54 protein-coding genes (2 of these 54 running past the window's edge) are annotated in these 57,215 nt (G+C 61.0%); 16 read left to right on the top strand and 38 right to left on the bottom strand.

From position 1 onward, the window contains the following. The 3 genes from rlmB to AC3WS7_RS01015 form a co-directional block, all read right to left on the bottom strand. Window positions 1-701 carry the 5' portion of a 23S rRNA (guanosine(2251)-2'-O)-methyltransferase RlmB gene (rlmB, locus tag AC3WS7_RS01025; protein ID WP_492655070.1) on the bottom strand. The gene continues 79 nt to the left of window position 1, outside the view, so the window shows 701 of its 780 coding nt (coding positions 1-701); it begins with the start codon at window positions 699-701; its stop codon lies beyond the left edge, outside the window. Window positions 702-708: 7 nt separating this feature from the next. Then, window positions 709-1,089: a 2OG-Fe(II) oxygenase gene (locus AC3WS7_RS01020; RefSeq protein ID WP_492655069.1), complete on the bottom strand. Its 381-nt coding sequence runs from the start codon at window positions 1,087-1,089 to the stop codon at window positions 709-711. Window positions 1,090-1,161: 72 nt separating this feature from the next. Then, window positions 1,162-1,851, bottom strand: a complete 690-nt coding sequence (locus AC3WS7_RS01015) for an ABC transporter ATP-binding protein (RefSeq protein WP_296470794.1) — start codon at window positions 1,849-1,851, stop codon at window positions 1,162-1,164. Between AC3WS7_RS01015 and AC3WS7_RS01010 the strand changes: the two genes are divergently transcribed. Continuing rightward, window positions 1,850-2,491, top strand: coding sequence for an arylesterase (locus AC3WS7_RS01010; RefSeq protein WP_492655068.1), 642 nt, complete (start codon window positions 1,850-1,852; stop codon window positions 2,489-2,491). The genes AC3WS7_RS01015 and AC3WS7_RS01010 overlap by 2 nt on opposite strands. Window positions 2,492-2,497: 6 nt before the next feature. After that, entirely contained in the window at window positions 2,498-3,553 is a 1,056-nt protein-coding gene (mnmH, locus tag AC3WS7_RS01005; protein WP_492655067.1) for a tRNA 2-selenouridine(34) synthase MnmH, read from the top strand. 58 nt (window positions 3,554-3,611) lie between these two features. Here mnmH and AC3WS7_RS01000 read toward each other — a convergent pair whose 3' ends face one another. The 23 genes from AC3WS7_RS01000 to AC3WS7_RS00890 all read right to left on the bottom strand — a co-directional run bounded on the left by AC3WS7_RS01000 (window position 3,612) and on the right by AC3WS7_RS00890 (window position 25,493). Further along, window positions 3,612-3,794 carry a hypothetical protein gene (locus tag AC3WS7_RS01000; RefSeq protein WP_296470801.1) on the bottom strand — a complete coding sequence of 61 codons (183 nt, stop codon included), beginning with the start codon at window positions 3,792-3,794 and terminating at the stop codon, window positions 3,612-3,614. A gap of 9 nt (window positions 3,795-3,803) precedes the next feature. Beyond that, the gene (locus AC3WS7_RS00995) at window positions 3,804-4,610 is read right to left on the bottom strand and encodes a DUF2189 domain-containing protein (protein WP_296471304.1); all 807 of its coding nucleotides are present in this window, start codon (window positions 4,608-4,610) and stop codon (window positions 3,804-3,806) included. A gap of 137 nt (window positions 4,611-4,747) precedes the next feature. Further along, window positions 4,748-5,953 carry a PLP-dependent transferase gene (locus AC3WS7_RS00990; RefSeq protein ID WP_492655066.1) on the bottom strand — a complete coding sequence of 402 codons (1,206 nt, stop codon included), beginning with the start codon at window positions 5,951-5,953 and terminating at the stop codon, window positions 4,748-4,750. 10 nt (window positions 5,954-5,963) lie between these two features. Beyond that, window positions 5,964-6,488 (bottom strand): phosphoribosyltransferase, encoded by a 525-nt coding sequence (locus AC3WS7_RS00985; protein ID WP_296470806.1) that lies wholly within the window; start codon window positions 6,486-6,488, stop codon window positions 5,964-5,966. Window positions 6,489-6,565: 77 nt separating this feature from the next. After that, the gene (locus AC3WS7_RS00980) at window positions 6,566-7,942 is read right to left on the bottom strand and encodes an adenylosuccinate synthase (protein ID WP_296470809.1); all 1,377 of its coding nucleotides are present in this window, start codon (window positions 7,940-7,942) and stop codon (window positions 6,566-6,568) included. 11 nt (window positions 7,943-7,953) lie between these two features. After that, window positions 7,954-9,102 (bottom strand): ATP phosphoribosyltransferase regulatory subunit, encoded by a 1,149-nt coding sequence (locus AC3WS7_RS00975; protein WP_492655065.1) that lies wholly within the window; start codon window positions 9,100-9,102, stop codon window positions 7,954-7,956. Window positions 9,103-9,156: 54 nt separating this feature from the next. Beyond that, window positions 9,157-9,348 carry a DUF2065 domain-containing protein gene (locus AC3WS7_RS00970; RefSeq protein WP_296470813.1) on the bottom strand — a complete coding sequence of 64 codons (192 nt, stop codon included), beginning with the start codon at window positions 9,346-9,348 and terminating at the stop codon, window positions 9,157-9,159. 3 nt (window positions 9,349-9,351) lie between these two features. After that, window positions 9,352-10,254 carry a protease modulator HflC gene (hflC, locus tag AC3WS7_RS00965; protein ID WP_296470816.1) on the bottom strand — a complete coding sequence of 301 codons (903 nt, stop codon included), beginning with the start codon at window positions 10,252-10,254 and terminating at the stop codon, window positions 9,352-9,354. 9 nt (window positions 10,255-10,263) lie between these two features. Beyond that, window positions 10,264-11,637 (bottom strand): FtsH protease activity modulator HflK, encoded by a 1,374-nt coding sequence (gene hflK / locus AC3WS7_RS00960; protein ID WP_492655064.1) that lies wholly within the window; start codon window positions 11,635-11,637, stop codon window positions 10,264-10,266. 39 nt (window positions 11,638-11,676) lie between these two features. Then, the gene (gene hflX, locus AC3WS7_RS00955) at window positions 11,677-12,849 is read right to left on the bottom strand and encodes a GTPase HflX (RefSeq protein ID WP_296470821.1); all 1,173 of its coding nucleotides are present in this window, start codon (window positions 12,847-12,849) and stop codon (window positions 11,677-11,679) included. 54 nt (window positions 12,850-12,903) lie between these two features. After that, entirely contained in the window at window positions 12,904-13,149 is a 246-nt protein-coding gene (hfq, locus tag AC3WS7_RS00950; RefSeq protein WP_492655063.1) for an RNA chaperone Hfq, read from the bottom strand. 87 nt (window positions 13,150-13,236) lie between these two features. Then, window positions 13,237-14,580 carry a ribosome biogenesis GTPase Der gene (der, locus tag AC3WS7_RS00945; protein ID WP_296470827.1) on the bottom strand — a complete coding sequence of 448 codons (1,344 nt, stop codon included), beginning with the start codon at window positions 14,578-14,580 and terminating at the stop codon, window positions 13,237-13,239. 19 nt (window positions 14,581-14,599) lie between these two features. Further along, entirely contained in the window at window positions 14,600-15,709 is a 1,110-nt protein-coding gene (gene bamB / locus AC3WS7_RS00940; protein WP_492655549.1) for an outer membrane protein assembly factor BamB, read from the bottom strand. A gap of 26 nt (window positions 15,710-15,735) precedes the next feature. After that, complete coding sequence (locus tag AC3WS7_RS00935; protein WP_492655062.1) at window positions 15,736-16,389, bottom strand: YfgM family protein; 654 nt, start codon at window positions 16,387-16,389, stop codon at window positions 15,736-15,738. A gap of 13 nt (window positions 16,390-16,402) precedes the next feature. Then, a complete protein-coding gene (hisS, locus tag AC3WS7_RS00930) occupies window positions 16,403-17,728 on the bottom strand; it encodes a histidine--tRNA ligase (protein WP_492655061.1) in 1,326 nt (441 codons plus the stop codon). A gap of 11 nt (window positions 17,729-17,739) precedes the next feature. Then, the gene (gene ispG, locus AC3WS7_RS00925; RefSeq protein WP_492655060.1) at window positions 17,740-19,008 is read right to left on the bottom strand and encodes a flavodoxin-dependent (E)-4-hydroxy-3-methylbut-2-enyl-diphosphate synthase; all 1,269 of its coding nucleotides are present in this window, start codon (window positions 19,006-19,008) and stop codon (window positions 17,740-17,742) included. Then, the gene (locus AC3WS7_RS00920; RefSeq protein WP_492655059.1) at window positions 19,008-19,937 is read right to left on the bottom strand and encodes a RodZ domain-containing protein; all 930 of its coding nucleotides are present in this window, start codon (window positions 19,935-19,937) and stop codon (window positions 19,008-19,010) included. Before AC3WS7_RS00920 ends, ispG begins: the two co-directional genes overlap by 1 nt. Further along, window positions 19,930-20,757: a type IV pilus biogenesis/stability protein PilW gene (gene pilW / locus AC3WS7_RS00915; protein WP_492655058.1), complete on the bottom strand. Its 828-nt coding sequence runs from the start codon at window positions 20,755-20,757 to the stop codon at window positions 19,930-19,932. Before pilW ends, AC3WS7_RS00920 begins: the two co-directional genes overlap by 8 nt. Continuing rightward, window positions 20,750-21,910 carry a dual-specificity RNA methyltransferase RlmN gene (gene rlmN, locus AC3WS7_RS00910; RefSeq protein ID WP_492655057.1) on the bottom strand — a complete coding sequence of 387 codons (1,161 nt, stop codon included), beginning with the start codon at window positions 21,908-21,910 and terminating at the stop codon, window positions 20,750-20,752. The genes pilW and rlmN overlap by 8 nt, the downstream gene beginning before the upstream one ends. Window positions 21,911-21,918: 8 nt before the next feature. Continuing rightward, window positions 21,919-22,344 carry a nucleoside-diphosphate kinase gene (gene ndk / locus AC3WS7_RS00905; protein WP_296470846.1) on the bottom strand — a complete coding sequence of 142 codons (426 nt, stop codon included), beginning with the start codon at window positions 22,342-22,344 and terminating at the stop codon, window positions 21,919-21,921. A gap of 68 nt (window positions 22,345-22,412) precedes the next feature. Further along, a complete protein-coding gene (locus tag AC3WS7_RS00900; protein WP_492655056.1) occupies window positions 22,413-23,681 on the bottom strand; it encodes a pseudouridine synthase in 1,269 nt (422 codons plus the stop codon). Continuing rightward, the gene (gene scpB, locus AC3WS7_RS00895) at window positions 23,674-24,345 is read right to left on the bottom strand and encodes an SMC-Scp complex subunit ScpB (RefSeq protein WP_492655055.1); all 672 of its coding nucleotides are present in this window, start codon (window positions 24,343-24,345) and stop codon (window positions 23,674-23,676) included. Before scpB ends, AC3WS7_RS00900 begins: the two co-directional genes overlap by 8 nt. Before the next feature lie 116 nt (window positions 24,346-24,461). Further along, a complete protein-coding gene (locus AC3WS7_RS00890; protein ID WP_492655054.1) occupies window positions 24,462-25,493 on the bottom strand; it encodes an RluA family pseudouridine synthase in 1,032 nt (343 codons plus the stop codon). Window positions 25,494-25,506: 13 nt separating this feature from the next. Between AC3WS7_RS00890 and AC3WS7_RS00885 the strand changes: the two genes are divergently transcribed. After that, window positions 25,507-26,313, top strand: coding sequence for an outer membrane protein assembly factor BamD (locus AC3WS7_RS00885; RefSeq protein ID WP_492655053.1), 807 nt, complete (start codon window positions 25,507-25,509; stop codon window positions 26,311-26,313). Here AC3WS7_RS00885 and yoaA read toward each other — a convergent pair. Together yoaA and AC3WS7_RS00875 are read right to left on the bottom strand one after the other, a co-directional pair. Continuing rightward, window positions 26,267-28,276, bottom strand: coding sequence for a DNA repair helicase YoaA (gene yoaA / locus AC3WS7_RS00880; RefSeq protein ID WP_492655052.1), 2,010 nt, complete (start codon window positions 28,274-28,276; stop codon window positions 26,267-26,269). The two genes, AC3WS7_RS00885 and yoaA, sit on opposite strands and share 47 nt — an antisense overlap. A gap of 6 nt (window positions 28,277-28,282) precedes the next feature. After that, entirely contained in the window at window positions 28,283-28,486 is a 204-nt protein-coding gene (locus tag AC3WS7_RS00875; protein WP_296470865.1) for a YdcH family protein, read from the bottom strand. A 112-nt stretch (window positions 28,487-28,598) separates the two neighbouring features. On the opposite strand from AC3WS7_RS00875, the gene AC3WS7_RS00870 reads away from it, so the two are divergent. Continuing rightward, window positions 28,599-29,363: a PP2C family protein-serine/threonine phosphatase gene (locus AC3WS7_RS00870; RefSeq protein ID WP_296470868.1), complete on the top strand. Its 765-nt coding sequence runs from the start codon at window positions 28,599-28,601 to the stop codon at window positions 29,361-29,363. 28 nt (window positions 29,364-29,391) lie between these two features. On the opposite strand, the gene AC3WS7_RS00865 is transcribed toward AC3WS7_RS00870, so the two are convergent. The 8 genes from AC3WS7_RS00865 to AC3WS7_RS00830 all read right to left on the bottom strand — a co-directional run bounded on the left by AC3WS7_RS00865 (window position 29,392) and on the right by AC3WS7_RS00830 (window position 40,501). Continuing rightward, the gene (locus tag AC3WS7_RS00865; protein WP_492655051.1) at window positions 29,392-29,973 is read right to left on the bottom strand and encodes a hypothetical protein; all 582 of its coding nucleotides are present in this window, start codon (window positions 29,971-29,973) and stop codon (window positions 29,392-29,394) included. After that, the gene (zapE, locus tag AC3WS7_RS00860; RefSeq protein WP_492655050.1) at window positions 29,970-31,067 is read right to left on the bottom strand and encodes a cell division protein ZapE; all 1,098 of its coding nucleotides are present in this window, start codon (window positions 31,065-31,067) and stop codon (window positions 29,970-29,972) included. Before zapE ends, AC3WS7_RS00865 begins: the two co-directional genes overlap by 4 nt. Before the next feature lie 81 nt (window positions 31,068-31,148). Then, complete coding sequence (gene lpdA / locus AC3WS7_RS00855) at window positions 31,149-32,576, bottom strand: dihydrolipoyl dehydrogenase (RefSeq protein ID WP_492655049.1); 1,428 nt, start codon at window positions 32,574-32,576, stop codon at window positions 31,149-31,151. A gap of 12 nt (window positions 32,577-32,588) precedes the next feature. Beyond that, entirely contained in the window at window positions 32,589-33,839 is a 1,251-nt protein-coding gene (odhB, locus tag AC3WS7_RS00850; protein WP_296470878.1) for a 2-oxoglutarate dehydrogenase complex dihydrolipoyllysine-residue succinyltransferase, read from the bottom strand. A gap of 46 nt (window positions 33,840-33,885) precedes the next feature. Next, the gene (locus AC3WS7_RS00845; protein ID WP_296470880.1) at window positions 33,886-36,780 is read right to left on the bottom strand and encodes a 2-oxoglutarate dehydrogenase E1 component; all 2,895 of its coding nucleotides are present in this window, start codon (window positions 36,778-36,780) and stop codon (window positions 33,886-33,888) included. Window positions 36,781-37,130: 350 nt separating this feature from the next. Continuing rightward, entirely contained in the window at window positions 37,131-39,032 is a 1,902-nt protein-coding gene (locus AC3WS7_RS00840; protein WP_492655048.1) for a propionate--CoA ligase, read from the bottom strand. A gap of 149 nt (window positions 39,033-39,181) precedes the next feature. Continuing rightward, window positions 39,182-39,790: an isochorismatase family protein gene (locus AC3WS7_RS00835; RefSeq protein ID WP_296470887.1), complete on the bottom strand. Its 609-nt coding sequence runs from the start codon at window positions 39,788-39,790 to the stop codon at window positions 39,182-39,184. Between the two features lie 69 nt (window positions 39,791-39,859). After that, window positions 39,860-40,501, bottom strand: a complete 642-nt coding sequence (locus AC3WS7_RS00830; RefSeq protein WP_492655047.1) for a TetR/AcrR family transcriptional regulator — start codon at window positions 40,499-40,501, stop codon at window positions 39,860-39,862. A 250-nt stretch (window positions 40,502-40,751) separates the two neighbouring features. On the opposite strand from AC3WS7_RS00830, the gene AC3WS7_RS00825 reads away from it, so the two are divergent. The 7 genes from AC3WS7_RS00825 (at window position 40,752) to AC3WS7_RS00795 (ending at window position 52,490) form a co-directional block, all read left to right on the top strand. Then, window positions 40,752-41,312, top strand: coding sequence for a C40 family peptidase (locus AC3WS7_RS00825; protein WP_296470893.1), 561 nt, complete (start codon window positions 40,752-40,754; stop codon window positions 41,310-41,312). A 76-nt stretch (window positions 41,313-41,388) separates the two neighbouring features. Next, on the top strand, window positions 41,389-42,096 hold the full coding sequence (locus AC3WS7_RS00820; protein WP_492655046.1) for a VOC family protein: 708 nt from the start codon (window positions 41,389-41,391) through the stop codon (window positions 42,094-42,096). Window positions 42,097-42,177: 81 nt separating this feature from the next. Further along, window positions 42,178-44,781 carry a DEAD/DEAH box helicase gene (locus AC3WS7_RS00815; RefSeq protein ID WP_492655045.1) on the top strand — a complete coding sequence of 868 codons (2,604 nt, stop codon included), beginning with the start codon at window positions 42,178-42,180 and terminating at the stop codon, window positions 44,779-44,781. 168 nt (window positions 44,782-44,949) lie between these two features. Further along, the gene (gene hsdR, locus AC3WS7_RS00810) at window positions 44,950-48,432 is read left to right on the top strand and encodes a type I restriction-modification system endonuclease (protein WP_492655044.1); all 3,483 of its coding nucleotides are present in this window, start codon (window positions 44,950-44,952) and stop codon (window positions 48,430-48,432) included. A gap of 22 nt (window positions 48,433-48,454) precedes the next feature. Continuing rightward, window positions 48,455-49,912, top strand: coding sequence for a class I SAM-dependent DNA methyltransferase (locus AC3WS7_RS00805; protein WP_492655043.1), 1,458 nt, complete (start codon window positions 48,455-48,457; stop codon window positions 49,910-49,912). Next, entirely contained in the window at window positions 49,909-51,282 is a 1,374-nt protein-coding gene (locus AC3WS7_RS00800) for a restriction endonuclease subunit S (RefSeq protein WP_492655042.1), read from the top strand. The genes AC3WS7_RS00805 and AC3WS7_RS00800 overlap by 4 nt, the downstream gene beginning before the upstream one ends. 14 nt (window positions 51,283-51,296) lie before the next feature. After that, on the top strand, window positions 51,297-52,490 hold the full coding sequence (locus AC3WS7_RS00795; RefSeq protein ID WP_492655041.1) for a hypothetical protein: 1,194 nt from the start codon (window positions 51,297-51,299) through the stop codon (window positions 52,488-52,490). Here the strand turns inward: AC3WS7_RS00795 and AC3WS7_RS00790 are convergent. After that, complete coding sequence (locus AC3WS7_RS00790) at window positions 52,469-52,606, bottom strand: hypothetical protein (RefSeq protein ID WP_492655040.1); 138 nt, start codon at window positions 52,604-52,606, stop codon at window positions 52,469-52,471. The genes AC3WS7_RS00795 and AC3WS7_RS00790 overlap by 22 nt on opposite strands. A gap of 27 nt (window positions 52,607-52,633) precedes the next feature. After that, window positions 52,634-52,807 carry a hypothetical protein gene (locus tag AC3WS7_RS00785; protein WP_492655039.1) on the bottom strand — a complete coding sequence of 58 codons (174 nt, stop codon included), beginning with the start codon at window positions 52,805-52,807 and terminating at the stop codon, window positions 52,634-52,636. A 220-nt stretch (window positions 52,808-53,027) separates the two neighbouring features. On the opposite strand from AC3WS7_RS00785, the gene AC3WS7_RS00780 reads away from it, so the two are divergent. The 5 genes from AC3WS7_RS00780 to AC3WS7_RS00760 form a co-directional block, all read left to right on the top strand. After that, window positions 53,028-53,528 (top strand): MarR family winged helix-turn-helix transcriptional regulator, encoded by a 501-nt coding sequence (locus tag AC3WS7_RS00780; RefSeq protein WP_492655038.1) that lies wholly within the window; start codon window positions 53,028-53,030, stop codon window positions 53,526-53,528. 115 nt (window positions 53,529-53,643) lie between these two features. Beyond that, complete coding sequence (locus AC3WS7_RS00775) at window positions 53,644-54,726, top strand: aromatic ring-hydroxylating dioxygenase subunit alpha (RefSeq protein WP_492655037.1); 1,083 nt, start codon at window positions 53,644-53,646, stop codon at window positions 54,724-54,726. Further along, window positions 54,723-55,691: a PDR/VanB family oxidoreductase gene (locus AC3WS7_RS00770; protein ID WP_492655036.1), complete on the top strand. Its 969-nt coding sequence runs from the start codon at window positions 54,723-54,725 to the stop codon at window positions 55,689-55,691. The genes AC3WS7_RS00775 and AC3WS7_RS00770 overlap by 4 nt, the downstream gene beginning before the upstream one ends. A gap of 192 nt (window positions 55,692-55,883) precedes the next feature. Then, on the top strand, window positions 55,884-56,582 hold the full coding sequence (locus tag AC3WS7_RS00765) for a FadR/GntR family transcriptional regulator (RefSeq protein WP_296470915.1): 699 nt from the start codon (window positions 55,884-55,886) through the stop codon (window positions 56,580-56,582). A gap of 20 nt (window positions 56,583-56,602) precedes the next feature. Continuing rightward, window positions 56,603-57,215, top strand: partial view of an L-idonate 5-dehydrogenase gene (locus AC3WS7_RS00760; protein WP_492655035.1) — the 5' portion only. It continues 401 nt past the right edge of the window; the window shows 613 of its 1,014 coding nt (coding positions 1-613); it begins with the start codon at window positions 56,603-56,605; its stop codon lies off the right edge, out of view.

Here is a 57,215-nt window from a genome sequence, read left to right as displayed (position 1 = left end):
ACCGCGCCCTGCATGGGGATGCTGACGAGCTGGTCGCAGGTCTTGGCAGTGAGCTGGCGCATGCCGTCGCCCTCGGCACCCAGCACCAGGGCCACGGGACCCTTCAGGTCGGCCTGGTACAGCGTGCCAGTTGCCTGGTCGCTGGTGCCGATGATCCAGATGTTGCGCTCTTTCAACTCGTTGAGCGTGCGCGCCAGGTTGGTCACCATGAAGTAGGGCACGGTCTCGGCGGCGCCGCTGGCCACCTTGGCCACGGTGGCGTTGATGCCGGCAGCGTGGTCCTTGGGGGCGATCACGCAGTGTGCGCCCGCGCCATCAGCCACACGCAGGCAGGCGCCAAGGTTGTGCGGGTCGGTCACTCCGTCCAGCACCAGGATCAGCGGGTTGGTGCGTTCCGCCACCGGCAGGTCGGCGTTGGCGGCTTCCAGGTTTTCCAGCAGCTCGTCCAGCGAATGGACTTGTTTGATCTCTTGCACGCGGGCAGCCACGCCCTGGTGGCCGTGGCTGCCGGCAATCTTGGCCAGGCGCATGCCGTCGGCTTCGACCAGGCGAATGCCCGCTTCTGCGACTTTCTCCAGAAACTGGCGCATGCGCGCATCACGGCGCGTGGGCTCGTAGAAGATCTCGATGATGGATTTGGGGGCGGTCTTCAGGCGCACGCCCACGGCGTGAAAGCCGAATAGCACTTTGGGGGATGACATGCCCCGATTATCGGGCCAACGCCTTGCGCACCCAGCCCAGCGACAGCACATAACGGCTGCCACCCACCACCCGGGTCACGCTGTGCTCGCAAGCGTCGGGGCGAAACAGCTTGATGCGGCGGCTGGCATAGATGGGCGTGGCACAGACAAACTCGCCCCCCGCTGGGGACGACTTGAGCACGATGTTGAGCCGGTAGTGGCGCCCGGCCTGCACCGGGTCGGTGTGCGGCGGGATCTCCGAGCCCTCGGGGTAGCGGATCAAATAGCTGTCAAAGGGCAGCGGCCAGCGTGCGATGAGCAGCAGCATCTTGTCGTAACCCGTGCCCTGACGGCCACGCTGCCAGCGCAAGGCGGTTTGCAGGTACTTGCACACGCCATCCCAGGTCACAAAAGCACCATGTTTGCTACTTTTTCAGGAGCTGCTCGCCCAATGTCCACAGGGGCTAGAGGCCGAAATGGCTTAAATTTCAGCCACCGGCTCTGCCACCACCCTGCCCGCCTCGATGGTGATGCGGCGGTCGCAGCGAGCGGCAATGCCGCGGTCGTGGGTGACCAGCACCAGGGTTGTGCCCTGTTCGCGGTTCAGGTCAAACATCAGCTCCATGATTTTTTCGCCGGTGGCGAAGTCCAGGCTGCCGGTGGGCTCGTCGGCCAGCAGCACGGCAGGCTTCACCACAAAAGCACGCGCCAGCGCTACGCGCTGCTGCTCGCCACCGCTGAGCACCTTGGGGTACGAGTTGAGCCGCTGCGACAAGCCCACGCGGGCCAGCATTTCGGTGGCGGCGCTACGGGCGTCTTTGCGGCCATCCAGCTCCAGCGGCAACATCACGTTTTCCAGCGCAGTGAGGTTGCCCAACAGCTGAAAACTCTGGAACACAAAACCCACCTGCTTGGCGCGCAGTGCGGCGCGGGCGTCTTCGTCGATGGCAAATATGTCGTGCCCGCCCAGGCGCACGGTGCCGCTGGTGGGCGTGTCCAGCCCGGCGATGATGGAGAGCAATGTGCTCTTGCCCGACCCGGATGCTCCGACGATGGCCGCGGTCTCGCGGGCTTTGAGTGCAAAATCGATGTCGCGCAGGATCTCCAGCGTGCCGGTGGAATCAGTCACCGCCTTGAAAACATGGTCAACCGAAATGATGGAATCAGACATGGGGCTCTCTGTAGTTCGACGACACTGTATCGCGCTGCTTATTTTGGCGGGATTTGCAGGGGCTTCTCTGGCGCAGGCCAAGCCACACACCCTATTGGTAGTGGGCGACTCGCTGAGTGCCGAATACGGCCTCAAACGCGGCACCGGCTGGGTGGCGCTGATGGAGCAGCGTCTGGCCAAAGAGAGCCCGCAAACCAGGGTGGTGAATGCCAGCATCAGTGGCGACACCACCTCGGGCGGCCGCTCCCGCCTGCCCGCGCTGCTGGCCCAGCACAAGCCCACGGTGGTGGTGATTGAGCTGGGTGGCAACGACGCCCTGCGTGGACTGCCTCTGGCCATGACCCAGGACAACCTGCAAGCCATGACCCAGGCCGCACAGGCCGCTGGCGCCAAGGTGCTGCTGGCAGGCATGCAGGTGCCGCCCAACTACGGGCAGGACTACACCAAGCGCTTCAGCGACACCTTTGCCTCTGTGGCCAGAGCCCACAAGGCGGCGCTGGTCCCGTTTTTGCTCAAAGGGGTTGCCGATGGGCCCAATGCAGCCAAGTGGTTCCAAGCCGACCGGATTCACCCCAATGAAGCGGCCCACCCCACCATCCTCAACACCATGTGGCCCGCCGTGCGCGCGCTACTACGCTAAGCCCCTATGAGTTTGAAACTGATGGCCGCTGCCCAGGCCCTGGCCCAACTGGACCAGTTTGACGCGGTGATTGACGCACGCAGCGAGGGTGAATTCGCGCTGGACCACCTGCCCGGCGCACAGAACTGGCCCACGCTGCACGATGAGGAGCGCGTGACCGTGGGCACCATGTACAAGCAGGTCAGCCCATTTGAGGCGCGCAAGCTGGGGGGCGTGCTGGCGGCGCGCAACATTGCCAGCAACATTGAGGCCCACGCGATGGACAAACCCAAACACTGGGCCCCGTTGGCGTATTGCTGGCGCGGCGGCCAGCGCAGCGGCTCGCTCAGCCTGGTGCTGGACCAGATTGGCTTCAAGGTCACATTGGTGCAAGGCGGCTACAAAGCCTTTCGCGCCGCCATGCTGGAAGACACCGTGCTACAGGTCCAACGCCTGCAGTTTGAGGTGGTGTGCGGCACCACAGGCTGTGGCAAAACACGGCTGCTGCATGCCCTGGCTGCCGAAGGCGCGCAGGTGCTGGACCTGGAAGGCCTGGCCAACCACCGCAGCTCGCTCTTGGGTGCGGTGCCAGGCCTGCCCCAGCCGACCCAAAAGCGTTTTGACACCCTGGTGTGGGAAACACTGCGCACATTCGACACCGCACGCCCCGTGTACGTGGAGAGTGAAAGCAAAAAGATTGGCAACCTGACACTGCCTACGGCCCTGGTGGAACGCATGCACGCGAGTCCCTGCCTACAGCTGAGCCTGCCCACGGAAGAGCGCATCGCCCTGCTGCTGGAGGACTACAACCACCTGGTGCAGGACACGGCCTACTTCTGCCACCGGCTGGATGTGATGGCCGAGTTTCGTGGCAAGGTGGTGGTACAGGGCTGGAAAGACCTGGTGGCGGCTGGCGACTTCCGCCCCGTGGTGCAAGACCTGCTGACGCAGCACTACGACCCGAGTTACCTCAAGTCCATGCAGAACAACTTCCGTCAATTCGGCATGGCACGCGGCATCACCGCCAGCGATCGATCGGTAGACGCGATGCGCGAGCTGGCGCGGGCGCTCTTGGCGCCCTAACAAATCAGGAGGTTGGGTGGAGCGGCGCTAAAGGCCGTAGCCGCTCAATGCAGGCGGCTCAGGAGGCTTCACCAGCGGCGTCGCCTTCTGCGGGCGTGCCGGGTTCTGCATCTGTCTCGTCATTTTCGGGAGCGTCACCCGTCAGTTTGCGCTCGGCCTTGCTCTTGAGCTTTTCTTCTTTTTTCTTTCGCTTGGCCAGTTCTTTCTGACGCTTTTCGTAACCGTAATTGGGTGTTGCCAAGATGTGCTTTCAATGTATGGGGGCAACTGTAACATCTCCGGGCCACTGCACGGCGCCACGGTAGGCGTGCCAGCTGGCGTGCCCCAGCCAGGGCCCCACCACCAGCAGGCCCAGACTCCAGGGCAGCAGCATGCCAAGCACCACCAGCGCGGTCAGCAGCAGGCCCCACAGCACCATCACCCCGGTGTTGTGAAACACCACCTCCAGGCTGGTGATGGCGGCAGAAATGGCGTCGGTGTCGCGGTCCAGAATCATGGGAATGGACACCACGGCGGTAGAAAACACCAGCATGGCAAACGCGCCGCCCACCGCGGCATAGGCGGCCACAAACTCCCAGTTCTGCGGGTTGAACACCGCTTGCAGCACCCCGGTGGTCGATGGCATGCCGGTGTTGAAGAACACCGCAAACACCACCAGTGACGCCCTGCCCCACAACAACTCCAGCACCACCAGCACCAAAACCAGCAAGCCCATGCTGCCAAGGTGGCGGTCCCAGCAGGTGACCGACGCCCCTAGTTCGGGCGCAATGCCCAGCTCCCGCCGACGGCTCACTTCATACAGACCCATGGCCAAAAACGGCCCCACCAGCAGACAGCCGGAGGCAATCGACATGGTGTATTCGGGTTTGGAACGGAACACCGCGGCCAGCACCACCGCCATAAGGCAAAACGCGAGCCCGTAAAAGGCAGCAATGCCGGGATGGGCCAGCATGTCGGCCGCACCTTTGCGCAGCCAAACAATGGGCTGCCCCCATCCAAGGGGAACAATGGTTTTGCGCGGTGCTTCCGAAGGCGGGGGCACGTAGGGCTCGGCCATCACTGGGAGGGCTTGCTCCGGAGACTCTTGCGGGTTTGAGGACTGCATGGCCACAGCTTAAAGTGGCTGCCTCCCCTTGCCTACTGAGGAAAACACGCAGATGCCAGGCCAACACCCGGCATCTGCGCCTGGTTGGATCAGCGCAGCGCGTTCAGCGCTTGCGCAATATCGGCCTGCAGGTCGGCCACATCCTCCAGCCCAATGGAGAAACGCACCAATGTGCCAGGCAGCAAATGTGCGGGCCAGCCGGAGCGCATGGTTTCCAGCTCGTAGGGCACCACCAGGCTGATGGGGCCGCCCCAGCTATAGCCCAGCCGGAAGAGCCTGAGCGCGTCACAGAAGGCATCGGTCTGCGCCTGGGTGAAGCGCTTGTCCAAAATCACGCTGAACAGACCGGCGGCCGTGCCTTCCGCACCACCACACAGGGCTTTCCAGTGCGCATGTCCGGGCGATTCTTCCAGCGCCGGGTGCAGCACCTGCACAAACTCGGGCTGGGTCTGCGCCCAAGCCGCCAAGGTGCGCGTGGCCGCATCATGGGCTCGGTAGCGCAGAGCGATGCTGGGCAGGGAGCGCAGCACCAGCTCTACATCGTTCATGCCCACGCCAATGCCAAAGCGCATGTGGGTGAGCTTGAGCTTGAGGTGCAGGCCCGCGTCGCGCGTGATGACGCTGCCCATGAGCACATCGCCACCACCGCTGGGGTATTTGGTCAGCGCATGGGCCGACACATCCACACCCACCGCCGGGCTGGCGCCGGGCACCAGGTCAAACGGGCCAAAGGCCAGGCCTGCGCCCCAGGTGTTGTCCAGTGCGGTGAGCACCTTGCGGCGCTGGCAGATGCGCACCATTTCCACCAAATTGGGAAACTCCAGCGAGACTGAACCCGCAGCCTCGAGCCAGACCAGCTTGGTGCGGCTGGAGATTTGCGCCTCCAGGTCCTCGGGGTCCATGGGGTTGTAGTACTGGTGGGTAATGCCCCAGCCCATGAGCTCGCCTTCGACCAGGGACTTGTTGGGGCCGTACACGTTGTCGGGCAGCAGCACTTCGTCGCCACTCTTGAGCAGGGACAAGGCCACCAAACCCAGTGCCGCCAGGCCACTGGGCACCAACAGGCATTGTTTGCCACCTTCCAGCGTGGCCAGGCGCTCTTCCAGCGCATAGCTGGTGGGTGTGCCGTGCAGACCGTAGGTGTACGCCGTCTTGTCCTTCCATTCGCGGCTGCGCATGGCGGCCACGGTGGGGAAAAAGACGGTCGAAGCCTTGAAAACACCGAGCTGCGGTGCCTCAAAGCCTTCTGGCGAAACGTAGGGGTGGTGGATAAGGCCTGTGATGGGATGCGTCATCAAAGCGACCTCACACCGACCATTTCTGGATCAGTTGTTGCGGGCGCAGCGAGTCATAGCCCTCAAAAGGCTGGTGAATCCAGGGATTGGTGGGCAGGAATTCGACCGAGTAGTCAGGGGTGAAAACGGAAACTGCCTTGGTCCAGATGACGGCGCTGCGCAGCTCGGTGATCGGCTTGTAATTGTTTTTCAGTTGGTGGATCACGGCCTGGAGCGTGTGGCCCGAATCCGCCAGGTCATCCACCAGCAGCACGCGCCCGGCAATCTCGCCCTTGGGGGTGGTGATGAAGCGGGCAATATCCAGGTTGCCCTGCTGCGTGCCGGCTTCGGCACGGTAGGAGCTGGTGGACATGATGGCCAGCGGCTTGTCGAATACGCGCGACAGAATGTCACCGGGGCGCATGCCGCCACGGGCCAGACACAGGATGGTGTCGAACTCCCAACCCGACTGGAAAATCTTGATCGCCAGTTTTTCGATCAGGTTGTGGTACTCGTCGTAGCTCACGTAGAGGTGTTTGCCGTCTTCTGTCAACATCAGAATACTCCTAAATTTATAGCTGCTTGCGCAATATTCACGGGGGCTAGAGGGCTATTTGACTTAAAAACGGCGCATCACTCGGCCAGGTAGGGGTGGCGCATCATGATGGTGTGGTCACGGTCCGGGCTGGTGGACACCATGTGAATAGGCACGCCGGTAACCTGCTCAATACGTTGCAGGTAGAGGCGCGCAGCCACGGGCAGCTTGTCGTATTGCGTCACGCCCACGGTGCTGTCGCTCCAGCCTTCCATGGTTTCGTAGATGGGCTTGCAGCGCGAAATGTCATCGGCGCCCATGGGCAGAATGTCAACCACTTCACCGTCCAGCTCGTAGCCGGTGCACAGCAACAATTCCTTCAGACCGTCGAGCACGTCGAGCTTGGTGATGCACAGGCCGGACAGGCCATTGACCTGGGCCGAGCGCTTGAGCAGCGCGGCGTCAAACCAGCCACAGCGGCGTGAGCGGCCGGTGGTCACTCCCTTTTCGGCGCCCACAGTGCTCATGTGGTAGCCGGGTGTGCCTTCCACTTCCCAATCCAATTCAGTGGGGAATGGGCCACCACCGACGCGGGTGCAGTAGGCCTTGGTAATGCCCAGGATGTAGTGCAGCATACCGGGGCCCACGCCCGAACCCGCGGCGGCATTGCCAGCCACGCAGTTGCTCGATGTCACATAGGGGTAGGTGCCATGGTCCACATCCAGCAGCGTGCCTTGTGCGCCTTCAAACAGCAGGTTGGCACCATGCAGGTTGGCTTCGTTCAGCTCGCGCGACACGTCAGCCATCATGGGCTTGAGCAGCTCGGCGTGGCGCATGGCTTCGGCGTACACAGCCTCGAACTGGACCTGGCCGTCCTTCATGTAGGGCGCCAGTGTGGGGCCGAAGTCAAACGCAGCAGAACCCAGGTAGCTGGTCAGCACGTGGTTGTGCAGGTCCAACAGCTCACGCAGCTTGGCGGCAAAACGCTCAGGGTATTTCAGGTCCTGCACACGCAGTGCGCGGCGGGCAATCTTGTCTTCGTAGGCCGGGCCAATGCCGCGGCCGGTGGTGCCGATCTTGGCGGTGCCGCCTTTTTCGCGGAAGGCCTCGCGGGCGACGTCGAGCGCGGCGTGGAACGGCAGGATCAGGGGGCACGCTTCGCTGATGCGCAGGCGCGAGCGCAGCTCCACACCGACTTTTTCGAGGCCTTCGATTTCTTCGAACAGCTTGGCCGCCGACAGCACCACACCGTTGCCGATGTAGCACTTCACACCAGGGCGCATGATGCCGCTGGGAATCAGGTGCAAGGCGGTTTTGACGCCATTGATGACCAAGGTGTGGCCCGCGTTGTGGCCGCCCTGGAAGCGCACCACGCCCTGCGCGCTTTCGGTGAGCCAATCGACCAGTTTGCCCTTGCCCTCGTCGCCCCACTGGGTGCCCACGACCACTACATTTCGACCTTTGGTTGTATTCATTTCGCTCTGCTTTAAATTGCTGTTACGACCCACTGACCGGCGGCTTGCACCAATTCGCGGTCGCACTGAAACTCATCGACTTCACTCTCATGCCCTGGCAGCACACACACCACGGTTTCGCCCTGCTGGCGCAACTGCGCAATGGCAGCGCGCAAGGCGGGTGCCTCTCCCCAAGGCGCACGCACCGCCGCCCGCAGAGGGCGCACCGCCGCGGCGGTGGCCAGTACCTTCACATCGAGGCTGAAACCCACGGCCGGACGCTTGCGGCCAAACACCGAGCCCACCTCGTCGTAACGGCCACCGCGCGCCAACGCATCGCTGGCGCCAGCCGCAAACACCGAAAAGCGCGCGCCTGTGTAGTAGGCATAGCCACGCAAATCAGCCAGGTCAAAGGAAACGTGCACGCCATCCAGATGACCAGCCAGCCATTCCAGGTTCGCCAGCGCCTCCCGAATTTGAGGCACATCCGGCAAAGCCTGTTTGGCTAGCGCCAACACCGAGACGTCGCCATACAAATCCACCAATGCCAGCAAACCTTGGGCGGTAGCCGGGGGACAGTTTTGTACAAGCTGGGCCAGTTCACTGCGATCCTTGGCAGCCAGTGCAGCATGCACCAGCACCTGCTGGGCCGCACTCAGGCCCGACGGAGCCAGCAAGGCGTCCACGATGCGGGCGTCGGCCAAGTCTACGGTGATTGCACCGACTTGGGCCGACTTCAAGGCGTCCAGCGCGAGGGTCAGGATTTCGAGATCAGCCTCCAGCCCGGAGTGGCCGTAAATTTCGGCGCCGAACTGCAAAGGCTCACGCGTGGCGTGCGGAACGGCGGGCCGCGTGTGCAGCACAGGGCCGCAGTAACACAGGCGGGTCACCCCACGGCGGTTGAGCAAATGGGCGTCGATGCGAGCAACCTGGGGTGTGCTGTCGGCCCGCAGGCCCATCATGCGGCCCGAGAGCTGGTCCACCAATTTAAAGGTTTGCAAATCGAGCGCCTCACCGGTACCCGAGAGCAAAGACTCCAGGTGTTCCAGCAAGGGCGGCATGACCAACTCGTAGCCATAGCAGCGCGCCATGTCCAGCAGGTCTCGACGTATTTCTTCGATGTGGCGCGCTTCAGACGGCAGCACATCGGCAATGTGATCCGGCAGGACCCAAGCAGACATGGAATTGGAGGGGGCTGTTAAAACAGCGATTTTACCGGGCTTGGGGCCCGGTTTTCAGGGCAGCAGCCACCAAATCGACAACAAGCCCAACAAGATGCTAGCCAAACCGAAAAAGCGGATCTGGCCATCTTGGAGTTGCAGCAGCTGGGTGAACATGCGCCGCCACCCGGTGGGCGAGAGAAAGGGGAAAAGCCCTTCCACCACCAACACCAGGGCTAGCGCCACCCACAGGGTATCGGCGCTCAAGGTTTACTTCTTGGCAGCACCGGCACCGCTGCCACCGTTGCGAAACACCTTGAAGAATTCCGAGGACGAAGGGTCCAGCACCATCACATCACTCTTGTTGGCAAAGCTGGATTTGTAGGCTTCCAGGCTGCGGTAGAACTGGGCAAACTGGGGGTCTTTGCCAAAGGCTTCAGCGTAAATACGCGCAGCTTCGGCATCCCCCTCGCCTTTGATCTTCTGGGCATCACGGTAGGCATTGGCAATGGTAATTTCACGCTGACGGTCCGCATCGGCACGGATTTTTTCGCCTTCAGCACCGCCGGTAGAGCGCAGTTCGTTGGCAACGCGTTTGCGTTCGGCCTCCATGCGGCGGTAGACCGATTCGGTGATCGCCTCCACATAGTCCACACGGGTGATGCGCACATCCACCACATCCACGCCCCAAGGCTTGGCACCGCGCACCTTGTCCAGCACCTCGGCCTTCACATCGGCCATCAGCGCCTCACGTTTGAGCGAGAGCAGTTCCTTCACGGTACGTTTGTTGATCTCTTCCTGGAAGGCATTTCGCACGACACGGTTTAACTGCTGGGCACCCGCACTCTCGTTCAATCCCACGTTGCGGATGTATTCGCTGGGCTCGGAGATGCGCCAACGCACATACCAGTCAATCACCACGCGCTGCTTCTCGGCCGTCAGCATGGGTTCGGCATCGGTGCTGTCGAGGGTCAACAGGCGCTTATCAATGTAGGAAACGTTTTGAAATGGTGGCGGCAGTTTGAAGTTCAAACCAGGCTCGGTGATCACTTCCTTGATCTGACCCAAGGCATAGACCACACCAAACTGGCGCTGGTCCACCACAAACAAGGTGGAGCTGGCCAATGCCAGCAGCACCAACAGTGAAGAGAGAATAAATCCAATGCGGTTCATGGTCGGGTCCTAGCGGGAATCGCGCTCGCGCGAGCGGGCAGCGTCACGGCTGCGGGCATCGTTGTTCATGAGAGGGGCCGCAGGTGCTGCCGGCGGGATGGCGGCGGAAGGCACTGGTGCGTCTGCAGCAGGGGCTGCATTCATCTGAAGAATCTTGTCCAGCGGCAAATACAACATGCTATTGCCCTGTCGGGACTCCACCAGCACCTTGGTCACGTTGCCATAAATTTGCTGCATGGTGTCCAGGTACATGCGGTCGCGAGTAACCTGGGGGGCCTTCTGGTACTCGGCAAACACCGATCGGAAACGTTGCGCATCACCTTGGGCTTGCGCAACCACACGCGCCTTGTAGGCGTCGGCCTCTTCCTTCAGGCGAGAAGCGGAACCCACAGCGCGCGGCACCACGTCGTTGGCGTAGGCCTCGGCCTCGTTCTTGGCGCGCTCACGCTCTTGACCGGCCTTGAGCACGTCATCAAACGAAGATTGCACTTGCTCGGGCGGACGCACACCGCCCTGCTGCAGGTTGATTCCCACGATTTCCACACCCACCTTGTAGCGGTCCAGGATGGTCTGCATGAGGACTCGCACGCGCGGTGCAATCTGGTCGCGCTCTTCCGACAGGGCCGCATCCATTTTCATCTTGCCGAGCACCTCGCGCACGGCGGTCTCGGCAGCTTGGACCACCGCGTCGTTGGGGTTCTTGCTTTCGAACAAGAAAGCACGCGCATCGCTCAGGCGGTATTGCACGGCAAACTTGATATCGAGGATGTTTTCATCCTCCGTCAACATGGCGGACTCTTTCAGCCCGGTTGCCTTGAGCACCGTGTCGCGACCCACGTCCACAGATCGGATCTGGCTCACAAACACCAGCTCGTGCTTCTCGATAGGGTAAGGCAGGCGCCAATTGAAACCCGCATTGACCGTGGATTTGTATTTGCCAAACTGGGTGATCACCGCTTGTTGGCCTTCTTGCACGATGAAGAAGCCCGTGCCCAGCCAGATCAGGGCGAGGACGCCCAGAATCAATCCCACGCCGATGCCGGCGCTCTTCATGTCGGGCTGAAAGCCGCCACCGGAACCGTTGCCATTACCACCGCGGGGGCTGGAGCCGCCCCCAAACAAGCCCCCCAACTTGCGACTGAAATCGCGCCAAAGCTCATCCAGGTCGGGCGGGCCCGATTGCGCAGCACCGCGGCGGTCCGGTTGTGCGTGGGGAGGGTTCGCTGGCTTGGGAGGATCGTTCTCTGGCGCAGCGCCTTCGGGTCGCTCAGAGGGCGCAGAGGAATCGTCTCCCCGGCCCCACCGGGAGTCATTCAGGTTGAACATATTGCGCATCCACTGGGGCCACGTGACCTTGGGAGGATTCGGCAGGGATAGTTTCATGGTTTTGTCTCGCGTACAACAGCTCGGGATTGTGCCCAATTACGAACCGGCCCCATGGGGCTCAGGGGAATACTCATCAACCGGGTTTGCGCCGGGAGCCTGACTGGCCACAAGCGCCAAATGTTGGCGCAAAAGCGGCAAGCCCAAGTTTTCACGGGCGCTCACAAACACACGGGGGGTTTGCACCCCATGCAAATCGTAGGTATCTTCCATGCGCAGTGGCTGCAACTCAGGCGGCAAGGCATCCACCTTGTTGAACACCAACAACTGTGGAATTTGATCGGCCCCAATTTCTGCCAACACCGCCTGCACCTGCTCAATCTGTTCGGTGAAATTCGGATTGGATGCATCTACCACATGCAGCAACAGGTCGGCATCGATGGCCTCCTGCAGGGTGGCCTGGAAGGCATCCACGAGGCCATGTGGCAAATCGCGGATGAAGCCCACAGTATCCGACAAGGACACCGTACGCTGCGCGTCACCCAAGTAGAGCTGGCGCGTCGTAGTGTCCAAGGTGGCAAATAACTGATCGGCTGCATACGCACGGGCCTTGACCAGTGCATTGAACAAGGTGGACTTGCCCGCGTTGGTATACCCAATCAGCGAAATATTGAAAGCATCGCGCCGCTCGCGCTGACGGCGTTGGGTCTGACGTTGCCGCTTGACCTTGGAGAGCCGCTCCTTGGTGCGCTTGATGGTCTCGTCGATCATTCGACGGTCCAACTCAATTTGTTTTTCACCCGGGCCGCCACGCACCCCAGCACCACCCGTCTGGCGTTCCAAGTGCGACCAACGGCGAACCAGGCGGGTACTAAGGTATTGCAAACGTGCCAGCTCGACCTGCAACTTGCCCTCGTGGCTGCGCGCACGCTGGGCAAAAATTTCCAGAATCAGATAGGTGCGGTCATTGACCGGCAACTCCAGGTGCCGCTCCAAATTGCGTTGCTGACCGGGGCTCAAACTCTGGTCAAACAGAATTTCCGTCGCACCGTGCTGCTGTGCCAGTAGCTTGATCTCATCGGCCTTGCCCGACCCTACAAACAAGGCAGCATCGGGCGCACGCCGTTTGCACGTGATACGGGCAACCGGCGTCAAACCAGCCGTTTGGGCCAACAAGCCCAACTCTTCAAGCTCGGCATCAAAGTTGGGAACACCTAAGTCGACTCCGACCAGAATGGTGGGAGCAACAATCGATGGCGTTTTGGATGTCAAATGGGGAAAGGCGTCTGGCCAAAGGCGCGTGGGTGGGGCGCAAGCCCCACCACATCACGCAGCGGCGTTGTCTTCGGGGGCCGTGGCCAAGTTCACCGCACGTCCGGGGACGATGGTGGAAATGGCATGTTTGTAAACCATCTGAGTCACGGTGTTGCGCAAGAGCACCACGTACTGGTCAAACGATTCAATCTGGCCCTGAAGTTTGATGCCATTGACCAAGTAAATGGACACTGGCACATGTTCCCTGCGCAAAGCATTGAGGAACGGGTCTTGCAAAAGTTGGCCTTTATTGCTCACGATATTCTCCGTGTTCAAGAGTGAATGAAGCTGGACGATACCACAGCCGCGTAAGCCCGGATCTGACCCAGGCCCATTGCCACGTGCTTAGCGGTCATCCTTGTCGGCATAGGGGTTGGTGGAGGATTTCATTTCGATCCGCAAGGGGGTACCGATCAGGTTGAACTCCTTGCGGAAACGCCCTTCCAGAAAGCGCTTGTAGGCCTCGGTCACATGCTCCAGCGAGTTGCCGTGGATGACGATGATGGGCGGATTCATGCCCCCCTGGTGGGCGTAGCGCAGCTTGGGACGGTAGGCACCGTTTTTTTTGGGGGTCTGGAACTGCACCGCTTCCAACAACAAGCGGGTCAGGACGGGCGTCGGCATTTTGCAATTGGCTGCGCGATGCGCCTGGGCAATCGAATCCCAGACCGGCCCCAGACCCTGGCGCTTCTGCGCCGAGATCATGTGCAAGGCAGCAAACTTGAGAAAGCCCAGTCGGGTTTCCAACGATCGGCGTACCAGCTCACGCTGGTAGTCATCCACAGCATCCCATTTGTTGACGGCCACGACCACGGCACGCCCAGACTCCAGGATGTAACCCGCGATATGGGCATCCTGGTCGGTGACGCCCTGGGTGGCATCGATGAGCAACAGCACCACACTGGCCGACTCAATGGCCTGCAGCGTCTTGACGACAGAAAATTTCTCGATGGCCTCAAACACTTGGCCCTTGCGCCGCAGACCGGCAGTGTCGATCAGTTCAAAGCGCTGACCACCACGCTCAAAAGGCACAGAGATGGCATCCCGGGTCGTGCCAGGCATGTCAAAAGCCACCAGGCGTTCTTCGCCCAGCCAGGTATTGATCAACGTGGATTTGCCCACATTCGGACGGCCCGCGACGGCCAGTTTGATGATCGACGGGTCTTCGACGGTATCGGGCTCATCCGGCAGGGTCCAACCCAAACGATCCAGCGCCATGTCCACCAACGAGCGAATGCCTTGGCCATGCGCAGCCGACACAGGGAACACTTCACCCAAGCCCAGCTCAAAGAACTCGACCAGTTGTGCGCCCTCTTTCATGCCTTCGGCTTTATTGGCAATTACCAGACAGGGTTTGCCCAATTTACGGAGGTATTTGCCAATGTCATGGTCTTGCGCCGACAAACCACCCCGCGCATCCACAACGAACACCACGACGTCCGCCTCGGCCACTGCCTGGCGTGTCTGTTTGGCCATTTCGCGGTAGATACCACTGCTGGCGTCAGGCTCAAAGCCGCCGGTATCAATCACGATAAATTCGTGCTTGCCCTGCTTGCCGTTGCCGTAATGACGGTCCCGCGTCAAGCCCGCATAGTCCGCGACAATCGCATCCCGCGTCTTGGTCAATCGATTAAAAAGCGTGGACTTGCCCACATTGGGGCGGCCTACCAAGGCAATAACTGGTTTCATGGTTCAGGACCCTTCAAACTTATTCGGGTCGGAACGCAAAAACGCCGCCCTTTTGCGTAACGGCAATCAATGTCTTACCAACAAGCACAGGGGCACCCACAATGGCAGAGCCGTCCGTACTGGCTCGGTCCATAGGTGCGCCATCGGTGCGCGAGAGGAAATGCAGCAGACCCGAGCTGTCACCGACCACCACGGTCTGCCCCACAGCAAGCGGGGTACCCAGGTCGCGCCAGCGCAATGCCTCAGACACCCAGAGGCGCTCCCCTGAGCTGCGACTCCAGGCCATCAGCTTGCTATCGGCTTCGGTGCCGAACACAAACTCAGCATCTCCGGCCAAACCGGTTGTCCCGGCGGCGGCCTTATTCCAGAGCACAGCGCCCTTGCTGGCGTCCACACAGGCAACGGCGGCCCGGTACGAGCGCACACAGACATTGCTCTGTATACGGCTCACGCCGGCCACCAGGTCAACCAGGCGCTCCACTTCATTCGTTCCGCGGCTGACTGCCACAGGGACTTCCCACCGAGAAGCTCCGTTCAAAGGGTTCAGACCCAACAGACGGCCCGCCACGCCCACCACCAAGGTGTCTCCCACCGCCAGCAGAACACCGGCCTGCCCCAGGACCAAAGGATCTGAAGACCGCTGCAATTGCCAAAGGCGTTGACCGCTCGCGGCATCAAACGCAGTGACCGTTCGATCTGCCGACAAGGTAAAAATGCGCGCGCCGGCAACCAAGGGCGTTGTGAGACTTACGGCCCCCAACCGCTGCCGCCACAGCACCTTGCCAGAAGACAAGGCAAGCAACTCGCCAGACTCAGACACCACAGCTGCGGTCTGACCGTCGCTACCCACACCAGAAACCAAGGGTGCACCAACACCCAACTGCCAGGCCACACGGCCGGTCTCACCTTGCAATGCGGTCACCGTTCCACTGGCCGAAGCCAACAGCACCTGAGTCCCCACCACATTCGCCTGCACCGCGCCGTCCAAGGGTCCCACCTGGGTGGACCATACCGCCTTGACTCCAATCAGCCCAATATTGGCACCCAGATCTTTGGGAACCGGTTTACTCGGACCGGAGCAAGCAACGATCGCTAGCGCGAGCGAGACAACGCAGGCTCCACGAGACATTTGGCGCAACAAAGTCAACACCATGGTCAATTGGCCGCCGTTTCAGAGGCCCCCAAGGCGCCCAGTTTCACAGACACCAAGCGGCGATACTCTGCACGGGCATCCAGACCTGCCCAAGCTTTTCGGTACTCGACAATCGCTTCCGCTCCCTTACCCTGGGCCATCAACAAATCGCCCTTCTTGTCCGACACCAAAGCAGAGAACGAGGCAGGATAGCTCTCGCCCAGCACTTTGGAAGCAAGATCAAACTCCTTGGCTTCGATATGAATCCCGGCAAGACGTAGCTTGGCGATCGCCGCATAGGCAGCATCTGCTGGGCTGGCGCCTACCCAAGCCAAGGTACCTCTGGCCAGATCGGCCTTGCCACCCTGGTAAGCCAACTTGGCGAGTGACAACCCTGCTTGCTGGGCATACACCGTCGATCCAAAACGCTCCTTCATGTCGCCAAACACACGCTCGGCCAGCACCAAATCGCCGCTGCGCAGCACTTTGTCGACTTCTTCGAACATGGCAGAGGCCTGGACTGCGGTCCGTTTTTGCCAATACTGATAGCCGTTCCAAGCGGCAAATGCTCCCAACACCACAATCAGCAACCCCGTAATCAGATTGCCATACTGATTCCAGAAATGCTTGAGTTGATCGAGTTGTTCTTGTTCTTCGAGGTCGAGGTGATTGGCCATAAAAGGTATCCGTTTAAGCGTTGAATTGTAGGTTGGGCGCCCATTGCGCGACGTCGGCCAGCGGCTGCGTGCTCTGAGCCCCCACGCCATCGCGCAGATGCTTCACCGTGACCTGCCCCAGCGCCAACTCGTCGGCGCCAAACACCAAGGCAAATGCAGCACCACTGGCATCCGCTTTCTTGAACTGTGACTTGAAACTACCCATTCCCTCTGGGCCAGCGGCGTGCATTTGCACACACACGCCCGCATCACGCAGTTGCTGCAATGTGCGCAGTACATAAGGCATGGCAGAAGCATCGGGCACCACAGCATAGGCATGTGGCACCTGCAGGGGCACTTGCACACCCTGCTCCTTCAAGAGTTCGAGCACGCGCTCGATACCCAATGCCCAACCCACGGCGGGCGTTGGTTTGCCACCGATCTGCACAATCAGATCGTCATAGCGGCCACCAGCGCACACCGTACCTTGAGAGCCCAGGCGGTCGGTGACAAACTCAAAGACGGTCAGGTTGTAGTAGTCCAGTCCACGCACCAGGCGCGGATTGATACTGTAAGCAATACCGTTGAGATCCAGGATCGCCTTGAGCCCCTCAAAGTGCGCAAGAGACTCGGCACCAAGGAAGTCCAACAGACGTGGCGCGGCAGCGACCAAGTCCTGCATGGCCGGATTTTTGGTATCGAGGATGCGCAAGGGGTTGCTGTGTAATCTGCGCTTGGCGTCTTCGTCGAGCCGATCCACGTGTTTTTCGAAATAGGCGATCAGTTGCGTGCGGTGTTGTGCCCGCTCCGCGGGTTGTCCCAAACTGTTTAACTCCAGGCGCACATCCGTCAGGCCAATCATTTTCCACAAGGAAGTGGCCAACAAAATCACTTCCGCATCGGTATCCGGGCCGGCAAAACCCAGGGTTTCGACACCTACTTGGTGGAACTGGCGGTAACGCCCACGTTGCGGCTTCTCGCGCCGAAACATCGGCCCCATATAAAACAAACGTTTGCCGCCGTCATAGAGCAAATTGCTCTCCACCACTGCACGCACAACGGCAGCGGTTCCTTCAGGGCGCATGCTCAGATGTTCTGCTTGCCCGTGCTTGTCGGAGCGGTCTTCGAAGGAGTACATCTCCTTCTCCACGATATCCGTCACCTCACCGATACCACGCACAAACAGCGCCGTGTGCTCCAGAATCGGTGTGCGAATATTGCGGAAGGCATAACGCGCCATGCAGGTACGCACCATGGATTCGAACCATTCCCAACGCGCCGACTCCGGTGGCAGGATGTCATTCATCCCCTTCACGCCCACCAACTTTTCCGCCTTGCGCGGAACTGCCTTCTCATCCATATGCAATCAAATCAAGTGTTGTGGGAAGACGGCGCAAAGCGTTGTCGAATGTAGTCTTCGACCACCGTCTGGAACTCAGCGGCAATCGCATCGCCGCGAAGCGTCATGCGCTTTTCACCATCAATAAAAACCGGGGCGGCGGGGGCCTCTCCCGTACCGGGCAAACTGATCCCGATATCTGCGTGCTTACTTTCACCAGGACCGTTCACGATACAGCCCATCACCGCGACCTTGAGGCCTTCCACACCTGGATAGGTTGAGCGCCAAACCGGCATTTTTTCGCGCAGGAAGTCATCAATCTGCTTGGTGAGTTCCTGAAAGGTTGTGCTGGTCGTGCGCCCACACCCCGGACAGGCTGTCACACTGGGTACAAACTTGCGCAAACCCAAGGACTGCAAGATTTCGGAGGCAACGACGACTTCCTGTGTCCGTGCTTCACCAGGGGCTGGTGTCAGGGAAACACGGATGGTGTCGCCTATACCATCTTGCAAAAGAACAGCCAATGCGGCAGTGGATGCCACTGTGCCTTTGGTACCCATGCCTGCCTCGGTCAGCCCCAAGTGCAAAGCATAGCGTGAACGCTGTGCCAAAGCCCGGTAGACCGCAATCAGGTCCTGCACGCCGCTGACCTTACAAGAGAGAATGATTTGCGCTGCAGACAGGCCAATCTCTTGGGCACGTTCGGCGGACTCCAAGGCAGAGAGAATCAGAGCCTCATACATCACCTGCTTGGCATCCCAAGGGACGGTGCGCTTGCTGTTGTCATCCATCAGAGACGCCAACAACTCCTGGTCCAAACTGCCCCAGTTCACACCAATGCGCACCGCCTTGTCCCACTTCACAGCGGCCTCAATCATTTGGCCAAACTGCTTGTCACGCTTGTCGCCCTTCCCCACATTGCCTGGGTTGATGCGGTATTTGGACAGTGCCTGCGCGCAATCAGGAAACTCGCTGAGCAGTCGATGGCCGTTGTAGTGAAAATCACCCACAAGCGGCACCTCTATACCCATGCGATCCAACTGCTCACGGATGTAAGGCACGGCCTGCGCCGCCTCGGGGGTATTCACGGTAATGCGCACCATTTCAGAGCCCGCCAATGCCAATTCCTTGACCTGGATCGCTGTACCAATCGCATCCACCGTATCTGTGTTAGTCATGGATTGGATGCGAACTGGCGCACCACCGCCCACGGTCACCACGTTACCGCCCCACACCACCCGGGCCTGCAAAGAGTCCCGTAATTGGGGGCTGACGATCGGAATAGGAGAAACGTTTTGCACTACTTCACCTCAAATCGCGCGACATTGTCTTTGGCAATCGCAGCAAGACTGAAGGGCTTGCCCTTCACCTCAACATCGGTAACATCAGCACGCCCGACGACCACCGACAGGGGCAGTGCCCCAGAAACGCCGGTCTCATCACCCTGCGTCAAATTTCTGCGCATCAACACCTGGCCTTTGGCATCGGTAACCTCTACCCACGAAGGGCCCCTCACACGGAACACCACTTGCTGCCCGACAACAGAAACAGATAAAGGCGCACTCGCAACTCTGATCGCAGGCGCGGACGCCACTGGTACCACTACAGCGAGCGGAGGTGCCAGCGATACAACTGGCTCCGAGGCAGCCACCGCGACTGTCGGCGCAACCGGCTCTACAACAAGCGATGGCGCAGGATCGGGTACCGTGTTTGGAGCAACTGGCATCACTTGCACAGCCTCTGAAGGAAGAGAGACCTCATCGGGCGTCACGTCGGCCTGCCACTCCGGGAAGAAAAGAACGGCCAATGCTGCAACCAACAAGAGCATGACGACCAAGACTGCCGGTTGCCTGAGCGCAGCAGGCACTGACAGGGCACGACCTTCTCCTGCTGCATGAAAGGGTGCATTGATGCCTCCTTCGCTGGCACCCAAGCGTGGCACGTGCTGGTGTGGCAATTTGGATAACACAGGCGCCGGGTCTACCTTAAGGGCACGGCACACACTGGATGCAAGCGCCCGAACAAAAACGGCATCTGGCAGCAAATCAAAACGATCCGCCTCCAGTGCTTCGAGTTTCTTGACCGGCACCTTCATAGACACAGCCAACGCAGCCACATGCAGACCGGCAGCCTCACGTGCAGCGCGCAACAACGCTCCAGCCGTGGCAGGAACTGGCGACTCGTCTGGCGCAGCCGAATCAATTACAGGCAAAGAACTGACTTCACTCATCGAATGCCCCACGTTCAAACAGGCCTAGCTCTTTGGACTGTGGAAACCGCTTGCGCAGCTGCGCACCCAACTGCGCAATGGCATCACGATTACCTAGCCGTTGTTCCACCTTAATCCCCAACCACAAAGACTCTGCGTTGGCCAAATCGCCGTTATTGATACGGCGGATATAGAACTGTGAGCGCACATACTCAGCACGCTGAAACAACACGAGTGCCAAGTTGTACCCCGTCACGGGGCTGCTTGCGTCCAGCTCATACGCTCGTTGCAAACTGGCCTCCGCTTCCGCAGCTTGCCCAGCTTTGGCCTGACAAACACCCATGGTCATCCAGGATTTAGCCTTGTCCACATAACTCGGTTCCGCGATAGCGGCGAGGAATTGGCGATTCGACTCGACCATTCGACCCTGTTGACACAACATCCAACCTAGGTTGTGCTGTACCGAAGATGCCTGTGGATTGATTTGCAGGGCTTTGCGAAAACTCTCCTCCGCCAAAGAGGCATCATTCAAACGCATGTAAATAAGCCCGCGTAAATTGTGCGCCTCAAGCAGCGTAGGATCTGCAGCAATCGATTGCTTCAATTCGTCCAACGCGATGGTCGTCTGCCCATTGTTGTAATAACCCACCGCCAGCTCCAGGCGGATACGCGCGCGCTTGCGGGCCAACGTCTCGTCCGACTCGGTCAGTAAATCACTTCCAGGCGCTGCGGGCGACGCGCTGGAGGCACAGCCCGCCACCACCGACACCAAGACGCTGAGCACCACGGAGCCGACCAGGCAGCGCCACAGTGAACGGGCAGAAAAAAGCAAATCAGGCATCGGTCCCCTTTGTCGGCTCAGTGCGAGCAATGTCCATTACCGGCTGGAGCATAACGGTTCGCTGCTTGGAAATGCGCTTCGCAACGTCAGTCCGATCTTTAACATCACCAGCTAACTGACCACAGGCCGCGTCAATGTCGTCACCCCGTGTTTTACGCACCGTCGTCACAATGCCGGCGTCACTCAAAATCTTGGAGAAGGCTTGCACCTGCGCTGCGCTGGAGCGCTTGAGACCGGAGGCCGGAAACGGATTGAAAGGAATCAGGTTGAACTTGCAGGAAACAGCAGCCCCATCCGCGGGGCGCACCAGCGCAACCAGCTCTCGCGCATGCGCAGGCGTGTCGTTGACACCATCGAGCATGCAGTATTCAAAGGTAATGAAGTCCCGGGGTGCAAATGCCAAATAGCGACGGCATGCATCCAGCAACTCTGCCAAGGGGTACTTGCGGTTCAGGGGAACCAAGTTGTCCCGTAAAACATCATTGGGGGCATGAAGAGACACGGCCAAAGCCACCGGGCAATCTGCCCCCAGGCGATCCATCATGGGAACCACGCCCGAAGTGGAAACTGTGACCCGACGACGTGAGAGCCCATAGGCGTTGTCATTGAGCATGACTTGCAGCGCGGGGACCAAGGCTGCATAGTTCTGCAATGGCTCTCCCATGCCCATCATCACCACATTGGAAATGACACGCTGGTTGACACCTAGGTGCTTACGCAAAAAATGCTCGGCAAACCACAACTGCGCAATAATTTCACCCGTGGTCAGGTTCCGGCTAAAGCCCTGGTGCCCGGTAGAGCAAAAACGGCATCCAACGGCGCAACCAGCTTGCGAAGAAATGCACAAGGTGCCACGATCATCTTCAGGGATGAAGACTGCTTCCACCGCATCACCGGCACCAACATCGAATAGCCACTTGATGGTGCCATCCCCCGACAGGTGCTGGGTGATCACAGCCAGCGGCTTCATTTCTGCACAAGTCTTCAGCTTTTCACGCAAAGACTTGGCAAGGTCGCTCATGTCATCAAAGGATGAGGCGCCTCTCTGGTGAATCCAGCGAAACAACTGGGTGGCCCGAAAACGCTTTTCTCCGAGCCGTTCACAAAAGGCGGCCAATCCCTCAAGATCGAATTCAAGAAGATTGGCCGTCATTGCATGTCTTAGCGAGAGTAAACGTTCATGCCAGCGAAGAAGAACGCGATTTCGACGGCAGCGGTTTCAGCAGCGTCAGAACCGTGCACAGCATTGGCATCGATGCTATCGGCGAAGTCAGCGCGAATGGTGCCGGGAGCGGCCTTCTTGGGATCGGTTGCACCCATCAGGTCACGGTTCTTCAGGATGGCGTTTTCACCTTCCAGGGCTTGGATCATCACAGGACCGGAGATCATGAAATCCACCAGATCCTTGAAAAAAGGACGTGCTTTGTGCACTGCGTAGAACGCCTCTGCCTCACCACGGGACAGGTGTGCCATGCGTGCAGCCACGACCTTCAGGCCAGCCGCTTCAAAGCGGGCGTAGATTTGACCGACTACGTTTTTGGCAACTGCGTCGGGCTTGATGATGGAGAGTGTGCGTTCGATAGCCATAGGATTCCTGTTATGAATGAAGAGACATTTACCCCAGCAGAGGCAAAGCGCTGGATTTTACACTGTGATTAGCGGTTTCGACCGCCTCGACGCTGCCCACCTTGCCCGCCGCGGGGGCGGCCTGCGCCGTCTTGGCGCTGACGCGAAAAGCTGTCTGCACCGATATAGCCGAATGCCGTTTTCATGGGGTCGGGCTGGGCGCCTGCCTGGCGATCTGCTGGTTTGTCCTTGCGACTACCGGCACCACGCCCGGCATTCGTACCTGGAGCAGCACTGGCTTTGGGATAAGAAGGTCCCCGACCACCCGCTGACCGGCCGCGGGCAGGATTACGATTGCCAGGTGCCTTGGCAGGACGCCCCCCCCCCTCGGCAAGGCCGTCGGCACGGGGACGCGCGGTACCCGCCGCTTGCGCCAGGGCACGGATGTCCCCGTCATCCAGCTCCATCCAGGCACCACGCTTCAACCCCCGTGGCAGCACCATGGCTCCGTAGCGAATACGGATCAGGCGGCTCACAGCATGACCTACAGACTCCAGCATGCGGCGCACCTCGCGGTTACGGCCTTCGGAAATCGTGACCCGGTACCAGCAGTTGGACCCCTCTCCACCGCCCTCTTCGATGGAACCGAATTGCGCCATACCGTCGTCAAGCTGAACACCATCCAGCAAAGCCTGCTTCTCTTCCTTGTTCAAGGCCCCCAACACACGCACCGCGTATTCACGCTCCAGACCAAAACGCGGGTGCATCAGGCTGTTGGCCAGCTCACCCGAGCTGGTGAAGAGCAGGAGCCCTTCGGTATTCAGGTCCAGACGTCCGACAGACTGCCACTTGCCTTGCTGCAACTTGGGCAACTTACGGAATACGGTAGGTCGGTTCTGAGGATCATCATGGGTCACCACCTCGCCTGCGGGCTTGTGGTACGCAATCACGCGGGGCGGCGGTGGATCGATTCGGTAGCGGATCGGCTTGCCGTTGACCTTGATGCTGTCTCCAAACTGGATGCGCTGACCAATGTGGGCCGGCTCGTTGTTGACGGAAATGCGCCCCTCCAGAATGAGTTGCTCCATCTCCAGGCGCGAGCCCATGCCCGACTGTGCCAGCACCTTGTGCAACTTGGGGGTTTCAGCCTGCGGCAGCAGCACCCGCTTTGGGGGGGCCAGCGCCTCCAGGGCATCGTCCGCATCAAATTGACCAGACACCACGTCCTCAAAGCGGTACACAGCGCTGTCGCCAGCGACGGCGGGTTGCCCAGCTGGTGCCGGGCTTACTCCCGCTTCAGGACCGTTCGCCTGCAACTCGGCAGCGTCAGAAGGCAGGGGTTCGGAGGCGTCATTCATGTGAGGGACCCATTTCAGGTTCAGGGGTAATGTGTGCGTCGAGGGACATGGTCATTTGGGGTCCTGCGTTGTTTGCAGTGGGCAGGCTGAGCGCCGCCACGGCGGGCTCTTCCATGGCAGATGCCAGATCCTCCAAGGCGTCACCCGCCTGCGCGGGATGCTCCAACAGAGGCAACTGGTCCAGGGATGCCAGACCGAGATCGTCCAGAAACTGCTTGGTGGTGGCGAACAAAGCCGGTCGACCGGGAGCCTCCCGGTGACCAATCACTTCCACCCAACCACGGTCTTCCAGTTGTTTGATCAACAACGAGCTGATGGTCACCCCGCGGATATCTTCCATGTCACCACGGGTGACGGGCTGCCGGTAGGCAATGATGGCCAGCGTTTCCAGCGTGGCGCGCGTGTATTTGGGCGGTTTTTCCGGGTGCAACCGATCCAGGAACTCACGCATTTCAGGGCGGCTCTGAAAGCGCCAGCCGGTAGCAACACTCACCAACTCCATGCCACGCCCGGCCCAGTCATTGCGCAGATCTTCCAACATCTGCTTGATGGAGTCCACACCAATCGCATCCGCAAACAACTCCCGCATGTTTTTCAGCGGCAGAGGTTGTTGGGCACACATCAGGGCGGTCTCCAGGACTCGCTTGGCATCGACCATGTTCATAGTCAGGGCGTTTCGAAAAAGTCACCAGCAAATTGAGCGATCACAGCGATCGTCGTTGGCAAACAGCGCGTCGTCAGCGCATGGGTGTCGGACCACAAGCGGCTAGCTCGGGCTTATCAGTGTCCTCCCGGACCTGCACCCGGATTGTAGCTGAGCCCCCATAGGGCCAGCAGCGCCAGAAAATCAGCAGCTGGTTCGGCATGGAATTCTTGCCAAACCCCTGTGACCGGGTGGTGGAAAGCCAATCGAAATGCATGCAGGGCTTGCCGGTTCATACCGGGCTCCGGGCTGCCGCCGTACAACGCATCGCCGACCAAGGGATGCCCCAGCGAGGCCATGTGCACCCGGATTTGGTGGGTCCGCCCCGTATGCAAAGCGCAACGCACCCAGCAACCCGCCACGGAATTGGCCTGCCAGAATACATCGGTGCGGGCTGGCTTGCCTGGGGACTGCGACAGATCCACCACAGCCATGCGCAGGCGGTTGCGTGGATCCCGGCCAATCGGCTTGTCCACTGTCACTTGCGCCGCCCCTTTCCAAGGACGTTGTGCCAAAGCCAGGTACTGCCGACTGACTTCCCGGGCCGCAATGGCCTTGACCAAGGCGTCCATGGCCGTCCGGGTTCGAGCCACGACCATCAAACCACTGGTGTCTTTATCCAAACGGTGAACAATGCCAGCCCTCGGAACACTGGCGAATTGGGGGTCTCTGGCCAACAAGCCGTTGAGCAGGGTTCCGCTCCAGTTGCCGGGCGCCGGATGCACGACCAGACCCGCAGGTTTATTGATCACCAGTACGTGGGCATCTTCATAGACTACCGCCAACTCCATGGGCTGGGCCTTGAAGGCCTGGCTCTGCTGGGTAGGCCGCAATTCCACTGCAATTACGTCACCTGCCTTGACCCGCTGCGCCGGCTTGCCCACCGGATGACCGTTAAGAGATACAGCCCCCTCCTCAATCAACTGCTGCAGGTAATTCCTGGAGAATTCGCCGGCAGCTTGGGCAAGTGCGCGGTCAATCCGTTCGCCATGCTGACCAGGGCTCACCTCCACACGACGGAGTTCGACTTCAGAGACCCCATCCAGAACCTCGTCTTCCGAATCGGTGTCAATGGAGTGCGTCGATATAATTCCGCCGGTCTGATTCAAGAAGGTCCCCAAGATGCTGCGTGTGAAATTATCGGTCGTTTATGCCTCACTATGGGCGGCCGTATCGCTGGTCGTAGCCGGATGTTCGTCGGCCCCGATTGACAAGACGGCCGGCATGAGCCCCAACCGTCTGTATGCTGAAGCCAAAGACGAAATGGGATCCTCCCAATGGGATAAAGCGGTTCCCTTGCTCGAAAAACTGGAAGCCCGTGCGGCCGGTACGCCATTGGCGCAACAAGCCCAGCTCGACAAAGCCTATGCCCACTACAAAGCAGCCGAGCCCGCACAGGCCCTGGCGACACTGGATCGTTTCGTCAAACTGCACCCTGCCAGCCCCGCGTTGGATTACGCCATTTACCTCAGAGGCATCATCAATTTCAACGACGACCTGGGCCTGCTCTCCTCCATCACGCAACAAGACCTGTCGGAGCGTGACCAGAAAGCAGCAAAGGAATCGTTTGAATCCTTTAGAGAATTGAGCACACGCTTCCCCGAATCACGCTACACACCCGATGCCCGCCAACGCATGGCCTACATCGTGGGTTCACTGGCCCAATATGAAGTGCATGTGGCCCGTTACTACTACAAGCGCGGCGCCTACCTTGCTGCAGCCAACCGAGCCCAGCAGGCGGTCACTGATTACCGCGATGTACCGGCCATTGAAGAGGCGCTGTTCATCCTCTACAAGTCATACGACGCACTGGGCATGGAACAACTGCGCGACGATGCCAAGCGGATTCTGGAGAAGAACTACCCCCAGTCCGACTACGTGCTCAATGGAGAGAAGACAAATACGGATCCGTGGTGGAAGATTTGGTAAGCGCCTGTAGCGCCTGCTGAAACTCACTCTCCTGCCTCAATAGAGGCATGGCAGGCAGGCTGGCCAACAAACTTCGGCCATAACCCATCTGCAACAGCCGCACATCACAAATCACCAGCACGCCGCGGTCCGTCTCGCGGCGGATCAAGCGCCCCACACCCTGCTTGAGGGCCATGGCAGCCTGGGGGACCTGGTAATGGGTGAAAGCACTTTTCCCCTCTGCCTCCAGTTGCAAACAACGCGCCTCCACCACCGGGTCGTCCGGGGGGGCAAAGGGAATTTTGTCGATCACCACCATCTGCAGGGCATCACCCGGCACATCCACGCCCTCCCAAAACGAGCCGGTGGCAACCAATATGTAGCCAGTGGCGGCGGCCCCCGTAAAACGGGCCAATAACTCCCGCTTGGGGGCCTCGCCCTGCAATAGCACTTCTACTGGGCCGTCAGCTGGCAAGTGGGCACGCAAGACCTGAACAATACGCCGCATGGCGCGCAAGGTGGTGGTCAGCACCAGCGTGCGCCCACCCAAGATACTGCCGGCCTGCGCAACCAGCTCCGCAACCTGGTCGCTATGGTGCGGATCAGAAGGTTTGGGAAACGCCGCGGGAATATAGAGGCGGGCCTGCCGCGCGTAATCAAAAGGGCTTTGAAGCTGCATCACTCGCGCACCATCCAAGCCATGCGCTGACACAAACGAAGCCAGCCCGGAATCATGACCCAGGGTGGCCGATGTAAATACCCACGCAGGTCCGGCCTGTGCGTCGCCCCGGTCCGCCAGCCGCTCACGCAGCGCGTCAGCAATCGTCAAAGGCGACTCCAGCATTCGCAAACGCAGCCCACTCTCAATCCAGCGCACACCGCCTTCGGGTGGCGGCTGGCGGAAATGCGCCAGCCGCTCTGCCAACACCAGAGCCCTGGCATGCAAGGCCCCAAGCTCCTCTGCACCTTCCGACACATTGGCCACCGCTGCGGTGGCGGCCACCAAAGCGATGTCCACCTGCACCAGGGCTTGCAGCCACTGCGCGGGGGCAATTCCTTGCGGCGCGGCACCGACCCAACGCAAACGGGTTTGCGGCGCAGCTGGGGCTTGGCACACCAGTTGCCACTCGGCCAATGCGCCTTCAAGACGCATGGCCAAATCCTGCCAATCGGCAAAACCGCGCGCATGCAGCAGGCCCAATGTCACCAGGTCCCGGCCCCAGGCCAGCAACTGGCCCGTACCTAACTGATGGCCCAGAAACTGGATACCAATTTCGTTGAGCTGGTGCGCTTCGTCAAAGACTACGGCATTTACCGTTGGCAGCAACTCAGCCACACCGGACTCGCGGATGTTCCAGTCGGCAAAAAACAGATGGTGGTTGATCACTACCACGTCAGCCACCATCGCCTCACGTCTGGCCCGGTACACATGGCAACCCTGAAACTCTGGGCACTTGGCGCCCGTGCAGTTGTCGCGCGTCGAAGTGACCAGCGGAATCACAGGCGACCGCTCGTCCAGAACCGACAGTTCGGCCAAATCGCCGCTGCGCGTAACCTGCGCCCATTGCTCCACCGACGCCAAAGCCCGCAAGTCCGCAGGGCGTGGCAACACACCGCTATGCCGGGCCTGCTGCAGGCGGCTCAGGCACAGGTAACTGGCACGCCCCTTCAGCAGCGCCACACGCGATGGCAGGCCCAGAGTGGACAGCAGTTGGGGAATATCGCGACCAAATAACTGGTCCTGCAAGGCCTTGGTCGCCGTAGACAGCAGGGTGCGCCCGCCGCTGAGCAAAGCGGGCAGCAGGTAGGCGAATGTTTTGCCAATGCCGGTGCCGGCCTCCACTACCAGCACACCGCCCTGCTCCATCGTCTGAGCCACGGCCTGGGCCATGGCGCGCTGGCCTTCCCGCGGCGTGAAGCCGTCGACTGCCCGCGCGAGAGGACCCTCCGCCTCCAAGGCCTGCGCTACGGCATCGGTCAGCATCACAACTCAAGCGGGCTCGTCGGGTTGCAAGGCATGCTGCAAACGGGCGATCTCATCGCGCAGGGCGAGTCGGCGCTTTTTGAGCCTGCGCATCATCAACTCGTCAGTCGGGGCATCCGCATCGGCGCGGTCTATCAGTGCATCGAGATCACTGTGTTCCATGCGCAACTCAATCAGGCGCCGCGGCGGGGAGTGGTGATTCGTTTCCAAGGGCAAATAGGGGGAGTACGTGGTTAAATGACGCAGTTTTGCAAAACGTCCACTCGATAATACGGCCGGACTGGAATCCCCCGGACTAATTCCCCCAAATTGCCCACACACCATGGCCACCACTGGATACCGACTCACCGCCTCCACCGGCATCCACAAGGGTGACCGCGAATACCAGCAGGACCAGGTTGCACTGCTCAAGCACCCGCGTGTCAATGGCTGCCTGCTGGCGGTCGTGGCCGATGGCATGGGAGGCCGCAGCGGCGGACGCAAGGCCTCTGACCAGGTGATGATGACGGCGAAACAACTGTTTGAACGGTATGACCCCGATACCGATGACGCTGCGGCAACCCTGATGCAGGTGGTGCAGGAAGCCCATATCGTGATCAAACTCACGGCCATTTCGTCCGAAGAGGAGCCACACAGCACGCTGGCCGCCTTCCTGATCAATCCTGGTGGCGACTGCCACTGGGCCCACACGGGCGACTCCCGGATCTACCACTACCACGGCAACCGCTTCGTCAAGCGCACCATGGACCACTCCTATGTGCAAGCCTTGGTGAACCGCGGGGAGCTCACCGAAGAACAGGCTGCCGTGCACCCGCAGTCCAACATCCTGATGGGCTGCCTGGGCACCGAGAGTGATCCTCCGGTGGACCTGCATTTCATCCCCAAGCTGCGCGCTGGCGATGTGCTGATGGCCTGCAGCGATGGTGTATGGCACTACTTCAACAACGGTGAATTGGGCTCTGTGTTGTCCACCCTGTCGGCACGCGAGGCCACCGAGTTTCTGATCGAAAAAGCACGCTCACGCGGCCACGGCGGGGGCGACAATCTGTCCCTGGTGGTGGTGAAAATCGAATCCCTGCACGCCTGAAACGGGAGTTCAGGACTCACGTGCTTGCCTACTGTGGCTGAGGCAGCGCAGGCCGTGCTTCCTTCGAGTCACGAAGACGCTTGTCGCGTGCAGCACGGCGCTCCTGCGCGGCACGCTGCTTGGCGGCATAGGCATCACGCAGCGCAGCCTGCTCTGCCAAGGAGGGTGCAACCGCTGTCGGCTTGCTGGCTGTCATTGACGGCGGCGACACTTGGCGGTGGGCTTCTTGCTTCTCATGCTGGGCCTGCAGGCGTTCGGCTGTGGCATCTGGCTGCTCTGCCACAGGCGCTTCGCGCTCGCGAGCCTTCTCCGCACTGCGCTGCAATTGTTCTTGCGCGCGCTGCTGACGCTGAGCTGCGTTCAGGGAGGCCTCTTGCCGTTTGAGCTCACGCTCCAGCACACGACGCTTGGCAGCAACCTGGTCCAGGCAAGACTGGACAGCGAAACGGTCGTAACAAGCCTGCTCCTGCCGGGCGAAGTCGGCCTCGGCGCGTGAGCGCTCAGCCGTGATGCTTTGCTGCTGAACCTGCGATGCGTCCTGTGCCAGCGCCGGGACAAACAGCCATCCCCAGCACACCAGCAGGGTCACTCCTACTCTAGAGACTGTCATGTCAGTCGGGTGTCTACAACCCGGCGCTCCAAATCCAGGAACTCCTTGGATTGCATTTCCGTCAAGCGGGAAACGGTGCGCGGAAACTCGTGCGACATGGGCCCCTCGGTGTACAGCGCCTCGGGTGCCACGGCGGCCGACATGATGAGCTTGACGCGCCGGTCATACAGCACATCCACCAACCAGGTAAAACGCCGTGCCTCTGACGCCATACGCACAGGCATGTGGGGAACATCGCTCAAAAACACGGTATGAAACTGCGAGGCAATCTCCAGGTAATCGTTCTGGGAGCGAGGCCCACCACAGAGCATTTTGAAATCAAACCACACTACACCGCCCGCTTTGCGCCGTGCCCGGATTTCGCGTGACTCGATGTGCAACAGGGGGTCTTCATCGTGCATTTCGGCCAATGCATTGAAGGTGGCGGTCATGGCCTCGTCAGCCTCTGCACCGCAAGGCGTATGGTAGAGCTTGGCATCCTCCAGGGTGCGGCGGCGGTAGTCGGTTCCGTTGTCCACATTCAGCACCTCCAGCTTGGCATTCAAGAGCGCAATGGCTGGCAGTATGCGGTCCCGGTGCAAGCCACCGGGATAGAGATCATTGGGCTTGAAGTTGGACGTGGTCACAAAACCCACGCCGTTGTCAAACAAGGCATTGAGCAATCGGTGCAAAATCATTGCGTCGGTGATGTCCGCCACATGGAATTCATCGAAACAAATGAGGCGGTAGCGCTTGGCCATGCGCTTGCCCAGCTCGTCCAGCGGGTTCACCGTGCCCTGCAAATCCACCAACTCGCGGTGCACCTCACGCATGAACTCATGAAAGTGCAGCCGGGTCTTGCGCTTCAAGGGAACTGCATTAAAAAAGCAGTCCATCAAAAAACTCTTGCCCCGCCCCACCCCGCCGTACATGTAAACCCCGCGAGGAATCTCGGGCCGGTTGATCAGTTTCTTGAGGGCGTTCGAGCGCTTGGATTTGTACGCCGCCCAATCCTGGGCACAGCGCTCCAGCGCGTCCACCGCGCGCAATTGTGCGGGGTCAGCCGTATATCCACGGGCCTTCAACTCCGCCGCATAGGCTTCTTTGACGCTCAAGACATGCTCCGGTATGCTACAAAAAGAGAAGCTGCTAGCGCACTATTCATGCGGGCTAGCAGCTTATTTGGTGCAAAACTATCAGAAGTTCAGCGTGCGCTTGTCTACGGCCAGGGCCGCTTCCTTGGTCGCTTCACTCAGGCTCGGGTGGGCGTGGCAGATGCGGGCGATGTCTTCCGCGCTGGCCTTGAACTCCATGGCCACCACAGCCTCAGAGATCAATTCCGACGCCTGCGGACCGACGATGTGCACACCCAGGATTTCGTCCGTCGTAGCGTCTGCCAGGAACTTCACAAAACCGGTGGTGTCACCCAAAGCACGTGCACGGCCATTCGCCAGGAATGGGAACTGACCCGCCTTGTAGGCCACGCCATCCGCCTTGAGCTGCTGCTCGGTACGGCCAACCCAAGCAATCTCGGGGCTGGTGTAAATCACCCAAGGGATGGTGTTGAAGTTGACGTGACCATGTTGGCCGGCAATGCGCTCAGCCACGGCGACGCCCTCTTCTTCCGCCTTGTGCGCCAACATGGGGCCGCGCACCACATCACCCACCGCCCAGACACCGGGCAGATTGGTTTTGCAGTCAGCATCCACCACGATCGCACCGCGCTCGTCCAGCGCCAAGCCTACCGACTCGGTGTTCAAACCGGTGGTGTTGGGCACGCGGCCGATGGAGATGATGAGCTTGTCGACATCCAGCGTCTGGGCTTCGCCCTTGGCATTGGTGTAGGCCACCGACACGCCCTTCTTGCCGTTCTTGATCTCGCCGACCTTCACGCCCAGCTCAATCTTCAGGCCCTGCTTGGTGAACGCCTTGTGCGCTTCCTTGGCCACACCTTCGTCCACCGCACCCAGGAATACGGGCAGGCCTTCGAGGATGGTGACTTCCGCGCCCAGGCGCTTCCACACCGATCCCATTTCCAGGCCGATCACGCCGGAGCCGATCAAGCCCAGTTTCTTGGGCACAGCACCGATGTTCAGCGCGCCGTCGTTAGACAGCACATTGACTTCATCGAACGGCGTGCCGGGAAGGGCACGCGCGTTGGAACCCGTGGCGATGATGATGTGCTTGCCGATGATGGTTTCTTCGGCAGCGCCAGCCACCTTGATTTCGTAGCCACCTTCAGCTGCCTTGGCGAAAGAGCCGCGGCCGTGGAAGAAGGCAACCTTGTTCTTCTTGAACAGGTACAAGATACCGTCGTTGTTCTGCTTCACCACAGTGTTCTTGCGGGCAATCATCTTGGCCACATCCATGCTCACACCCTTCACCTCAATGCCGTGCTCGGCAAAGTGGTGGTTGGCATGGTTGAAGTGCTCGGAGGATTGCAGCAGCGCCTTGGAAGGAATGCAGCCCACGTTGGTGCACGTACCGCCGGGAGCGGGGCCGCCTGCGGCATTCTTCCACTCGTCGATACAGGCCACGTTAAAGCCCAGCTGGGCGGCGCGGATGGCGGCGATGTAGCCACCAGGGCCACCGCCGATAACGATCACGTCGAATTGTTTGCTCATGCTGTGTGATCCTTAGATGTCAAACAGGAGTCGTGCGGGATCTTCCAGCGCTTCCTTCATGGCCACCAGGCCCAAGACAGCTTCACGGCCGTCGATGATGCGGTGGTCGTAGGACATGGCGAAGTAGTTCATGGGACGAACCACCACTTGGCCGTTCTCGACCATGGCGCGATCTTTGGTCGCGTGCACGCCCAGAATGGCGCTTTGTGGAGGGTTGATGATGGGGGTAGACATCATGGAACCGAAGGTGCCGCCGTTGGAGATGGAGAAAGTACCACCGGTCATTTCTTCAATGCCCAGCTTGCCATCCTTGGCCTTCTGGCCGAATTCAGCAATCTTCTTCTCAATGTCTGCAAAGCTCATCTGGTCTGCATTGCGCAAGATGGGCACCACCAAGCCGCGGGGCGAGCCCACGGCGATACCGATATCGAAGTAGCCGTGGTAGACGATGTCGGTACCGTCCACGGAGGCATTCAATACGGGGAATTTCTTCAGGGCGTGCACAGCAGCCTTGACGAAGAAGCTCATAAAGCCCAGCTTGCAGCCGTGTTCCTTTTCGAAACGCTCTTGCATGCGCTTGCGCATGTCCATGACCGGAGCCATGTTGATTTCGTTGAAGGTGGTCAGGATGGCGTTGGTGGACTGCGACTGCAACAGGCGCTCGGCTACGCGGGCACGCAGGCGGCTCATGGGAACGCGCTGCTCAGGGCGGTCGCCCAGGTTCACGGAAGGAGCTGCCACTTGGGGCAGGGATTTGGTCGGAACGCCCGTGGGGATTGCGGCAGCAGCTACTACTTTAGGAGCAGCAGCGGCAGCCAACACATCACCCTTGGTGATACGACCGTCTTTGCCTGTGCCTTCGACGCTGGATGCTGCGATGCCGTTGTCGGCCAGCAGCTTGGCGGCGGCGGGCATGGCCACACCAGCCTTGGAGTTGCTGGCTGCGGCGGCAGCAGCCACAGGGGCGGCTGCTGCAGGGGCAGCGGCGGAAGCGGCGGCAGGAGCCACGGCACCAGCCACTGCCGCGGTGTCAATGCGGGCGATCAGCTGCTCAGCAGCCACGGTGGCGCCATCAGCAGCCACCAACTCGACCAGCACGCCGGCAGCAGGTGCAGGCACTTCCATCACGACCTTGTCGGTTTCGACTTCGATCAGGATTTCGTCGACAGCAACTGCCTCGCCGACCTTCTTTTTCCATTGCAACAAGGTTGCTTCCGCCACAGATTCAGACAGCTGTGGGACTTTGACTTCTACGATTGCCATATCAAATTCTTTCCGTAATGTGTTGTAGGTGCGAAGTGCTGCTGACTTACTTGGTCAGCACGAAGCCCTTCAGCTTGCCAAAAGCGCCTTCGACCAGAGCCTTTTGTTGCTCCTGGTGCAAGTGGGAGTAGCCCACTGCCGGCGAAGCAGATGCCGCACGGCCGGAGTAGCCCAGCTTCTGGCCTTCCAACATGTTTTCGTGGATGTAGTGCTGCACGAAGAACCACGCGCCCTGGTTTTGCGGCTCGTCCTGGCACCACACCACGTCGGTGGCGTTGGGGTACTTCTTCAGTTCGGTCGCAAAGGCCTTGTGCGGGAAGGGGTACAACTGCTCCACGCGGAGGATGGCGACATCGGTATCGCCCTTCTCTTCGCGCTTCTTCACCAGGTCGTAATACACCTTGCCGGAGCAGGCAATCACACGCTTGACCTTGTCACCCTTGAGCTCCTTGCTCTCGGGGATCACGGTCTGGAAAGCACCCTTGGTGAACTCGGACAGCGGCGATGTAGCGTCCTTGTTACGCAGCAAGCTCTTGGGCGTCATGATGATCAAAGGCTTGCGCAGGTTGCGCACCATCTGACGACGCAGCACGTGGAAGATCTGGCTGGCCGTGGTGGGCTGCACGATCTGCATATTGGTGTCAGCCGCCAATTGCATAAAGCGCTCCAGGCGTGCCGAGCTGTGCTCAGGGCCCTGACCTTCGTAGCCGTGCGGCAGCATCAGCGTGATGCCGTTCACACGGCCCCACTTCACTTCGCCGGACGCGATGAACTGGTCAATCACCACCTGGGCGCCGTTGGCGAAGTCACCGAACTGCGCTTCCCAGATCACCAGGGTGTTGGGGTCGTTGGATGCGTAGCCGTATTCAAAGCCCAGCACCGCTTCTTCGGACAAGATGGAGTCGATGACAACAAACGGGGCCTGGTTGTCAGCCACGTTTTGCAAAGGCACGTAGGTACCAGCATCCCACTTCTCACGCTTCTGGTCGTGAATCACAGCGTGGCGGTGGGTAAAGGTGCCGCGTCCGCAGTCTTCGCCCGACAGGCGCACCGGGTAGCCGCTGGCCACCAGGGATGCGAAAGCCATGTGCTCGCCCATGCCCCAGTCCACATTCACTTCACCACGACCCATGGCGGCACGGTCGTCGTACACCTTTTTCACCAATTGGTGGGGCGTCACGCCATCGGGAATGGTGGTGAGCTTTTCTGACAAGCGCTTCCACTCTGTCAAAGGCAGTGCCGTGTCGCCGGCATCGGTCCACTTCTTGCCCAAAAATGGCGACCAGTCCACCGAGTACTTGCTCTTGAAGTTGGTCAGAACCGGGTCTACGGTGTGCTTGCCCGCATCCATCGCAGCGCGGTATTCCTTGACCATGGCATCACCCAACTCAGCGCCCAACCCTTGGGCGGACAGTTTGTCTGCGTACAACTTGCGAGTTCCGGGGTGGGCCGTAATCTTTTTGTACATCAGCGGCTGGGTCAGCGCAGGGGTGTCTTGCTCGTTGTGGCCCAGCTTGCGGTAGCAAGTGATGTCGACCACCACGTCCTGGCGGAACTCCATGCGGAACTCCAGTGCCAGTTGGGTCGCCAGCACCACGGCTTCCGGATCATCACCATTCACGTGCAGCACCGGCGACTCGACCATCTTCACGATGTCGGTACAAAACGCACTGGAGCGCATGTCGCGTGGGTCAGAGGTGGTGAAACCGATCTGGTTGTTGATGATCAGGTGGACCGTACCGCCCGTGGTGTATCCACGGGTTTGGGCCAAAGCCAGCGTTTCCTGGTTCACACCTTGGCCGCCAAAGGCCGCATCACCGTGCACCAGCACAGGCAGCACTTGGGTACCCCTGGGATCATCACGGCGATCCATGCGGGCACGCACCGAACCTTCCACCACGGGGTTCACAATCTCCAGGTGCGAAGGGTTGAAGGCCAGCGAGAGGTGCACCGGGCCGCCAGGGGTGGATACGTCCGAGCTAAAGCCCTGGTGGTATTTCACGTCGCCTGCAGGCAGCTCTTCGGGCGCAGTGTGGTCAAACTCGGCAAACAGGTCTGCCGGCATCTTGCCCAAGGTGTTCACCAACACATTCAGGCGTCCTCGGTGGGCCATGCCGATCACGATTTCCTGCACACCTTTGGCGCCCGCTTGCTGGATCAGTTCGTCCATCGCGGCAATGAAGCTCTCCCCCCCTTCGAGGGAGAAACGCTTTTGCCCCACATACTTGGTGTGGAGGAATCGCTCCAAGCCTTCTGCTGCGGTCAGGCGCTCCAGAATGTGTTTTTTCTTCTCGGCATTGAACTGGGGTTTGCTACGGCTGGCCTCCAGTTTTTGCTGCCACCAACGCTTCTGGTTCTGGTCGGTGGTGTACATGTACTCCACGCCAATGGTGCCGCAGTAGGTTTCACGCAGGGCGTTCATGAGCTCGCGCAGGCTCATCGACTCCTTGCCAAAGAAGGTGTTGCTGATGTTGAAGACCGTTTCCTGGTCTGCATCACTGAAGCCATAGAAAGAAGGCTCCAGCTCGGGAATCTTGTCGCGCTCCGTGCGCTTGAGGGGGTCCAGATCGGCCCAGCGAGCGCCAACGTTGCGGTAGGCCGCAATCAATTGCTGCACGGCGGTACGCTTTCGGCCCATTTCGGAATCGGCACCGGTGGCCATGACGGTCTGCTTGACGCCCTTTTTGGCCAGATCAACAAACGCGTTGATCACCGGCATGTGGGCTACGTCTTTGGAGGTGGTACCGTCGGCTGCAGGGACGTTTTGCAAGGCGTCGAAGTAATCGCGCCAAGTATCGGGAACGCTGCCGGGATTGGCCAAGTAGTTTTCGTACATCTCTTCGACGTACGGGGCATTGCCACCGAACAGGTAGGTATTGCCTTGGTAGGTTTGGTACACGGACGAAGCCGTGCTCGCACCATGGGAGCTGGAATCACTCATATTTCGCTGACCTCCGTTCCCCTTCAGGGAACATTAGCTGGTTAAAGCTGGTTAATTAACCTTCCGCGACACGGCTGAACCGATTGGCGGATGCGACTGTGGCATGGGAAGGGCCTTCATTGCAGGGCGGATTGTGCCACTTTATGCCGACTGGGCAAAGGTTATTTTGCGGCTCAGACGTCCACCGCAACCAACCCCCTGCCGGCCAGAAATTCAGCACACAGACCGGATCTTGCCCACCCAAAGTCACCCGTGACGCCTTTCCGATCGGCAACAACGCCGACGGATCGGTCACGGTGAATGCGAAACAGGATGCGATGTGGTCTGCACCAAGAGAACACTGGAAGTCCCTAGGCCGGATTGCCCGCCAGATCGCGAATTTGCTGCAAAGCAGCAGGGTCTTCCATGGTGGTCAAGTCGCCAGGATCCCGCCCTTCACATACCGCCTGAATGGCGCGGCGCAGCAGCTTGCCGCTGCGGGTTTTGGGCAACACACTCACAAAACGCACCCGTGCCGGGCGCCCCACGGCCCCCAGAGTCTGGTCTACCACTTTCATGACCTCGCCTTCGAGCTTCAACCGGGCCGCATCGTCCACCAGCAGGCTGGCGTCTTTCACCACCGCAAACGCCATGGCCACCTGGCCCTTGAGTGCGTCGGCCACGCCCACCACCGCAACCTCCGAAATATTGGGATGGCTGGAAATGCTTTCTTCGATTTCGCGCGTCCCCAGGCGGTGACCGGCGACATTGATCACATCGTCAGTACGCCCCAAGATGAAGTAGTAGCCATCCTGGTCACGCACGCCCCAGTCGAAGGTGCTGTAGACCAGCTTGCCCGGAATGCTGCTCCAGTAGGTTTTGACAAAACGTTCATCGTCTTGCCACACGGTCTGCATGCAGCCAGGAGGCAGCGGGCCTTCAATCGCCACCACCCCTTTCTGGTCGGCACCGGTCAGCTCCTCTCCCGTGTTTTCATCCAAGAGCTTGACGTTGTAGCCATACATGGCCACGCCCGGGCTGCCAAACTTGCTCGCGGCCTTTTCCACGCCGTTGGCAATGCTGAGAATGGGCCAGCCGGTCTCGGTCTGCCAGTAGTTGTCGATGATCGGCTTGCCCAGCGCACCGCTGATCCACTGCGCGGTCGGCTCATCCAGCGGCTCTCCGGCCAAGAACAAGGCACGCAGGCTGGACAGGTCGTATTTGCTGAGCAGCGCTGGGTCCTGTTTCTTGAGCACCCGCACAGCGGTGGGGGCGCTAAACATCACCGTCACCTTGTATTTCTCCACCAGGCTCCACCACACGCCGCCGTCGGGCCGGGTGGGCAAGCCCTCGTACATGATGGTGGCCATACCGGCGATCAGCGGGCCGTAAATGATGTAGCTGTGCCCCACCACCCAGCCAATGTCGCTGGTCGAGAAGTAGGTCTCACCGGCCTTGCCGCAGTAGATGTGCTTCATGCTGGCGGCCAACGCCACCGCGTAACCACCGGTGTCGCGCTGCACACCCTTGGGCTTGCCCGTGGTCCCGCTGGTGTAGAGCGTGTAGCTGGGGTGGGTGGCATCCAGCCACACGCACGGCACGGTGGTGTCCAGATGCGCGGCACGCAAGTCGGCCCACAGATGGTCCCGCCCGGCCACCAACGCCATGGTTGCCAGCTTGCGATCAACCAACAGCACGGCGGACGGCTTATGGGAAGACAGGGCAATCGCCTCGTCCAGCAGAGGCTTGTACTCCACCACCTTGCCGCCGCGCGAGCCGGCATCGGCACTCACGATGACGGTGGGCGACGCATCCTCGATACGGGACGCCAGCGAGCCCGAGGCAAAACCGCCAAACACCACCGAATGGATGGCACCAATGCGCACACAGGCCAGCATGGCAAATGCGGCCTCGGCCACCATGGGCATATAGATCAGCACCCGGTCGCCCTGGCGCACACCCAGTGCCTGCAGCGCGGCTGCCATGCGCTGCACTTCGGCGTGCAGCTGCCGAAAGCTGTAGACCTGTTCGGTATTCGTCTCGGTGGAGACGGCAATTAGGGCCGCTTGGTCAGGCCGGGTGGCCAGGTGGCGATCCACCGCGTTGTGGCAGAGGTTGGTAGTGCCGCCCACGAACCAGCGGGCGAAGGGCGGATTGCTGTAGTCGCAGACCTGCCGGGGTGGCGTGTGCCAGTCGATCAGGGCCGATTGTTCAGTCCAAAAGCCATCGCGGTCATCGATGGAGCGGCGGTGAAAGTCGGCGTAGCTTGTCATTGTGTGTCTCCTGTCGGGCCTATCAAACTGAATTCATAATTATGGATAAGCAACTTGCTACAAGCTGACTCATCCGAATTCAGTGGCCCCATAGCGGGGCAACGGCTCGCCGCCGCGCCCTGCAAGCCCCCACAGAAACACAAACCGCGCTATTTGATAAGCGCTTGCATCTCCTTGAAGGCGGGGTGTTCGGCCGAACGCAGCCACTCAAATCCGACCATTTCGGTCGTGACCAGCTCCGCGCCCGCACCGGCCAGACGGTCAAACGCGGCATCGCGGTTGCGCTCGGTGCGGGAGGTACAGGCGTCAGTCACCACCCATACATCGAACTCGTCCTCCAGCAGATTCAAGGCGGTTTGCAACAGGCACACATGGGCTTCGCAACCCGCAATCACCACCATGCCGCGCTCGGAAGCTGCGGGCTTTTGCAGGTGCTTGGGCAGGCTGCGTGCATTACCCTGCACCGGTTTGGCGGGCGGGCGCAGCCATTCGCCCAGCCCCTCTTCCACCGCGCTGAACTGCATTTTGCTTAGCAAGCGCGCATTGGCCGATTGCAGCGCTGCGGCCAGCTCGGGCACCGTGGCGCCCAGGCCACTGGGGTTTTGCTCGGTGTACACCACAGGCACTTCCAGCAGGGCCGCCCACTGCGCCAGGCGGTTGGCGTTGGCCAGCACCGCAGCCGATTCAAACATCGCGGGCATCAGGCGGGCCTGATAGTCCACCAGCACCAGCTGGCTCTCTTCCAATTCAATCAACATCGCCATCCTCCTTGCGTTGCGTGCGAGCATAACCGCGCAGGCTGCGCCGCGCAGCCCGGCAGCGGTGCTCTAGCCAAACAAATCCACCTGGGCAAATTCCTCGGGCACAGCCGCCGCAGCGGCCTGCGCAGGCGACGCCACCAGGCGCAACTGCACACTTTCTATATAGGCAGCCAGCGCGTCCACCGCCAGGGCATTGGTCCCGCTGAGCTTGCTGGGGTCGTGGATCAGCAAGACCCCCACGGCCATGGACAGCAGCGCCATGGTCTCACGCTGCAACAGCGCCGGACTGCAACCCAGCAGCTGCAAGGCCTGGGTCACCGGGGCCAGTGAATCCATCAGCAAGCTGGCCAGCCCGTCACCCATGCGCCCCAGGCCCCGTCCGTCGCTGGACAGGACGTGCAGCAGCAAATGCGCCTCGGCCGGATGCGCCAGAAAGTAGGCAAACCAGGCTTGGGCCCGTGCCGCAAAGCCCCCTTCTGGCGCGCTGCGTGCCACCTTGGCCGCCAGGGCTGCGGCCTGCGCACGCGCCAAGCTGTCGGCCAGCACCGCTTCAAACAGCGCCTGCTTGCCCGGAAAGTAGGCATACAAGGCACCTGCCGTGTAGCCCGCCCGCTTGGCAATGTCGCGCACATTGGTACTGGCCACCCCGCCCTCGGCCACGGCCTGGCGCACGGCGCGTAGCACCAGATCGCGCCGGGTTTGCGCCATTACCTCTTGCCTGGATCGCCGGGAATCACTCACACAAAGCCTTTAGCATTGAACAAAAGCCAATTATTACAACCTTGTTTTTAAAACCATTGGTAGTTTTTAATATTGAACAATGTTCAAATAAAAATACAAACAACTGCATACATTTTTGTCCATCAAAAGCAAATTGTTATGAATCAATGACTTAGCAAGACAATCTAAGAAGTCACATTGCTTGACAAGCTCCAGCCGTGCCCCTAGAGTGCGCCACATGCGAAAAATCCTCCTCATCGCCCTGCTTGCCGCCTGCGCCTCTGCCCAGGCCAGCCCCCAAGGCACGGGTGATGAGATAGGCCATTTCATGACCGAACGTGGCCTGCTGTCGCGTATTGGCTCTGTGGGTGAAAAGGTGGAGGCCCGTGCCACCGAGCTGGTCATGAACTCCATGGCGTTCCTGGGCGTTCCCTACAAGCGCGGCGGCACCAATTCCGACACCGGCTTTGACTGCAGCGGCTTTGTGCGCGCCATCTACGAGCAAACCGCAGGCTTGGTACTGCCCCGCCGTGCAGAGCAACAAGCTGCCGCCACCCAAAAAATCGACAAAACCGACTTGAAGCCCGGCGACTTGGTGTTTTTCAACACCCTGCGCCGCACCTTCAGCCATGTTGGTATTTACGTGGGCAATGGCAAGTTCATCCACTCCCCCAAACCCGGCGCCGAAGTGCGCGTGGAAGACATGGGCGTGAGCTACTGGGCCAAGCGCTTTGACGGCGCTCGCCGCGTCAGCACCGACGAATCCGCAGCAAGCGCCACGACAGCCGCCAGCCGCTGAGCCAGCGGTGCGCTTTGGCGCAGCAGGTTTTGCCCGGCCGGGGCCGCACCACCAGCCAAGGTGGTATGTTCCAACGATGAAAACACAGATAGACCACCTCGTCGTTGCAGCCCACACCCTGGAACAGGGTGTGCAGTGGTGCGAAGCCACCCTCGGCATCACCCCGGAAGCCGGCGGCGAACACAGCCAGTTCGGCACCCACAACAAGCTCTTCAAGATCGCCACGCCGGCCCACCCGCTGGCGTATTTCGAGATCATCGCCATCAACCCCGGCGCCAAAGGCCCGGCCAACCCGAACGCCAAACGCTGGTTCGACCTGGACAGCCCCGAACTGCGTGCCGCGGTCGCCAAGGAACCGCGCCTGGTGCACTTTGTGGCGGGCACGGATGAGATGCAAACCGCCCGCATCGCCCTGAAAAACTTGGGCATCGACCGCGGCCCGGCCATGCCGGCCAGCCGCCATTCGCGCAAAGGCGTGTTGCACTGGCAGATCACCGTGCGGGAAGATGGCTACCGCCTGTTTGAAGGCTGCCTGCCCACGCTCATCCAATGGGGCAAACCGGACGACGCCGAGCCCCTGCGCCTGCACCCGCGCAACAGCCTGCCGCGCAACCGCGTCAGCCTGGACAGCATCGCGGTGAGCCACCCGAGCGCCGCCAAGCTGCAAGCCGCCTATGCCGCGATCGGTCTGGGTGACATCCCCGTTTCCGAGGGCCCGGCCAACCTGAGCGCCACCCTCAAAACCCCCAAGGGCCTGGTCACGCTGCAAAGCCTGGGGATTTAAGCTGCGGGCTCCGGCAAGCAATTGCTCCTTTTTTGATAGCTGCTTGCGCATATTCCACGGGCGCTAGCAGCCATTTTGACCATGAACCGCAAGCGCACACCGCCTCTGCCCGCCGACCCAAGCCACCCGGAGCCCGACGCTGATGGCACCGTGCACGGCCAGTTCCGCCCGCGCATCACGCTGATGACGCTGGGCCGGGGCGAGGGCCTGCTGGGCCTCAAGCCCCAGGGCAAGCTTGCGCCCCGCGGCGACAGCGTGACGCTGGCGCAGTTCGACTGGACCTACCGCACACCAGCAGGCGACCGCTGGGAAACGCCCGCCCCCACGTCCATCCTCAACAGCCGCCCGGCCGCATGTGAAGAGCTGTTCGACACCGGCGGCCCGCTGGTGCGCCTGCAGCGCAACCTGGTGGCCGAGGCCGACGCCATGGACGCGGTGTGGGACCTGGGCTTTGTGCCGCTGGCGGACACCACCTTCCAGTGGCGCAGCCAGAAACAGCGCCCGCACCTGGGTGCCGTGTGGACGCTGCCGCAGGAAGACCACTTTGGCGACTTCTGGGCCGACCAGGTGCCCCAGCTCCAGGCCAAGGGCTGGACCGTGGTGGTGCAGCCCGGCTTTGCACACGAGAGCGTGCCGGTGGAGCGCTGGAAGCTCATCCTGAGCCCCGACACCGGCGAGGTGCTGGGCAAAGAGCTGGACAGCCCCCTGGTGAAACCCGCCCGCGGCGTCGAAAAACTGGCCCTGCCCGAGCGCGAGGGCGAATGGCTGCTGAGCCTGGGCATAGAGATTGACGGCGAGACGCTGGACCTCGCCCCCATGCTGGCCAACCTCATCAAGCGCGACCCGCGCTGGCTGATTCGCAATTACCTCGACACCTTGGACGACCTGGCCACCGTGTCGCTGCGGGCGCCGGGTGGCAAGCGCATTGACGCCGAAGCCGGCCCGCTCAAAGCCATCGTGGGCGCCATGGTGGATTTGCTGACCGACCCGCAACGCATGGCGCCCAAGGGCCCCCTCCAGCTGGGCGCGTGGGAAGCCCGCCGCATCAACACCCTGCGCGCCAGCCTGCTGGACGCCTCACGCGTCGGCGCCCACCAAGGCTGGCAGCTGGAAGGCGACGCAGGCCTGGCCACGCTGGCCAAACGCTTGCACACCATCGGCCAGCCCCAGCCGGTGCCAGCCCCCCAAGGCCTGCAGGTGCAACTGCGCCCTTACCAGCTGGAAGGCCTGGCCTGGCTGCAATACCTGCGGGCGCAGCACCTGGGCGGCATCCTGGCCGATGACATGGGCCTGGGCAAAACCGCCCAAGCGCTGGCCCATGTGCTGCTTGAAAAGCAAGCTGGCAGGCTGGACCGCCCAGTGCTGGTGGTGCTGCCCACCTCGCTGCTGTTCAACTGGCAGGCCGAGGCAAAGCGCATGGCGCCGGAATTGCGGGTGCTGAACCTGCACGGGCCGGACCGCGCCGCCCTGTTTGCGGCGATGCCCGCGCATGACTTGGTGCTCACCACCTACCCGCTGCTGTGGCGCGACATCGATGCGCTGGCCGCGCAGCCTTTTCATCTGGTCATTCTGGATGAGGCGCAAATGGTCAAAAACGCGGCCAGCCGCAGCGCCCGCGCCCTGCGCCAGCTGCAAAGCCGCCACCGCCTGTGCCTGACCGGCACCCCGCTGGAAAACCACCTGGGCGAACTCTGGGCGCAGTTCGACTGGCTGATGCCCGGCTTTCTGGGCGACCAGCGCAGCTTTGCCGCCCGCTGGCGCAAGCCGATTGAAGAGAACGGAGAGACGGTGCGCGCCGCCCTGCTTGCCCAGCGCGTGCGCCCCTTCATCCTGCGCCGCCGCAAGCAAGACGTGGCCACCGAACTGCCGCCGCGCACCGAAGTCATCCAGCGCGTGCAACTGCAAGGCCGCCAACGCGAGCTGTACGAGAGCGTGCGCGTGGCCGCCGACAAACAAGTGCGCCGCGTACTGCAACGCCAGAACTTTGCCGGCGCGCAGATCAGCATCCTCGATGCCCTGCTCAAGCTGCGGCAGGTGTGTTGCGATCCATTCCTCGTCAAAGGCAGTGAGCTTGGGCCAGACATGGAACGCGCCAAACTCCACGCGCTGACCGACTTGTTGGTGCCGCTGGTGGATGAAGGCCGACGCGTGCTGGTGTTCTCCCAGTTCACCGAGCTGCTGGAGCTGATTGCGGATGCGCTCTCTGCATTGCGCCTGCCGTTTTTGAGCCTGACCGGCAACACCCGCCCCGCCCAGCGAGGCGAAGTGGTGCAGCGCTTTCAAGACCTGGAAGTGCCGGTGCTGCTGGTCAGCCTGAAAGCCGGCGGCGTCGGCCTGAACCTCACTGCCGCCGACACCGTCATCCACATGGACCCGTGGTGGAACCCGGCGGTCGAAGAGCAAGCCACCGCCCGCGCCCACCGCATCGGCCAGGACCAACCGGTGTTCGTCTACAAGCTGGTGGTGGAAGGCAGCATCGAAGAACGCATGCTGGAACTGCAGGCCCGCAAACTCGCCCTGTCCGACAGCGTGCTCGGCCACGACGCCGAAGGATCGCCCAAGTTTGACGAGGCGGATTTGCAAGCGCTGCTGGCGCCACTGGGCGCGCTGATGGAACAAGGCCAAACGCCGGAAGAAGCGGCGCGGCGCTGGGGGCGGACCGGGAGCCGCGTGGACGGCATTTAGGCATCAAATTGGCCTCTAGCGCTCATGAAATATGCGCAAGCAGCTACTAAATAAATAGCAAACTCCAGCCGCATCTACACCCCAAGATTCCCTGCACAATAAGCCCACAGCCACTCACCGCTCCAAAGCGCTTCAGACGCCGAGCACTTGTCCATCCGCAGGGAGCCCATGGTCCAAAGCAGCAGCAACTTCCACTTTCTGGCGCAGCACTCTCCGCTGCTGGCCGATCTGGGCGCCACCGCCGAACGGCTCTTTCCCTTTGACCCCGCCAGCTGCGTGCTCAAGCTACGCATATTGGCCGAATCGCTTACCCAAGAAATGGCCGCCCAACTGGGCGTGCGCCTGCAGCAGCCCACCCAAGCCGAGCTGCTGCGCGCGGTGGACTCCCGGCTGGGGCTTGACCCGCAAGTGCGCCAGATGTTTCATCTGCTGCGCCACCGGGGCAACGAAGCCGCCCACCAAGCCGACCACGCCATTGGTTACCGCGAGGGGCTGGAAGCCCTGAAGGTCGCGCGTGAAGTGGCGCTGTGGTTTCACCGTACTTTTGGCCAGCAACCCAACTTCAAACCCGGCCCCTTTGTGCTGCCGGACGACCCCAGCCAAAAGCTCAACTCCCTGCAAACCCAACTGGCCCAACTGCAACAGGCCCTGCAAGATGCCCAGGCCGCGCAAAGCAACCAGGCGGAGGTATCCCAACTACTAGAAGCCGCCGCCGCTCAAGAACGCGCCATGGCCCAGCGCGCCCAAGAAGAACGCGCCATCTTTGAGGCACTGGCGCAAGAGGCCAGCGACAACTACGCCAAGCTCAAGGCCGACTTCGACCAACGCATTGCCGAAAGCCCTGCGCAAACCGAAGCTGCAGCCACCCAAGCCTTTGCCGGCAAAGCCGCCCTGGCCGCCCAGCAAGTGCAGATGGACGAAGCCGCCACCCGCCTACTGATCGACCAACTGCTCATCGACGCCGGCTGGGACGCCAACACCGTGCACAGCACCCACGCCAAAGGTGCCCGCCCCGAAAAAGGCAAAAACAAAGCCATTGCCGAGTGGCCCACCCAGGGCAAGCAAAGCGCCGACTACATCTTGTTTGCCGGGCTCACCCCCATTGCGGCTATAGAGGCCAAGCGCCTCAACACCAACGTGGCCGGCAAGATCCCCCAAGCCGAGCGCTACGCCCGTGGTCTGCAATTGGCCGCCGAACACCAACCCGCTTGGGCTACTGAGGGCCGCGCCGCACCCTGGCCGGATGGCGAAGGTGGCAGCTTTCAGCTCCCGTTTGTGTACTCGTGCAACGGCCGCCCGCTCATCAAGCAAAGCCCTGAAGCCAGCGGCACCTGGCACCGCGACGTGCGCCAGACAGCCAACTTGCGCAAAGTATTGCCCGGCTTCCATTCGCCCGATGGCTTGCTGGACCAGCTCACCCGATCACGCGCAGACGCCGAAGCCCGCTTGGCCCAAGAGAGCTTTGCGTACCTGCGCCTGCGCGACTATCAGGTGAAAGCCATCTCGGCGGTAGAGACCGCGCTGGCCAGCGGCCAAAGCAACTGCCTGCTGGCCATGGCTACCGGCACCGGCAAAACCCGCACCATCATCGGGCTGATGTACCGGTTTTTGAAGGCCGAGCGCTTTCGCCGCATCTTGTTTTTGGTGGACCGTACCGCCCTGGGCGACCAGGCCATGGACAACTTCAACGAAGCCCCGCTGGAGCAAGACCAGCCCCTGTCCAAGATCTACAACATCGCCGACCTAGGCGACATGGCCGCTGAGGCCGAAACCCGCGTGCAAGTGGCCACCGTGCAAGCCATGGTCAAGCGCATCTTTGGCAGCGACAACCCGCCGCAACTGGACGCATACGACTGCATCATCGTGGACGAAGCCCACCGCGGCTACACGCTGGACCAGGACATGACCGAAGGCGAGCTGACCCTGCGCGACCCGGCCCAGTACCTCAGCAGCTACCGCCGCGTGCTCGACTACTTTGACGCCGCCAAAATCGGCCTCACTGCCACACCTGCCCAGCACACCAGCGAAATTTTTGGCAAACCGGTTTACACCTACTCTTACCGCGAAGCTGTGGCCGACGACTGGCTCATCGACTACGAGCCGCCCATCCGCTACGAAACCCTGCTCAGCAAACACGGTATCCACTTCGCCAAGGGCGACACGGTAGAGAGCCTGAACCTAAGCACCGGCGAGATTGAAGCCGCCGAGCTGAACGACGAGCTGCACTTTGAGGTGGAAAGCTTCAACCGCCGCGTTATCAACGAAGACTTCAACCGCATCATCTGCGAGCAACTGGCCCAAGAGCTGGACCCGCTGGGCGAAGAAAAAACCATGGTTTTCTGCGCCACCGACGCGCATGCCGACATGGTGGTGCGCCTGCTGGGCCAGGCGTTTGAAGGCATTTATGGCGAGCAATACAACCAGGCCGCCGTGCAAAAAATCACCGGCGCGTCTGACAGGGTGGACAAGCTCATACGCCGCTACAAGAACGAGCGCTTTCCCAGCATCGCAGTTACCGTAGACCTGCTCACCACCGGCATTGATGTGCCGGCCATCTGCCATTTGGTGTTCATGCGTCGCGTCAAGTCGCGCATCTTGTACGAGCAAATGATTGGCCGCGCCACCCGCCGCTGCGACGACATTGGCAAAACCGTCTTCAAAATCTACGACCCAGTGAACCTGTACGCCACCCTGCAAGACGTGAACACCATGCAACCGCTGGTGAAGAACCCGCAGGTGGACATGGAGCAACTGCTGGACGAGCTCAACAACCCCGCCGCCTACACCGCCCCCGGCAGTGCGCCCGGCCGCAGCCACGCGCACGAGGTGCTGGACGAGCTGAACCAAAAACTCATGCGCGTGCTGCGCAGCGCCCAGCACAAGGCCGACAAACGCCCCGCCCTGCAAAACAAGCTGGACGCGCTGGAGCAGCAATGGGGCGTGCCGCCCGCGCAGCTGCACCGCCACCTGCACCAACTGGGCCGCGACCACGGCCCGCAAGCGGCGGCTGACTTTTTGCGCCACAACACCCAGCTGCTCACCCAGCTGGCCGAGGTGCGCGAACTCATGGGCACGGCATACCGCCCCATCCTCTCCACCCACCAAGACCAGTTTGTAGCCCGCGAACAAAGCTGGGGCGACCACTACAAGCCGCAGGACTACCTGGAAAGCTTTGGCCAGTTTGTGCGTGAACAGGTCAACCAAAGCGCCGCGCTGGCCGTGGTGGTCAACCGGCCCAAAGACCTGACGCGTGAACAGCTCAAAGAAGTGCGCCTGCTGCTGGACGGCAAAGGCTTTAGCGAAGCCCGCCTGCAAGCCGCCTGGCGCAGCCAGAGCAACCAGGACATTGCCGCCGGCATCATGGGCTATATCCGCCAGGCTGCGCTGGGCGAGGCCCTGCTGCCGTTTGACGAGCGGGTCAAACTCGCCCTGCAAAAGCTCTACGCCACCCACCCCTTCACCCCCGTGCAGCGCAAGTGGCTGGACCGCCTGGCCAAGCAACTCACCCACGAGCTGGTCATCGACCACACCTTCGTCAACCAGGCCTTGGCCCAAGACGGCGGTGCCAAACAGCTCGACAAACTGCTGACGGGCCAGCTGGACGTTGTGCTGGGCGAAATCGCCACCTATCTATGGCCCAATGCGGCCTGACTTTTTGAACTAGAAGACTTCCATGGCCACCCAAGACATCGTCCAGAAACTCTGGAACCTCTGCGACGTGCTGCGCGACGACGGCATCAACTACAGCGACTACGTCACCGAGCTGGTGCTGCTGCTCTTTATCAAAATGGAGCACGAGAACGCCGAGAGCGGCATCCTGCAAGCCCACAAGCTGCCCGACTACGCTCGCTGGCCTGAGTTGACCAGCCGCAGTGGCCTGAACCTGCTCAACCACTATCGCGAAACCCTGCTCAAGCTCAGCCAAAGCCCCGATAGGCTCATCAGCGCCATTTACGCCGATGCGCAAACCAGCCTCAAAGAGCCACGCCACCTGGAGCAGCTGGTCAAAAGCCTGGACGGCATCGACTGGTTCAGCGCCCGGCAAGACGGCCTGGGCGACCTGTACGAAGGCCTGCTGGAGAAAAACGCCTCTGAGACCAAAAGCGGCGCCGGCCAATACTTCACGCCCCGCCCGTTGATTGACACCATCGTGCAGCTCATGCAGCCCCAACCGGGCGAAACCGTGCAAGACCCGGCAGCGGGTACGGCCGGCTTTTTGATAGCGGCCGACCGCTACATCAAAGACCACACCGACGACCTCTACAACCTGACCGAGAAGCAACGCAAGTTCCAGCGCAACCAAGCCTTTTTGGGCATGGAGCTGGTGGGCAGCACTCGCCGCCTGGCGCTGATGAACTGCCTGTTGCACGGCATGGAGGGCGACGACGAAGGCGTGGTGCACGTGGGCAACACGCTGGGCCAAGCCGGTGCGGCCCTGCCCAAAACCGCCCACCTCATGCTCAGCAACCCGCCCTTTGGCACGGCCAAAGGCGGCGGCGGCCCCACGCGCGACGACCTCACCTTTGCCACCAGCAACAAGCAGCTCGCGTTTTTGCAGCACATCGTGCGCCACCTGCGCGACGGGGGCCGCGCCGCCGTGGTGCTGCCCGACAACGTGCTGTTTGAAGCCGGCGTGGGCGCCGACGTGCGCCGCGACCTGATGGACAAGTGCCGCCTGCACACCATCCTGCGGCTGCCCACCGGCATCTTTTACGCCCAGGGCGTGAAAACCAATGTGCTGTTTTTTGAGAAGGTAAGCCAGGCCGCCACTGGCAGCACGAGCGCCGTGTGGGTGTACGACATGCGCGCCAACGCCCCCAAGTTTGGCAAGCGCACCCCGCTCACCGACGCGCACTTTGCCGACTTTATTGCCGCCTACGGCACCGACCCCAACGGCAAAGCCGAGCGCCAAGACCAGGGCGAACAAGGCCGTTTTCGCCGCTTCAGCCGCGAGTGGATTGCGTCAGAGCGAGGCGACAGCCTGGACATTGCCTGGCTGAAGGACGACAACGCCGAAGACGCCGCCGACCTGCCCGAGCCCGCCGTGCTGGCGCGGGAGGCGGTGGACGAGTTGAATGCGGCGGTGGCAGAGCTGGAAGCGATCTTGGCGGAGTTGGGGGAAGTGCAATGACTGTCGCGCTTCCATCTTCATGGAAAGAAGCTCCAATTGGCACGTTATGCGTCAACACTGAACAAGTAACCCCGGATGCCGAAGCTGAGTTCATCTATGTCGATATAGCTTCAGTTGACCGTGAAACGAAAAAGATCACTTCGCCACAGCGCATGCTGGGCAAGGATGCTCCATCACGTGCACGCAAACTGATCAAGACCGGTGACACCATCGTCTCCACGACACGACCAAACCTCAATGCGGTTGCTCTCGTTGATCAAGCGCTAGACGGCCAAATAGCTTCGACAGGTTTTGATGTTCTGCGTGCACCTGGGCTAGACCCGCGTTGGCTCGGGTACCTCGTACGGACAAGAGCATTTGTAGATGCTATGTCCTCGCTTGTACAAGGTGCCTTGTATCCCGCTATTCGTGGAAAAGACGTTCGCTCTTTTGTAACGCCCATTGCTCCGGCCAACGAGCAAAAACGCATTGCCGACAAACTCGACACCGTCCTCACCCGCGTAGACGCCGTCAACACCCGCCTGGCCCGCGTCGCCCCCCTGCTCAAACGCTTCCGCCAATCCGTCCTCGCCGCCGCCACCTCGGGGCGGCTGACGGATGATTGGCGCAAAACAAAGGAAGGAACAGTCGCACTCGAATACCAATCTATTGAATTGACTATTCCTTACGCACACGCCATCACTGCTCCAAAGGCTTGGACAGCGATGCGTTTCGATGAGGCTATTGATTTGGTTGGAGGAAGCCAACCTCCGAAAGCCGTTTTCTCGGACGTTGAGCAGGATGGATACGTTCGCTTGATACAAATTCGTGACTACAAATCCGACAAATACAAGACGCACATTCCCCGTGAGTTGGCTCGCCGCTTTTGCTCAAGCTCAGACGTAATGATCGGTCGCTATGGCCCGCCAATATTTCAGATACTGCGGGGCCTTGAGGGTGCGTACAACGTTGCATTGATGAAGGCAGTTCCACGCCAAGACATCTATAGCAACGACTACCTTTTTTACTTTTTACAAAAGCCTGACCTGCTGCGATATGTCGAGGCTGGCTCAGATCGCACGGCTGGACAAGATGGAGTCAACAAAGATCATTTGATCAAGTACCCCATTTTCGCCCCACCCATCGAAGAACAAACCGAAATCGTCCGCCGCGTAGAAACCCTGTTCGCCTTTGCCGACCGGCTCGAAGCCCGCCTGGCCCAGGCCCAGACCGCCGCCACCCGCCTCACCCCCGCGCTCTTGGCCAAGGCCTTTCGCGGTGAGCTGGTGCCCCAAGACCCGAACGACGAACCGGCAGCAGAGCTGCTGCGCCGCCTGGCAGAAAAGCCCGCGACACCCGCAAAGCGGGGACGTGCTGCCAAAGCGATCTGAAGACGCGGCAAGACGTGAACGATAAAGACGCCGTCCAGCTTGCGCAAGCCATTCAGACCTTTGCATTGATGCCATTGCATGGGCTTGCAGAAGTCGATGGCAAAAGCTTCCGCACTTTGCTGTATGAGTTGACGGGGCTATCCCCTGCACGCATTGCCAAGGGGAAGCTGGATTCACTGCGCCCTTCGACACAGACAAAAATCAAGCGTCACCAGCAGGACTGGCTTGCCATGCAAGCGCAGAGCAAACCTGAACTCTTGGCATCCATGCAGACTCGCATTGCAACTGCGCCCAAAACGGCGGCAGGCAACTATGCGAATTGGGCAGGTTGGGTGCACATGTTTGAGCATTTGCCAGAGCTTCCCCTCATCCGAAGCAAACAGATAGCACTGGTTGTCGATGAATTAATCGAGGACCTGCTGAAGGCCTGCGTAGCGGGCGGAGTGGCTCTATTTCGGCAAGTGCTACTTGACCACTTTGAACGGTACGGCAATCCCATTAGTTTGGTAGGCGAACCGTTGGAGCCATTGAAGGGAGATACCAGCGAACTCACTGGACTCAACAACTGGCAGGACGCAGGAAGATTGACCGGGAAACTGTTCTACAACCTGTATCTCGACATGTTGACTGCACTGGATGTGGAATGGTGCGGACTGTCCTTCGGACCAATACAGGTGCCACCGCTGTTTCCCTTGGTCATGCCCAAAGCAAAGGACGGGTTGGAATTGGGCGTTGTCCCGGCATCCAAGAAAAATTTGTTCATTCGGCCAACGCGAAGGTTACTGGTATTCATGCACGCTTTGCTGCACAAGCGCTACCGCTACAAATGGCCCACCAGAGAAGCAAGCCCCAAAGTTTTAGCCACGGCTTTGGGACTGGAGGCATCAGAACTGAGTAACTACTTCGATGGCACGCGCAAGCTCACCTTGAAAAAGGCAAGCAACTACTGGGTGGCACTCTGCACCCACTTTTCAAAAGGACAAGCGCGTTTGCAAGACATGCCGCCCCTGCCAGAACCACTCGTTTGGCTGGCGCTTCACTGGCAGCAAGTTTTGGTGAAAGACAAGGAACGGTCCATCATTCTTTTGGACACACAGACTTACCTCGATTTCTGGCAGCGTCGCCATGTTTTGTGGCTGGGCCAATCGAAAGCCAAAACAATCGAATGGCCCAGCTGGCTTACTGGTCAGTCCTCGTCGCTGCCTTGAGCGGCACGTTCTTCCCAGTCATCGGGGCGCTCATCGTCACCCCGTGAGTGCCAGTACTCGTCGTTGTTGGGGTTGCATTGGTTGCTGTGATTGTCGTTGTCAGATTGGCGGGACATGTGAATGCTCCTCGGTGTTAGTTTGGTTTACGCAGCCCGTTTGGCAACCACGCTCTGCATGTTGCCGACATACGAACCTTTGGGCGTTTGGCCGCCGTGCTGTTTGGCTACAGCACCTTGGATGCGAGCCAGTGCGGCAGACGTAAGAGGCGCCTTGGGGGCGGACTTGGGTGCTGCTGCACCACTACGTGATTTGCTCATGGAAAACTCCTTGGATAGTTGGAAAACGTGGCTGGGTCAGCCACAGAGTTAATGTGGGTCAGATCCGCCTCGGAGTTCATCCAAGAATTTTCACTTTCTCGACATGACGTGGACTTCGTTGAAAGCAAGGAAGCTCTTAAATTTCAGTAAAAATAGCCTCTAGCCCTCATAAAATATGCGCGAGCAGCTACTAAATACATAGCAAAACTACTACCTCAACATGCCAGACAATCGCGCCGCCGCTGACACCCCCATCCCCCTGCAAGCCGAACCCGGCCACCTGATTCGCCGGGCGCACCAGTTGGCGGTGGGCACGTTTGCCAAGACGCATGGCAAACAAATCACGCCGGTGCAGTACGCCATCCTGCGCGCGCTGGAAGACGCACCGGGCATGGACCAGGTGACGCTGGCGGACCGGGTGGCGCTGGACACGTCCACCACCGCCGACATTGCCGCGCGGCTGGATGCCAAGGGCTGGATCGTGCGGGAGCTGCTGCCCCGCCGCCAGCGCGCGCTGCGCCTGACCGCCGAGGGCGAAGCGGTGCTGGCCGAGATGCTGCCGCGCGTGGCGCCCATGTACGCACAGCTGTTGGACGCCTTGGAGCCCGCGGAGCGCGACGAGTTTTTGCGCTTGCTGCGCAAGTTTGTGCACCTGAACACCCCAGCCCCTGAAGACCAGGCCAACACGCCAGACAGCGCCGCCGACCAGTCGTCGGAATAAGCCCATTCCGAGGGAAAACCCTCATCCCCAGCCCCTAGCCGCGGAATTGACTTAGGTCTATGATTTGCGTCATTCAGCATACTGAATGAAGAATTTCCACCCAAGGAGCCCCACCATGTTTCCCCTCAACACCTGGTACGTTGCCGCCCGCAGCGAAGAAATCCCCTCCGACCGCCCCTTGGGCCGCCGCATCTGCAATGTGCCGATGGCCTTGTTCCGCAACAGCGCGGGCGTGGCGGCGGCGGTGGAAGACTTTTGCCCGCACCGGGGCGCCCCGCTCTCGCTGGGCAAGGTGGAAGGCGACACGCTGGTCTGCGGCTACCACGGCCTGGCCATGGGTTGCGATGGCAAAACCGTGTCCATGCCCTGCCAGCGCACACGCGGCTTCCCCGCCATCCGCAGCTTCCCCATCCATGAGGCGCATGGTTTTGTCTGGGTGTGGCCCGGCGATGCCACCAAGGCGGATGTGGCGAGCATCCCCAAGTTTGAGTGGCTGGGCAACCCGCAGTTCGGCTACGGCGGCGGGCTCTACGAGATTGCCTGCGACTACCGCCTGATGATCGACAACCTGATGGACCTGACGCATGAAACCTATGTGCACAGCACCAGCATTGGCCAGAAGGAAATTGACGAAGTGCCCTGCCAGACCCGTGTGGACGGCGACCACGTGATCACCGAGCGCTACATGGAAGGCATTGAGGCGCCACCGTTCTGGAAGATGGCGCTGCGCATGAATGGCCTGCCCGACGACCAGCCGGTGGACCGCTGGCAGATCTGCCACTTCACGCCGCCCAGCCACATCATGATCGAGGTGGGGGTAGCGCTGCAGGGCCATGGCGGCTACCAGGCGCCGGACGAGTACAAGGCCGCCAGCTGGGTGGTGGACTTCATCACCCCCGAAACAGATACGTCCATCCACTACTTCTGGGGCATGGCGCGCAAGTTCAAGCCGCAAGACACGGCGCTCACCGCTCAGATCCGCGAAGGCCAAGGCAAGATCTTTGCGGAAGACCAGGAAATGCTGGAACGCCAGCAACAAAACCTGCTGGCCTACCCCGAGCGCAAGCTGCTGATGCTCAACATCGACACCGGCGGCGTGCAGTCTCGCAAGGTGATTGACCGCGTGGTGGCCGCAGAGCGCAACCCCGCCGCCACCGAAGGAACGGCGCAAACGGCCACACAGGGCGCGGCGGCATGAGCGGGACGACGACCCTGCAGGTACGCGTAGCCGCCAAGCGCACCGAGGCGCAGGACATTTGCAGCCTGGAGCTGGTGGCCGCAGACGGCGGCGCCCTGCCCGCCTTCACCGCCGGTGCGCACATTGATGTGCACCTGCCCAATGGCTTGGTGCGCCAGTATTCGCTGTGCAACGCACCCAGCGAGACCCACCGTTATGTCATTGGCGTGCTGCGCGATGCGGCCTCCCGCGGCGGCTCGGCCGCGGTGCACGACCTGGTGCTTGAAGGCAGCGTGCTCACCATCAGCGCACCGCGCAACCTGTTTGCACTGGAAGCCAGTGCGCCGCACCACCTGCTGCTGGCCGGCGGCATTGGCATCACGCCCATGCTGGCGATGGCTGAGCACCTGGTCACCATCGGCCAACCCTTCACCCTGCACCACTGCAATCGCTCGCGCAAGCGCACCGCCTTCATCAACCGCGTGGCGACGGCCCCGTTTGCCGCGCACGCCCAGCACCACTTTGACGATGGTGACGCGGCACAGAAGCTGGACATTGCCGCCACCCTGAAACATGCACCGGCGGGTACTCACCTGTATGTGTGCGGCCCGCAAGGTTTTATGGACGCCGTGCTCGCCGCAGGCTGCGCTGCGGGCTGGCCCGAAGAGCGCTTGCACCGCGAGTACTTTGGCGCCGCTCCGGTGGACCACACCAACGACGGCAGCTTTGAGCTGGAGATTGCGAGCACCGGCAAGGTCATCAAGGTGCTGGCCGACCAGACCGCGCTGGCCGCGCTGCATGCGGCGGGCCTGGACATTCCCATGTCCTGCGAGCAAGGCGTATGTGGCACCTGCCTCACCCGCGTGAAGGCCGGCATACCCGACCACCGCGACCAGTACCTGGAGCCTGCCGAACAGGCCGCCAACGACCAGTTCCTGCCCTGCTGCTCACGCGCCAGCAGCGCCCGCTTGGTGCTGGATTTATAGCCAAATTGGCACCTAGCCCTTATGGATACTGCGCAAGCAGCTCCTTAATTGATAGCAAAAACCGCCCGCAAGGCGGTTTTTTTACGCCTGCATGCTGCTGCGTCGGGAAAACCCTAGACCTTTCCCACACCAAACCGCCCCACAATTCGGCCAACTGGTCTTACCAATTTACCTTTTAGCCAAATCTTCCGCATGCCCTTCCAACCCATAGAGCCGCGCCGCCTGTACCGCCAGATTGCCGACCAGCTGCGCCAGCTCATCCAGAGCGGTGAGTTTGCCGTGGGCAGCAAGCTGCCCGCCGAGCGCGACCTGGCGGCCAAGATGGGCGTGTCCCGCCCGTCGGTGCGGGAAGCACTGATTGCGCTCGAAGTGGAAGGCCTGATCGAAGTGCGCATGGGCTCGGGCATTGTGGTGATTGGCCGCGAGAGCGTGCGCCTGCTGGACAACGCGCACGGCCCGCTGGAAATCATCCGCGCGCGCCAGCTCATTGAATGTGAACTGGCAGCCCTGGCCGCCCGCAGCACCGACCCCACGCTGGTGCCCGACCTGTTGGAAACCCTGCGCGACATGGAAGTCGACATAGCCGCCCGCACCCTGCCCATCCGCGGCGACCGGGCCTTCCACATCCGCATCGCCCAGGCCAGCGACAACAGCGCCTTGCAAGCGGTGGTGACCCAGCTGTTTGACGAGCGCAATGGCCCCTTGTTCCAACAGCTGGGCGGTCACTTTGAACGCGAAGCCACCTGGAAGGCCGCGGTGGACGAACACCGTGCCGTGGTCGAAGCCATTGCCGCCCACGACCCCGACATGGCGCGCGCCGCCATGAGCGGCCACCTGGACCACTCGCACGAACGCTTCTCCGCCGGCTGGCCCACCCCCACCGACGCCTGACCCCACCGGACGCCCCGACCATGAGCCTTGCCTGCACCCTCAACGGCCCGCTGAACCTCAGCGTGGAACACCACGACGCCCAGGAGCCCGGCCCCGGCCAGGTGCGCGTGCGCCTGGGCGCCGGTGGCATCTGCGGCTCCGACCTGCACTACTACCAGCATGGCCGCGCCGGCATCTTCGCCATCCGCGCGCCCTTTGTGCCGGGGCATGAGGCCTCGGGCGTGGTGGACGCGGTAGGCGAAGGCGTGTCCAAAGTCAAAGTCGGCCAGAAAGTGGCAGTGAACCCGGCCCACCCCTGTGGGGTGTGCCCCGCCTGCCGCGCCGGGCGCAGCAACCTGTGCGAGAAGATGGTGTTCCTGGGCAGTGCAGCCATTTTTCCGCACATCCACGGCTTCTTCCGCGAGCACTTTGTGATGGCTGAAGCACAGCTCACCGCCATCGACGAGGACGTGAGCCTGGGCGAGATCGCCTGTGCCGAGCCGCTGTCGGTAGGCCTGCATGCGGTGCGCCGCGCGGGCGAAGTGCTGGGCGCCACGGTGCTGATCACCGGGGCGGGCACCATCGGCTGCATGGCGGTCATTGCCGCGCGTCTGGCCGGTGCCGGCCGCGTGATTGCCTGCGACCCCAGCGAGC

The organism is Rhodoferax sp. EU05-FHT12H12 (assembly GCF_058791215.1).
Note: the sequence above shows the minus strand (reverse complement) of the source record. Positions and strands in the feature narration are given on the sequence as shown.

Bases quoted from the DNA above. Each gene is read 5' to 3' on its own strand.
- AC3WS7_RS01010 (WP_492655068.1), top strand. From the start codon at position 1,850: ATGGGGCTCTCTGTAGTTCGACGACACTGTATCGCGCTGCTTATTTTG.
- AC3WS7_RS01015 (WP_296470794.1), bottom strand. From the start codon at position 1,851: ATGTCTGATTCCATCATTTCGGTTGACCATGTTTTCAAGGCGGTGACT.
- mnmH (WP_492655067.1), top strand. From the start codon at position 2,498: ATGAGTTTGAAACTGATGGCCGCTGCCCAGGCCCTGGCCCAACTGGAC.
- AC3WS7_RS00995 (WP_296471304.1), bottom strand. From the start codon at position 4,610: ATGGCCGAGCCCTACGTGCCCCCGCCTTCGGAAGCACCGCGCAAAACC.
- AC3WS7_RS00990 (WP_492655066.1), bottom strand. From the start codon at position 5,953: ATGACGCATCCCATCACAGGCCTTATCCACCACCCCTACGTTTCGCCA.
- AC3WS7_RS00985 (WP_296470806.1), bottom strand. From the start codon at position 6,488: ATGTTGACAGAAGACGGCAAACACCTCTACGTGAGCTACGACGAGTAC.
- AC3WS7_RS00980 (WP_296470809.1), bottom strand. From the start codon at position 7,942: ATGAATACAACCAAAGGTCGAAATGTAGTGGTCGTGGGCACCCAGTGG.
- AC3WS7_RS00975 (WP_492655065.1), bottom strand. From the start codon at position 9,102: ATGTCTGCTTGGGTCCTGCCGGATCACATTGCCGATGTGCTGCCGTCT.
- hflC (WP_296470816.1), bottom strand. From the start codon at position 10,254: ATGAACCGCATTGGATTTATTCTCTCTTCACTGTTGGTGCTGCTGGCA.
- hflK (WP_492655064.1), bottom strand. From the start codon at position 11,637: ATGAAACTATCCCTGCCGAATCCTCCCAAGGTCACGTGGCCCCAGTGG.
- der (WP_296470827.1), bottom strand. From the start codon at position 14,580: ATGAAACCAGTTATTGCCTTGGTAGGCCGCCCCAATGTGGGCAAGTCC.
- bamB (WP_492655549.1), bottom strand. From the start codon at position 15,709: ATGTCTCGTGGAGCCTGCGTTGTCTCGCTCGCGCTAGCGATCGTTGCT.
- AC3WS7_RS00935 (WP_492655062.1), bottom strand. From the start codon at position 16,389: ATGGCCAATCACCTCGACCTCGAAGAACAAGAACAACTCGATCAACTC.
- hisS (WP_492655061.1), bottom strand. From the start codon at position 17,728: ATGGATGAGAAGGCAGTTCCGCGCAAGGCGGAAAAGTTGGTGGGCGTG.
- AC3WS7_RS00920 (WP_492655059.1), bottom strand. From the start codon at position 19,937: ATGAGTGAAGTCAGTTCTTTGCCTGTAATTGATTCGGCTGCGCCAGAC.
- pilW (WP_492655058.1), bottom strand. From the start codon at position 20,757: ATGCCTGATTTGCTTTTTTCTGCCCGTTCACTGTGGCGCTGCCTGGTC.
- rlmN (WP_492655057.1), bottom strand. From the start codon at position 21,910: ATGACGGCCAATCTTCTTGAATTCGATCTTGAGGGATTGGCCGCCTTT.
- ndk (WP_296470846.1), bottom strand. From the start codon at position 22,344: ATGGCTATCGAACGCACACTCTCCATCATCAAGCCCGACGCAGTTGCC.
- AC3WS7_RS00900 (WP_492655056.1), bottom strand. From the start codon at position 23,681: ATGAATGACGCCTCCGAACCCCTGCCTTCTGACGCTGCCGAGTTGCAG.
- scpB (WP_492655055.1), bottom strand. From the start codon at position 24,345: ATGAACATGGTCGATGCCAAGCGAGTCCTGGAGACCGCCCTGATGTGT.
- AC3WS7_RS00885 (WP_492655053.1), top strand. From the start codon at position 25,507: ATGCTGCGTGTGAAATTATCGGTCGTTTATGCCTCACTATGGGCGGCC.
- yoaA (WP_492655052.1), bottom strand. From the start codon at position 28,276: ATGCTGACCGATGCCGTAGCGCAGGCCTTGGAGGCGGAGGGTCCTCTC.
- AC3WS7_RS00870 (WP_296470868.1), top strand. From the start codon at position 28,599: ATGGCCACCACTGGATACCGACTCACCGCCTCCACCGGCATCCACAAG.
- AC3WS7_RS00865 (WP_492655051.1), bottom strand. From the start codon at position 29,973: ATGACAGTCTCTAGAGTAGGAGTGACCCTGCTGGTGTGCTGGGGATGG.
- lpdA (WP_492655049.1), bottom strand. From the start codon at position 32,576: ATGAGCAAACAATTCGACGTGATCGTTATCGGCGGTGGCCCTGGTGGC.
- odhB (WP_296470878.1), bottom strand. From the start codon at position 33,839: ATGGCAATCGTAGAAGTCAAAGTCCCACAGCTGTCTGAATCTGTGGCG.
- AC3WS7_RS00845 (WP_296470880.1), bottom strand. From the start codon at position 36,780: ATGAGTGATTCCAGCTCCCATGGTGCGAGCACGGCTTCGTCCGTGTAC.
- AC3WS7_RS00840 (WP_492655048.1), bottom strand. From the start codon at position 39,032: ATGACAAGCTACGCCGACTTTCACCGCCGCTCCATCGATGACCGCGAT.
- AC3WS7_RS00835 (WP_296470887.1), bottom strand. From the start codon at position 39,790: ATGTTGATTGAATTGGAAGAGAGCCAGCTGGTGCTGGTGGACTATCAG.
- AC3WS7_RS00830 (WP_492655047.1), bottom strand. From the start codon at position 40,501: ATGGCGCAAACCCGGCGCGATCTGGTGCTACGCGCCGTGCGCCAGGCC.
- AC3WS7_RS00825 (WP_296470893.1), top strand. From the start codon at position 40,752: ATGCGAAAAATCCTCCTCATCGCCCTGCTTGCCGCCTGCGCCTCTGCC.
- AC3WS7_RS00820 (WP_492655046.1), top strand. From the start codon at position 41,389: ATGAAAACACAGATAGACCACCTCGTCGTTGCAGCCCACACCCTGGAA.
- AC3WS7_RS00815 (WP_492655045.1), top strand. From the start codon at position 42,178: ATGAACCGCAAGCGCACACCGCCTCTGCCCGCCGACCCAAGCCACCCG.
- hsdR (WP_492655044.1), top strand. From the start codon at position 44,950: ATGGTCCAAAGCAGCAGCAACTTCCACTTTCTGGCGCAGCACTCTCCG.
- AC3WS7_RS00805 (WP_492655043.1), top strand. From the start codon at position 48,455: ATGGCCACCCAAGACATCGTCCAGAAACTCTGGAACCTCTGCGACGTG.
- AC3WS7_RS00800 (WP_492655042.1), top strand. From the start codon at position 49,909: ATGACTGTCGCGCTTCCATCTTCATGGAAAGAAGCTCCAATTGGCACG.
- AC3WS7_RS00790 (WP_492655040.1), bottom strand. From the start codon at position 52,606: ATGTCCCGCCAATCTGACAACGACAATCACAGCAACCAATGCAACCCC.
- AC3WS7_RS00785 (WP_492655039.1), bottom strand. From the start codon at position 52,807: ATGAGCAAATCACGTAGTGGTGCAGCAGCACCCAAGTCCGCCCCCAAG.
- AC3WS7_RS00780 (WP_492655038.1), top strand. From the start codon at position 53,028: ATGCCAGACAATCGCGCCGCCGCTGACACCCCCATCCCCCTGCAAGCC.
- AC3WS7_RS00775 (WP_492655037.1), top strand. From the start codon at position 53,644: ATGTTTCCCCTCAACACCTGGTACGTTGCCGCCCGCAGCGAAGAAATC.
- AC3WS7_RS00770 (WP_492655036.1), top strand. From the start codon at position 54,723: ATGAGCGGGACGACGACCCTGCAGGTACGCGTAGCCGCCAAGCGCACC.
- AC3WS7_RS00765 (WP_296470915.1), top strand. From the start codon at position 55,884: ATGCCCTTCCAACCCATAGAGCCGCGCCGCCTGTACCGCCAGATTGCC.